This window comes from Asticcacaulis sp. DW145 (genome assembly GCF_037101385.1).
Lineage (GTDB): Bacteria > Pseudomonadota > Alphaproteobacteria > Caulobacterales > Caulobacteraceae > Asticcacaulis > Asticcacaulis currens.
On the sequence record NZ_AP029025.1, the window covers coordinates 369816 to 427486 of the forward strand.

The 57671-nt window shown below is 58.6% G+C and carries 44 protein-coding genes, 1 tRNA gene and 1 pseudogene (2 of these 46 cut by a window edge); 29 read left to right on the forward strand and 17 right to left on the reverse strand.

Annotated elements, in window-relative coordinates:
* The 4 genes from AACH73_RS12915 to AACH73_RS12930 form a co-directional block, all read left to right on the forward strand.
* Window positions 1–238, forward strand: the 3' portion of a protein-coding gene (locus AACH73_RS12915) for an MmcQ/YjbR family DNA-binding protein (RefSeq protein WP_338736179.1). 104 nt of this gene lie to the left of the window's left edge; only the last 238 of its 342 coding nucleotides appear in the window; its start codon lies beyond the left edge, outside the window; its stop codon occupies window positions 236–238.
* Between the two features lie 271 nt (window positions 239–509).
* The gene (locus AACH73_RS12920; RefSeq protein WP_338736180.1) at window positions 510–1172 is read left to right on the forward strand and encodes a hypothetical protein; all 663 of its coding nucleotides are present in this window, start codon (window positions 510–512) and stop codon (window positions 1170–1172) included.
* Window positions 1173–1317: 145 nt separating this feature from the next.
* Window positions 1318–1935 carry a DUF1134 domain-containing protein gene (locus AACH73_RS12925; RefSeq protein ID WP_338736181.1) on the forward strand — a complete coding sequence of 206 codons (618 nt, stop codon included), beginning with the start codon at window positions 1318–1320 and terminating at the stop codon, window positions 1933–1935.
* A gap of 152 nt (window positions 1936–2087) precedes the next feature.
* Complete coding sequence (locus AACH73_RS12930; RefSeq protein ID WP_338736182.1) at window positions 2088–4430, forward strand: TonB-dependent receptor; 2343 nt, start codon at window positions 2088–2090, stop codon at window positions 4428–4430.
* Between the two features lie 77 nt (window positions 4431–4507).
* On the opposite strand, the gene AACH73_RS12935 is transcribed toward AACH73_RS12930, so the two are convergent.
* From AACH73_RS12935 to AACH73_RS12950, 4 genes are all read right to left on the reverse strand, one after another.
* Window positions 4508–5542, reverse strand: coding sequence for an oxidoreductase (locus AACH73_RS12935; protein WP_338736183.1), 1035 nt, complete (start codon window positions 5540–5542; stop codon window positions 4508–4510).
* Window positions 5543–5546: 4 nt separating this feature from the next.
* On the reverse strand, window positions 5547–6182 hold the full coding sequence (locus tag AACH73_RS12940; protein ID WP_338736184.1) for a TIGR02466 family protein: 636 nt from the start codon (window positions 6180–6182) through the stop codon (window positions 5547–5549).
* A 36-nt stretch (window positions 6183–6218) separates the two neighbouring features.
* Window positions 6219–6731 carry a DUF805 domain-containing protein gene (locus AACH73_RS12945; RefSeq protein ID WP_338736185.1) on the reverse strand — a complete coding sequence of 171 codons (513 nt, stop codon included), beginning with the start codon at window positions 6729–6731 and terminating at the stop codon, window positions 6219–6221.
* A gap of 76 nt (window positions 6732–6807) precedes the next feature.
* The gene (locus AACH73_RS12950; RefSeq protein ID WP_338736186.1) at window positions 6808–7551 is read right to left on the reverse strand and encodes an SIMPL domain-containing protein; all 744 of its coding nucleotides are present in this window, start codon (window positions 7549–7551) and stop codon (window positions 6808–6810) included.
* Window positions 7552–7831: 280 nt separating this feature from the next.
* Here AACH73_RS12950 and AACH73_RS12955 point away from each other — a divergent pair.
* From AACH73_RS12955 to AACH73_RS12995, 9 genes and pseudogenes are all read left to right on the forward strand, one after another.
* Window positions 7832–7907, forward strand: a tRNA-Ile gene (locus AACH73_RS12955).
* A gap of 410 nt (window positions 7908–8317) precedes the next feature.
* Complete coding sequence (locus AACH73_RS12960; RefSeq protein ID WP_338736187.1) at window positions 8318–8458, forward strand: hypothetical protein; 141 nt, start codon at window positions 8318–8320, stop codon at window positions 8456–8458.
* A gap of 1142 nt (window positions 8459–9600) precedes the next feature.
* Window positions 9601–10036 (forward strand): annotated as a pseudogene (locus tag AACH73_RS12965) (integrase core domain-containing protein); the annotation flags it as partial.
* A gap of 1564 nt (window positions 10037–11600) precedes the next feature.
* Window positions 11601–12179 (forward strand): hypothetical protein, encoded by a 579-nt coding sequence (locus AACH73_RS12970; RefSeq protein ID WP_338736188.1) that lies wholly within the window; start codon window positions 11601–11603, stop codon window positions 12177–12179.
* Window positions 12180–12655: 476 nt separating this feature from the next.
* The gene (locus AACH73_RS12975; RefSeq protein WP_338736189.1) at window positions 12656–13402 is read left to right on the forward strand and encodes an autoinducer binding domain-containing protein; all 747 of its coding nucleotides are present in this window, start codon (window positions 12656–12658) and stop codon (window positions 13400–13402) included.
* A 119-nt stretch (window positions 13403–13521) separates the two neighbouring features.
* Window positions 13522–14154, forward strand: a complete 633-nt coding sequence (locus tag AACH73_RS12980; RefSeq protein WP_338736190.1) for an acyl-homoserine-lactone synthase — start codon at window positions 13522–13524, stop codon at window positions 14152–14154.
* Window positions 14144–14371 (forward strand): hypothetical protein, encoded by a 228-nt coding sequence (locus tag AACH73_RS12985; protein ID WP_338736191.1) that lies wholly within the window; start codon window positions 14144–14146, stop codon window positions 14369–14371. The genes AACH73_RS12980 and AACH73_RS12985 overlap by 11 nt, the downstream gene beginning before the upstream one ends.
* A gap of 433 nt (window positions 14372–14804) precedes the next feature.
* Window positions 14805–15263, forward strand: a complete 459-nt coding sequence (locus AACH73_RS12990; RefSeq protein ID WP_338736192.1) for a DUF2285 domain-containing protein — start codon at window positions 14805–14807, stop codon at window positions 15261–15263.
* Window positions 15235–16995 carry an ABC transporter ATP-binding protein gene (locus AACH73_RS12995; protein ID WP_338736193.1) on the forward strand — a complete coding sequence of 587 codons (1761 nt, stop codon included), beginning with the start codon at window positions 15235–15237 and terminating at the stop codon, window positions 16993–16995. Before AACH73_RS12990 ends, AACH73_RS12995 begins: the two co-directional genes overlap by 29 nt.
* A gap of 97 nt (window positions 16996–17092) precedes the next feature.
* Here AACH73_RS12995 and AACH73_RS13000 read toward each other — a convergent pair whose 3' ends face one another.
* Window positions 17093–17413, reverse strand: a complete 321-nt coding sequence (locus tag AACH73_RS13000) for a helix-turn-helix transcriptional regulator (protein ID WP_338736194.1) — start codon at window positions 17411–17413, stop codon at window positions 17093–17095.
* A gap of 51 nt (window positions 17414–17464) precedes the next feature.
* A complete protein-coding gene (locus tag AACH73_RS13005; RefSeq protein ID WP_338736195.1) occupies window positions 17465–17773 on the reverse strand; it encodes a helix-turn-helix transcriptional regulator in 309 nt (102 codons plus the stop codon).
* Between the two features lie 127 nt (window positions 17774–17900).
* On the opposite strand from AACH73_RS13005, the gene AACH73_RS13010 reads away from it, so the two are divergent.
* The 3 genes from AACH73_RS13010 (at window position 17901) to AACH73_RS13020 (ending at window position 20874) form a co-directional block, all read left to right on the forward strand.
* Complete coding sequence (locus tag AACH73_RS13010) at window positions 17901–18749, forward strand: sigma-70 family RNA polymerase sigma factor (RefSeq protein WP_338736196.1); 849 nt, start codon at window positions 17901–17903, stop codon at window positions 18747–18749.
* Window positions 18750–18806: 57 nt separating this feature from the next.
* Window positions 18807–19751: a FecR domain-containing protein gene (locus tag AACH73_RS13015; protein ID WP_338736197.1), complete on the forward strand. Its 945-nt coding sequence runs from the start codon at window positions 18807–18809 to the stop codon at window positions 19749–19751.
* A 700-nt stretch (window positions 19752–20451) separates the two neighbouring features.
* The gene (locus AACH73_RS13020) at window positions 20452–20874 is read left to right on the forward strand and encodes a very short patch repair endonuclease (protein WP_338736198.1); all 423 of its coding nucleotides are present in this window, start codon (window positions 20452–20454) and stop codon (window positions 20872–20874) included.
* Here the strand turns inward: AACH73_RS13020 and AACH73_RS13025 are convergent.
* The 5 genes from AACH73_RS13025 to AACH73_RS13045 all read right to left on the reverse strand — a co-directional run bounded on the left by AACH73_RS13025 (window position 20861) and on the right by AACH73_RS13045 (window position 27186).
* The gene (locus AACH73_RS13025; RefSeq protein ID WP_338736199.1) at window positions 20861–22837 is read right to left on the reverse strand and encodes an ATP-binding protein; all 1977 of its coding nucleotides are present in this window, start codon (window positions 22835–22837) and stop codon (window positions 20861–20863) included. The genes AACH73_RS13020 and AACH73_RS13025 overlap by 14 nt on opposite strands.
* Complete coding sequence (locus tag AACH73_RS13030; RefSeq protein ID WP_338736200.1) at window positions 22785–23915, reverse strand: DNA cytosine methyltransferase; 1131 nt, start codon at window positions 23913–23915, stop codon at window positions 22785–22787. The genes AACH73_RS13025 and AACH73_RS13030 overlap by 53 nt, the downstream gene beginning before the upstream one ends.
* A 249-nt stretch (window positions 23916–24164) precedes the next feature.
* A complete protein-coding gene (locus AACH73_RS13035; protein ID WP_338736201.1) occupies window positions 24165–25160 on the reverse strand; it encodes an O-methyltransferase in 996 nt (331 codons plus the stop codon).
* A 3-nt stretch (window positions 25161–25163) separates the two neighbouring features.
* Window positions 25164–26579 (reverse strand): ATP-binding protein, encoded by a 1416-nt coding sequence (locus tag AACH73_RS13040; protein WP_338736202.1) that lies wholly within the window; start codon window positions 26577–26579, stop codon window positions 25164–25166.
* A gap of 238 nt (window positions 26580–26817) precedes the next feature.
* Window positions 26818–27186 carry a hypothetical protein gene (locus AACH73_RS13045; RefSeq protein ID WP_338736203.1) on the reverse strand — a complete coding sequence of 123 codons (369 nt, stop codon included), beginning with the start codon at window positions 27184–27186 and terminating at the stop codon, window positions 26818–26820.
* Window positions 27187–29170: 1984 nt separating this feature from the next.
* On the opposite strand from AACH73_RS13045, the gene AACH73_RS13050 reads away from it, so the two are divergent.
* From AACH73_RS13050 to AACH73_RS13065, 4 genes are all read left to right on the forward strand, one after another.
* The gene (locus tag AACH73_RS13050) at window positions 29171–30193 is read left to right on the forward strand and encodes a hypothetical protein (RefSeq protein ID WP_338736204.1); all 1023 of its coding nucleotides are present in this window, start codon (window positions 29171–29173) and stop codon (window positions 30191–30193) included.
* Window positions 30193–35052 (forward strand): hypothetical protein, encoded by a 4860-nt coding sequence (locus AACH73_RS13055; protein ID WP_338736205.1) that lies wholly within the window; start codon window positions 30193–30195, stop codon window positions 35050–35052. The genes AACH73_RS13050 and AACH73_RS13055 overlap by 1 nt, the downstream gene beginning before the upstream one ends.
* A gap of 338 nt (window positions 35053–35390) precedes the next feature.
* On the forward strand, window positions 35391–37943 hold the full coding sequence (locus tag AACH73_RS13060) for a TonB-dependent receptor (protein ID WP_338736206.1): 2553 nt from the start codon (window positions 35391–35393) through the stop codon (window positions 37941–37943).
* Between the two features lie 3 nt (window positions 37944–37946).
* Entirely contained in the window at window positions 37947–40034 is a 2088-nt protein-coding gene (locus AACH73_RS13065; protein WP_338736207.1) for an Atxe2 family lasso peptide isopeptidase, read from the forward strand.
* A 9-nt stretch (window positions 40035–40043) separates the two neighbouring features.
* Here AACH73_RS13065 and AACH73_RS13070 read toward each other — a convergent pair whose 3' ends face one another.
* The 5 genes from AACH73_RS13070 to AACH73_RS13090 all read right to left on the reverse strand — a co-directional run bounded on the left by AACH73_RS13070 (window position 40044) and on the right by AACH73_RS13090 (window position 44388).
* Window positions 40044–41864 carry an asparagine synthase-related protein gene (locus AACH73_RS13070; RefSeq protein WP_338736208.1) on the reverse strand — a complete coding sequence of 607 codons (1821 nt, stop codon included), beginning with the start codon at window positions 41862–41864 and terminating at the stop codon, window positions 40044–40046.
* Between the two features lies 1 nt (window position 41865).
* Window positions 41866–42534, reverse strand: coding sequence for a lasso peptide biosynthesis B2 protein (locus AACH73_RS13075; protein WP_338736209.1), 669 nt, complete (start codon window positions 42532–42534; stop codon window positions 41866–41868).
* Window positions 42535–42983: 449 nt separating this feature from the next.
* A complete protein-coding gene (locus tag AACH73_RS13080; RefSeq protein WP_338736363.1) occupies window positions 42984–43136 on the reverse strand; it encodes a hypothetical protein in 153 nt (50 codons plus the stop codon).
* A gap of 139 nt (window positions 43137–43275) precedes the next feature.
* On the reverse strand, window positions 43276–43887 hold the full coding sequence (locus AACH73_RS13085; RefSeq protein ID WP_338736210.1) for a GntR family transcriptional regulator: 612 nt from the start codon (window positions 43885–43887) through the stop codon (window positions 43276–43278).
* 171 nt (window positions 43888–44058) lie between these two features.
* Window positions 44059–44388 (reverse strand): hypothetical protein, encoded by a 330-nt coding sequence (locus AACH73_RS13090; protein WP_338736211.1) that lies wholly within the window; start codon window positions 44386–44388, stop codon window positions 44059–44061.
* 325 nt (window positions 44389–44713) lie between these two features.
* On the opposite strand from AACH73_RS13090, the gene AACH73_RS13095 reads away from it, so the two are divergent.
* From AACH73_RS13095 to rlxS, 7 genes are all read left to right on the forward strand, one after another.
* Window positions 44714–46765: a ParB/RepB/Spo0J family partition protein gene (locus AACH73_RS13095; RefSeq protein WP_338736212.1), complete on the forward strand. Its 2052-nt coding sequence runs from the start codon at window positions 44714–44716 to the stop codon at window positions 46763–46765.
* Between the two features lie 312 nt (window positions 46766–47077).
* A complete protein-coding gene (locus tag AACH73_RS13100) occupies window positions 47078–47386 on the forward strand; it encodes a DUF736 domain-containing protein (protein ID WP_013479928.1) in 309 nt (102 codons plus the stop codon).
* Between the two features lie 429 nt (window positions 47387–47815).
* Window positions 47816–49006: a DUF932 domain-containing protein gene (locus AACH73_RS13105; RefSeq protein ID WP_338736213.1), complete on the forward strand. Its 1191-nt coding sequence runs from the start codon at window positions 47816–47818 to the stop codon at window positions 49004–49006.
* Between the two features lie 254 nt (window positions 49007–49260).
* A complete protein-coding gene (locus tag AACH73_RS13110; RefSeq protein WP_272740257.1) occupies window positions 49261–49497 on the forward strand; it encodes a helix-turn-helix domain-containing protein in 237 nt (78 codons plus the stop codon).
* On the forward strand, window positions 49497–50024 hold the full coding sequence (locus tag AACH73_RS13115; RefSeq protein ID WP_338736214.1) for a S26 family signal peptidase: 528 nt from the start codon (window positions 49497–49499) through the stop codon (window positions 50022–50024). The genes AACH73_RS13110 and AACH73_RS13115 overlap by 1 nt, the downstream gene beginning before the upstream one ends.
* On the forward strand, window positions 50021–50596 hold the full coding sequence (locus AACH73_RS13120) for a lytic transglycosylase domain-containing protein (RefSeq protein WP_338736215.1): 576 nt from the start codon (window positions 50021–50023) through the stop codon (window positions 50594–50596). The genes AACH73_RS13115 and AACH73_RS13120 overlap by 4 nt, the downstream gene beginning before the upstream one ends.
* Before the next feature lie 180 nt (window positions 50597–50776).
* Entirely contained in the window at window positions 50777–52741 is a 1965-nt protein-coding gene (gene rlxS, locus AACH73_RS13125) for a relaxase/mobilization nuclease RlxS (protein ID WP_338736216.1), read from the forward strand.
* Between the two features lie 720 nt (window positions 52742–53461).
* Here rlxS and AACH73_RS13130 read toward each other — a convergent pair.
* Complete coding sequence (locus AACH73_RS13130; protein ID WP_338736217.1) at window positions 53462–53977, reverse strand: hypothetical protein; 516 nt, start codon at window positions 53975–53977, stop codon at window positions 53462–53464.
* 550 nt (window positions 53978–54527) lie between these two features.
* On the opposite strand from AACH73_RS13130, the gene AACH73_RS13135 reads away from it, so the two are divergent.
* Complete coding sequence (locus AACH73_RS13135; protein ID WP_338736218.1) at window positions 54528–55385, forward strand: hypothetical protein; 858 nt, start codon at window positions 54528–54530, stop codon at window positions 55383–55385.
* A gap of 86 nt (window positions 55386–55471) precedes the next feature.
* Window positions 55472–57671: the 5' portion of a hypothetical protein gene (locus AACH73_RS13140; RefSeq protein WP_338736219.1), read on the forward strand. 461 nt of this gene lie beyond the right edge of the window; only the first 2200 of its 2661 coding nucleotides appear in the window; the start codon lies at window positions 55472–55474; its stop codon lies off the right edge, out of view.

Below are 57671 nucleotides of genomic sequence, written 5' to 3' on the forward strand. Positions count from 1 at the left end.
CGTCTTCTGGAATCCGACCTATGACGCGCCCGTGTTCAAGGTCCCTTTTGAGGAACGCGACTTTTTGCTGGAGGTCGATCCGGACACGTTTTTTACCACGGACCATCATCGGCCGTGGCCCGTTATACTGGCGCGCCCCGACCGCGTCGATGAGGACTGGGTGAAGGCCAATATCGACCGGGTGTGGCGCGCACAGGTGAAGAAACGCACGCTGAAAGCCTGGGATGAGGGCGCGTGATAGGCGCTCAGAGCCCGGACGTTTCAGAAGGCGGAGATTAGGGCGGCGACAAAGGCCGCCAGCATGGCCCCGGCAATGACCATTGGAAATATCTTGTCCATCAGGTCGTCGGGGTTGATCTTAAAGGCGCGCATCTTGGCTCACCTCCTTTCGATACAACGAGCCCAGTGTACGCCTTTTTTCGCTGTCAGATGTACACCTTGACGTGAAAGCGCGCATTGCCGCCCCACTGAGGCCGTAATGCCGACATCCGGGCGTGATCAGTGGTGGCATGGGACATCATCAGGGCAGGGGACACGACCGCGCGGAACGGTGGGGCTGGGCGGTAGCGGTGGCTTTGGCCCTGCACGCGCTGGCCGGTCTTCTGGTGGTGTGGCTGACGCCCGCGCCCTCTGCGCCAGAGTCGCCGCCGGTAGAGATCGAGGTATCGCCGATGCCGGTCATTGCGCGGGTTGAACCGCAAGCCGAGGCCGCCCCCGCCCCGACGCCGACCGAACCCACGCCGCCCCGTTCGTTACCCACGCCCACGCAGCCCTTACCGCGCCCGCCTGAGACTCAGACCCCGCCATCCATCATTGAGAAGCCGTCCGCACTGGCCGCAGCCACCGAAACCGAAACCGGCACCGGCGTCACGCCGCGCGCCTATGCCGAAGGGGCTGATGCGGGTCGCGCCGCGGCGACCCGCGCCCTGAACAAGCGGCAATTCTGCATCCAGCAGCGCAATGAGGGCCGTCCGATGGACAAGGACTGCCCCGTCAGCCCGCCCAAAGAGGCGGTGCTGCCGCTCAAACCGCCGGAAACCCGCCCCACCCAACTCTGTCTAGCGGCCCGCGAACGCGAATGGCAGAAGTACCGCGAAGGGCGCGGGGCCTATCCGGGGTTACGCGATATGGTCTCCGGCAAGAAGAAATGCCGTCAGGGCTGGGACGATTGAGCCTCACAGGCGCGGGGGGCAGCCCTATTTCAGACACCTCCGACTGCGACACATGAACCATGACTGAAGCCCACGGTAAGGATTTGGTCACCCCTTCAGGGTTAATAAAAGCCTTACGCTTATTCTCGACGGAGTCTCTTGCGTCATGGAACGCCGCCATTTTCTGATGGGAGCCGCCGCTACGGCCGCCACCCCGCTGATCTCCTCGCCGCTTCAGGCCCTGGCCCAGACCGGTGCCGCATCGTCTTCATCCGCTTCCCAGAGCCGCACCGCCGAAGGCTATCAGCGCGATGAAATCCTGCGCGCCGGGTCCGACTTCCTCGGCGTGACGGTCGAAGCGCTGGGCGGGGCCATCGAAAAAATCTTCTCCGACTATGGCGACCGCCCGACCGCCTATATCGCCGGTGAAGAAGTGTCCGGTGCCATCGCCGTCGGCCTGCGCTATGGCAAGGGGCTGGTCCATATGAAGGCCTTGCCCAGCCCGGAAAAAATCTTCTGGCGCGGTCCCTCGGTCGGTTTCGATACCGGCGGCAACGCGTCGCGCGTCTTCTCGCTGGTCTATGGCCTTTATGACGTCGAGAAAATTTATCAGCGCTTCCCCGGCGTCGATGGGTCGGCCTATTTCATCGGCGGGCTGGGGGTCAATTATCAGCGGTCTGATGACACCATAGTGGCGCCGATCCGCGCCGGCGTTGGTTTCCGTCTGGGGGCCAATATCGGCTATCTGGCCTATTCCAAGTCGCGCAAGTGGTTCCCGGCTTAGGCCGCCTGTCCCACTGTTGCGGAAAATCCCCGTCACAAAACGGCGATATGGCTGACACGGCCATGTCGCCGTTTGGTTAAGCGGGTGTCATGAAGCCCGAGTAGCAGCGTTTCCCCAGTGGCGTCGTGTGGACGCCCATCGGGGATTTGAGTATGAAAACCTATCTGCAAGCCGGGACTGCCCTGGCTCTTCTGTTTGCTGCCGCGCCGGTTATGGCGGCGGAAGCGCCCAAGGCGGAGGCCGCCACCGCCGCGGCTCCGGCCGAAGAGATCACCGAAGTCATCGTCTATGGTCAGGGCCAGAGCCGTCAGCTTCAGACGCTGAAGGGCAGCGAACTGTCGCTCGAAGCCGCCGGCACCTCGCCGCTGAAGGCCATCGACAAGCTGCCGGGCGTGTCCTTCCAGTCGGCCGACGCCTTCGGGGCCTATGAATGGTCCACCCGCATCACGCTGCGGGGTTTCAACCAGAACCAGCTCGGCTTTACGCTGGACGGCGTGCCGCTGGGCGACATGTCCTATGGCAACCACAACGGCCTGCACATTTCGCGCGCCATCATCTCCGAAGACGTCGGCCGCGTGGACCTGATGCAGGGTGCCGGTGCGCTTTCGACCGCCTCTACCTCCAACCTCGGCGGCACGCTGCAATTCTTCTCGCGCAACCCGGCGCAGGACATGGGCGGTGAACTGGCCGGCACGATCGGTTCGGACTCGATGCATCGCCTCTATGGCCGCTTCGAAACCGGCACGCTCGAAAGCCTCGGTGGCCTGCGCGCCTTCGTCTCGGTCGCCGATCAGAAGTCCGACAAGTGGAAGGGCGGCGGCGAGCAAAAGCAGCAGCAGATCAGCGCTAAGGCCGTGCTGCCGCTGGGCGAAGGTGAACTGACCGGCTTCATCAACCACTCCGAACGCCGCGAGCAGGACTATCAGGACATGTCGTTCGAAATGATCGGACGTCTGGGCCGCGACTGGGATAACTTCCAGCCGAACTATGCCGCCGCTATCGGCGTGGCCACCACCCTCAACAATCCGGCCCTCTACGTCTCCGGTCAGCTTGACCCCAGCTCGGGCTACTGGACCGGCAAGGGCGTCAACCCCTACGCCGGCTATGGTGTCGCCAATCCGGACGACGCCTACTATTACGGCGCGGGCGTGCGCGATGACGACCTGATGGCGCTCAGCTACGAGACCCCGATCAACGACATGATCAAGGTGTCTGGCACCATCTATAACCACACCAACAAGGGTCAGGGCCTGTGGGTCACCCCCTACACCGTTTCGCCGAACTTCGGCACGGCCGGTGCAACCACCAATAATGCGCCGCTGTCGATCCGCACCACGGAATACGACATCGACCGTACCGGCGCCTTTGGCGCGGTGAACTTTGATCTCGGCGCGCACCAGGTGACCGCCGGTCTGTGGGTCGAAGACAACGACTTCTCTCAGGCTCGCCGCTTCTATGGCGAAACCCTGAACGCCCCGTCGCGCGATTCGCTGGGCTTCCAGTCGAACCCCTTCAAGACCTCGTGGGAATACAAGTTCAACACCAAGACCACGGTCGGCTATGTGCAGGACGTGTGGACCCTCAGCGAGCGTCTGAAGCTGAACTACGGCTTCAAGGCGATGAAGGTGGAAAACTCGGTCTCGACCGTCACGGGCAGCGCCCTGTCGGGCGAGATCAAGTCGGACGACAGCTTCCTGCCGCAGGCCGGTATCGTCTTCAAGGCCCTGCCGGAAGTCGAACTGTTCGGCTCCTACTCGGAAAACATGGCTGCCTACGTGTCGGCGGCGACCTCGGGCCCCTTCGGCTCGCAGTCGCAGACCATCGTCAACTATGTCAGCCAGAACCTGAAGCCGGAAAGCTCGAAGACGTTTGAAGGCGGTCTGCGCCTCAACCTCAGCAACTTCCGCGGCGTCGCAGCGGTCTATCACGTCGATTTCTCGGACCGTCTGCTGGCCATCCAGCAGGGCGCTTCGATTCTCGGCAACGCCTCGGTCCTGTCGAACGTCGGTTCGGTGAAGACCAACGGCGTCGAACTGGGCGGCACTTGGCGCTTCACCGACAGCCTGCGTCTGTCGTCGTCCTATAGCTACAACGACTCCAAGTACGCCGATAACTACACCAGCAATGGCGTAACCTATCAGACCAAGGACAAGTCCGTCGTCAATACGCCCAAGCACATGCTGAGCGCCGACCTGAGCTTCGACAACGGTACCCTGTTCGCCACGGCCGGTGCCAAGTACACGGGCGACCGTTACTACACCTACGAAAACATCGGCGGTAAGGTCGAAGGCTTCACCACGGTCGATGCGACGCTGGGCTATCGCTTCCCGGCCAATATCGACGTGCAATTGAACGTCACCAACCTGACCGACGAAAACTATATCTCGACCGTGGGTTCGGGTGGCTTCGTCAACCGCGACACCGCCGGCACGACCATGACCCTGCTGCCGGGCGCCCCGCGTCAGGCCTTCGTCACGGTCCGTAAGCGCTTCTAAATTTGGAAGACCTCCGGGCCTCTGCTGCGGCCCGGATACAAACTACCGCTCCGGTGACCCCACCGGAGCGGATTTTTTTATAGGGAAAGAGTCTGTCCCGTTTCGGCGCTCTGGCGGCCCAGATCGAGCAGGCGCATGACGTCGAGCGCCTGTGCGGCGGGGACGGGCAGGGGGCCGGAGCCGCGAATGGCCTGCGCCATCCCCTCGTAAAAGGCCGGATAGCGTCCCGGTAAAGTCGCCTGCGCCACCGGGGGCAGGGGATCGGCACCCGACACCGGCGTCAGCACGCCGTCGCGGTCCATGCCCCAGCCCTCGCCGCCGACCGGCTGTCCGGCCTTTAAGGTCTCTTCCTGCGTGTCGAGGCCGTATTTGACGTAGCTGCCCAGCCGGCCATGAATTTCAAAGCGCGGTCCCGGCGCGGGCGTGAGGGCGCTGGCCTGCAAGCGCACGCGGCGTGCGCCGTAGAACAGGGTGGCATGGAAATAGTCATCGACCACCGAGCCGTCGCGCTGCTGCGCCAGATCGAGCGCGATGGCATTGGGCGCGCCAAACAGGCACAGGGCCTGATCGACCAGATGCGCCCCCAGATCGTACCACAGGCCTGACCCCGGCAAGGCCTGCTCCCGCCAGCGGTGGCGCAAGGCCGGGCGAAAGCGGTCAAAGCGCGAGATAAACAGACTGATCTCGCCCAGGGCCCCCGTTTCGATCAGGTGCTTCACGGTCAGAAAATCGCCGTCCCAGCGGCGGTTATGAAAGACGGTCGCCAGCCGGTTCGCCGCCTGCGCTGCCGCCAGCACGGTTTCGGCTTCTTCGGTGGTGAGGGCGAAGGGTTTGTCGATGACAACGTGCTTGCCCGCTTTGAGCGCGGCGATGGCCTGCGGCGCGTGCAGATCATTGGGCGTGGCCACGACCATCAGTTCGATCGCTGGGTCGGCCAGAGCGGCCTCGAAATCACAGACGGTTACGCCGGGCAGATCGGCCTGCACCGCAGCGGGGCGCGACGACACGACGGTGGTGAGTCTAAGGCCCGCCGCTGCCCGGATCAGCGGCGCATGGAAGGTCTTTCCGGCATAACCATAGCCGATTAAGGCCGTCTTGACCGGCGCGTTCATCGTCTCACCAACTGTAGTTAAAACTGATGCTTATGCGGATATCTTCAGACAGGTTGATCGGCACTTCATGGCGCAGCCAGCTTTCCCACATCAGGATCGTGCCGGACTTGGGTGCCTCATAAACGAAGGGCTGATGTTCGCGCTTGGCGCCTTCCTTGCGCGGCGGCGAATTCATGAAGCTGGTCAGGCGCGGGTCCTCGAATTTGAGCGCGCTGGCCCCATCGGGCACGCTGACGTAGAAGGTGCCGGAAATCAGGCTGTGCGGGTGGATGTGGTTCGAATGGTGCCCCATGGGCTCGAGAATATTGATCCACATATTGTCGAGCTTCAGCGCCCCGGCGGGCAGGTCGTATTCCAGAATCTCGACAAAGCGCGCGGCGTGGGCGTCGGTATGCGCCTTGAGGTCTTCAAAGGCGCTGGCCAGCAGGGGCAGGTTGTTCAGTGACCCATAGGAGGTGTAGCCGAGATAGCCCTTTTGCTGCGACCAGTTTTGCCCGGCCTCGTCCTCATCGGCGAAGGCGCGGCAGGTGTCGTCGATCTCCTCCAGATAGGCCGCGAAATCCGGCAGGTCCGACAGATCGGCCCGGTAGATTTCGGTGGTGAACAAAGGCGTGACGGTGGAGGCGTAGGGCTGGCTCATGCTGCCTTTTCGCCCAAAGGGACGCTCGCGGCAAGCCTATTCGAAGACGCTGAGGTCGGGCGCGGCCTTTTGTCCCGGCGGCCGGCCGTAACGGTTGGGCCCCTTAGTGCCGGGGATGAGGCAGAGGATCAGGATAAGGGCTCTATTTAGCCAATGAATGATATTGCCGGCCGTCCCTATCACACGGGCGATGTGTTCGTAATCTGGATTAATGCCGGTGCCGTCCGGCGAAACGACAGGGACAGCGAATGGAAGCGCGCCGGAAAGGCCAGAGATGAGGAAGGAGAGCAGGAAAAAAGCCGCTGGCCACGTCTGAGTATTCATGTCCTTAAGGCGTCGAACTGACAGCGCGTAACTGGGCCATATCAACACAAAGGCCAGCAGCCCGAAGACGCTAATAACCGGGCTGGCGATAGAAATGCCGGTATTGATTATTCCCGGTAACAGAAAAGCATAGGCCGCAAACAAAGCCAGCGATGTCGATACCATAAACAACGCATAGGGCAGGCGCGCGGTACGCCCTTTGGTGGACAACAGAAAACGCCACATACAAAACTCCCCCCGGTGGTTGTGACAGGTAACCTATCACTCACCGGGGGGCGTTGTCATGCGTTCAGAGTAAGGCCTATTCCAACTCGAACTCGGCATTGAGCGTCATCGCGGTCGAAACCTCGCCGCCGGCAATGGCGGTATCGGACTCGGCCTTCATGGCCATGGCGCGGACCATCGGCATGGGCGGCGGCGCGGACATGGCGGCGTTTTCGTTCAGCGACTTGATACGCTTCACCGTCTTGCCCAGCGATTTGGCATAAAGCTCGGCGCGCGTCATCAGGGTCTTGGTCGCCTCAATGCGTGCCTTGTCCTCGGCGGCCGAGGGGTCTTTGAGGCCGAAGGAGATGCCGTCGATCTGGTTGATGCCGGCCTTGACCACCGCGTCGATGGCCCCGCCCAGCTTCTTGACCTCTTCGACGCGCACACTGATGCGGTTGCTGGCCTGATAGCCGCGCAAGGTCGGCGTGCCGCCATTTTGCGGGTAATCATAGACGGCGTTGAGGCTGAGGCCGGTCGTCTGCACATTTTTGTCGGCAATGCCCTGCGCCTTTACGGCGGCGAAGACGCTGTTCATCTTCTGGGCGTTGAGCTTCATGGCCTCTTCGGCGGTTTTGGCCTCGGTGACGACGCCGAAGGTGATGAAGGCGACGTCCGGCGTCGAGCGCACCTCGGCCGTTTCCGACAGGGTGAGCAGGGTGCCCATAGGGTGATGCGCCATGCGCTCCGCCATCGGCGCTTCCGGGGTTTGGGCCATCACCGGTGCGGCGGCGGTCATCAGGGCGAGGGCAGCGGCGGAAACCGCGAACATCCGTTTCATAAGTGTCTCTCTTCGTTTCTGTCTCTTAGGCGCGCAAGCGCTGGTAAACGGGTCTGGCGGTCCTCCGTGACCTCTTTATGACCCTGGCTTGACCGCCACAGGGCGGAAGATGCCCCGCCTGTGTGTCAATAATCCATGTGCGCGTGTGAACGACGCATGAACCCGCCTGACGATTTCGCGTCAGCTTCCTCACCGCCGTGTCTGGGGTGTTGAAAATGCCGATACAGGGCTTTAAATCGGGGCGTGAGCGTGTTAGGCACGCAACCCCTGCCTTTGGTGCGGGCGTGTAGCTCAATGGTTAGAGCCGACCGCTCATAACGGTCTGGTTGGGGGTTCGAGTCCCTCCGCGCCTACCAATTTCCCCAAAAGATGTTGTTTTTGCAATCTTTTTTGGTCGCCGAAGTGAGTTAGACACTTGGGTTAGACACTTCTTCGTCTGAGCCTCGCGTGTGCGGACTTTCTTCATAGCCTCTTTCGCCATCTTTTTCTGGTTCGCTGCTGCGGTGTAAAGCGCGGCTTCTTTGATCGAGGACAGGCCTAAGACCGCCATTATTTCTTTCTCGGAGCACCCGGCCTCGGCCAGACGTGAGCCCGCCAGTTTGCGAAGGCCATGGGATGATTTACCCTCAGACAGTCCGGCCTCCTTGGCCCATTCGCTCATGTAGTTGCCGAGCCCTTTGATGCTGTAGCCCGTACCGTAGTCTGTCTGCAGGTAAGGGGTTTTCGCGCTGGCCTTGTTTGCGGCAATCGTACGCCGGAGTTCGGGATGAATCGGGATATCGACGGTCACCCGTTTTTTGCCGGCGCGTATCTTGGCCTGAACGACCCGGATCATGCCGCCTGGTATCTCATGAGCCGCTCCCAGGACAGCGGCGTCGGAGACGCGCTGCCCCAGATACGACATTAACGCGTAAGCCAGACGCTGCTTGCTGTTTAAGGGCCAGTATGCTTCGAAGGCCGCCGCATCGGCCTCATCCCACGCCGTGAAACCCTTTTTCTCATAACTGGGACCTTCGACGAACTGCGCCGGGTTGCTTGTGAGGATTTTAGAGGTGGGAGCCGCACAAAACCGGAAAAAGGTTTTTAGCCGCTTCAGAAACGACTTGGCCGCACCTGGCCGGTCGCTCATGTCATCGATCCAGCTTTGCACGACGATCGGCTCGACCTCAGTGACTGGCAGATCGAGATAATCCGCCAATTCGCGTTCCATCATTTGTCTGTAGTGGAGGCGGGTCCGTGGCTCCAGCGACTGAAACTTCGAAGATCCGTACCAACGGGTCAACGCCCATTCGAGAGACCCTGTCTTGTCCTGCTTCGGAGCCTTTTTCTTTTCCGAACCAGGGGACCTCGAAGGCAGAGCTGCGGCCTTGAAATATGTCTCCATAAATTCGCGGCTAAGCGGCGTGCCCGGAAGCGTTACTGACGGCACGCCCCGTTTGCGGAAGTAGTACCGTACCTTTCCGTGCCGATCTCTATATCGCTTGATGTATTTGAGGTTTTCTAAGGTCATCGCGGCGTTGAAGGAAAGGGTTGGCTTTTTCAACCGGTGCTGTGGCAGGTGCCGTGAGAACCCGAACAAGGCCATCCGCGGTTATCTCGGCACCGCAGATGGGAAGCCCAGCGTCCTGAAGGACGCGAACGGCCATCTCAAGTGTTGTCTTCCTGAAAACACGAGGCTGGTTACTCATCGGATCTTCCTTGCGGAGCTTGCAGACACTGAGGCGGTGCAGACTTACAGCGCGAATCTTTGCCTATCGTTGCCTAAATGACCATCGCCATTTCGCCGACTCTCGCTTCTTTTCACCGCGGGCGGCGTTCAAGTTTTGCCAAGCAAAAATCTGGCCCAGCAAAGCCTGATTGATATTTGTCGGCCAGGACTCGCGTCGCCTCACGTTCCATCGAAATTTTTTTGCTCACGAATTTCTTGAAATCTGGCGGGTGCACAGCCCTCAAATCGCGCGGAGGGCCGAAAAACGGTGCAATTGACGTTCAAGCCTGCCTCGCCATTCAATCCGCCACGGATCAACTTTGGGCCCCCCTCCAGCCGCAGATCAACTGACCGACGGGCGGCGATTGCGCATACTCTGCGTGGTCGACGACTGCCCCCCGGGAGTGTCTGGCCTTGGTTGTCAACACCTCCCTGTCTGGCGGGCATGTTGCCCGCGAACTCGATCAGATTATTGCCCAGCGAGGTAAGCCGAAGATGATTGTAAGCGACAATGGCACTGAGTTCACCAGCAACGCCATTCTGACCTGGGCCGATCGCAGCCAGGTCGAGTGGCATTACCTTGCTCCTGGCAAGCCCTACCAGAACGCCTTCGTGGAAAGCTTCAACGGCTGGCTGAGAGATGAACTGCTCAATGAGACGCTATTCAGCTCCATGGCTCATGCCCGCGTCGTTCTCCAGACCTGGCGCAACGACTACAATACAAATCGTCCGCACTCGCGGATCGGCTGGTTGACGCCCGTGGAGTACGCCAGAAAATTCACCCCGCGTCGTGATCAGGCGCTGCGCTCAATGCGCAGGTCCGCGCCTGCGACCCACACTCACCCCCACGCCGATTTCGGCCAAACCAACCGCGGGAGCGAATTCAAGCCTGGAAAAAAGCGAGGGGGCAAGGTCGACCGAGCAAAATTTTCGGGTGGCGAAAGCAATCTAGAATATGGACTAAACTTGGCCCACCCAGATACCAACGATTTTGGGGCGGTTGGCTGCACATCCGTCAATAACAAGCTTAACCGATTTGCCGGTTGCTTCCGCGCTCATGATCGCCGCCGTTATGCTTTGGTTTTGCGGAGAGCCTGAGGGCAGGATATACAGGTCGCCGGACGAACAGTTATCCGGATTGATGGTAGGCGTGCTTAACTGGACCAGGAGATCGGTCGTGTACCATCCGATCAGGTAGGCATTCACTTTCGCCGAGGGGACGTCCCGTACGGTGGCGAAGGCATTAGAAGCGCTGCTTGTCACGGCGAGAGCCAAAGTTAAAGATCGTAGCCAGGTCATTGGAAAGCCCATAGTTAGCCGGGATGGTTCACGGCGGGGGTAAAAAGATGCAGCGGTCGAGCGTATGGCGTTGTTTCGGAACAGATTTTTGGGGGTCTAACCCACAATTAATTCCAGCACTGCCAAGGCCACGTCCGCCAGGTACCAAGATGCCGATCTTCCATTTGAATTGCAAAGCGTTTCCCGCAAGAAAATAACAGCTGCTTTTGATGGCGGACGCACCAGTTCGGTCGGTGGTGCCATGCTGTTGTTTGCCGCGGAACGTCGGATCTGGGTGATTGATCGGCTTTGGCGATTGATACCCGATCGGCGCTGATCTGCTCCTCATTATATGGCTTTTTGGGCACGCTTCTCGGGAGAATTTGTATTTCAACAATTCAGAGGAGTGGCCAAGATATCGGCGTTCGATTAAGGTGGCTAAATCCTAGGTGGAGTGCATGTCCGTGTCGGTGGAATTGCCAAAAGAAGGCGAAATGCGCGAGGATCGCGAGTTCGATCGTTGGGTAAAGAGGAAAACTCTTTCACTTCAATGGTGGGCCATTTTTGTTCCGGCAATTGTCACTGTCGTAGGGTTAGTCGCCCAGAAAGCGCCGGACGTTCGCGTACCTGCTGCGCAGGCCACAAAAGCGTCGTTGAGTTCCAGAGCGAGCGAAGCAGGAGTGACAGACCCATTGCCCCCCACAACAGGGTCTGGGGTTGAATCCGAGCCGATTATTGCGTCCGCGCCCGCCCCAATTCCCGACAAACCAAGCCGCACGCCGACAAATCCTGTTGCTCCAGAATTGGCATCCAAAGACCTCATACAGAGGCTCGCCACACCGCGCTGGAAGGAGAGGCAGTCAAACGCTGGATGCGACACATACACAACATTTAGCTACAGCGACCTAATGTTGACCGTCAAAACGGGTAATCTGGAGCAACAGTTTAAGAACCTTAAAACCGTAGGGGACGTTCTTGAAATGACTGACTTGGAGGGGGCTCACGCTGATAGTATTAGAGTATATGACAGTACAATACGTTGGGGATCGTTGGAGTTGGAGCCATGTCCAGAGTCATTCTGAGCGTCATTTGCATTCTTCTCGGAGGGTTATTGTTTTTTGATTCGGGTGCGGCTTGGGCAGGGGATCCGGCCTCATGTCAGATTCACCAGAGCTATTGGGATAAAGCCGAGGTCCATACTTCCGACCAAGCGAGAAAATTCCTCGATATTATTCCAGCACAGTGTAAGAACTTGCGTGCAAGCCTTGAAGACATCGCCGAGGACGGTAGCCAAGGAAAGCTCCCTCGCTATTTTGTGGCTAGAGGCCTGATAGAGTTTGATCACTGCAGAAAACTGCAAGGCGGCGCTGAATGTATCGTCTGGATCACGCCCAATGCCCGCGGACAATGGTATTTTCGAAACACAGACGGGTTGATCGACATTCAGGGTGAATTTCCCAAAATGGAAAGCCTGCAATGTGGTAGTGAGAAAGGTAAAGCGACGCAGTTATTCATGCTGGTTTTACAACCCGTCCGAAATAAGTGCGTCTTTACGTATAGTGGACCCGTTGAGCCAGCGTTGACAAGCGCCTTCCTCATGTCCGGAGGAACGGTAAAAATTGTGCGAAATATATGGAAGTAACCGGTGGGCTAGTGGCGGCAACTATGCGCCGACCGATTTCGAGTCGGCGTACATCATGCACTTTCCTGACACAACCGGTTGTTGAAATGCAGATTTTTGATCAATGAAACCGATAAACGCGAATTTCGTGTCAGATTCGGCCTATAGGGTTCGGTTTATCTGACCCCGTTTGCACGGGAGAATTTGAATACCGCCTTTATCGGGATCACCGACTGGTTTTCGAAGTTACAGACTGGTAGCTGATTGAAAGCCCTGAGCTATACCTAGGGCCACATAATCAAGTTTACTTTTTTGATGTGTATCTCGGTTGCCTCACTCAGCTTGCAATCCTTGCGTTTGTTTTTGGATTCGCTTCTCATTTTCAATTAATGCGCGTACTCTCAAGCCAATACCGCCGGTAGTGCGCCGGGGCGTGGGAGACCGAACAAGCCACTCCGGACAGTTGCGTTGGACATCCAATGGCTACGGAGACGGTCATGCTTTATGCAAACGGTGAGTATTCCCTTGAGCAGTTCATCGAAGACACCAGCCGTGTCAAATCGGTCGAGCGTTTGTTCGAGGTGTTTATCGCGGCGATGGCCAACCTCGGTTTTGACCGGGTGAACTTCTCAGTCATGCGCGACCTCGATCTCGACGCATCCGCGCAGGGCTTCGGGCTGATCAGCACCTATCCCGCCGTCTGGCAGGACTACTATGCCGATAACGGGCTCGCGCGCATCGATCCGGTCGTCAAATGGGCCGTGGGGTCTGTGCGTCCCTTCCGCTGGAACGATATCGAACATCAAGCCGAGCTCACCCGTCGGCAAAGACATTTCCTGCGCGAGGCCGAGGAGGGCGGGTTGTGCAACGGCATCGGGGTGCCATTCCCGGGTCCGAGGACCCTTAGGGGCGGTATTGCCCTGGCGACGTCCGTCAGGCGGTCGAAACAGATGGAAAACCTTGATGTGCTCGCCGCCTACTGCCACCAGTTTTACGTCGTCTATAAGCGCCTCGTCCCGCCAGGGCTCAGGCTGTCTCCGGCCGCGGCCGCACTGACCCGCACCGAGCAGGAAGTACTGATGCGCATCGCCCATGGCCTGTCGAATGAAGTCATCGCTCACCGTTTGGGCATCAAGGCCGGATCGGTCGACTTTCATGTGCAAAACATCTTCCGCAAACTGAAGGTCAACAACCGGACCGCGGCCGCCACCAAGGGGCTGATGGGGGGGTATATCGAGGTTTGATTTTTTTTGGGGGGGGGGAAGATTTTCGTCAATTTCGCGAAACCCTAGGAATCCGCCTAGTGGTAACCTGTGGAGGGCTGTGGATAACTGTTAACCATCCGTAGAAGGAGGGTTTGGGGATGCTAAAGCTCATTTCCTATAAAGACATATCCACGCACAGTGACCTGTTTTTCAGCCAGTTTCAGCTGCGTCATCGCGAGTTCATCGAGCGTCAGAGCTATGCGGTCAAATCAATCGACGGCATGGAGTTCGATGAATACGACTCTCTGGCAGCACAGTACCTCGTCTTTACCGAAGACGGTCGCACCGTCCTGGGCTGCAGTCGACTCACGCCCATTGATCTCGGCTGTATGCTCGCCGACCACTTTCCCGATCTCGTCGAGGACAAATCGATCTTCACCGCCCCGCGCGTGTGGGAAGGGACGCGTTTTTGCATTGACAGCCGGTTGCCGTCTGAGATGCGACGCCTCATCTGCCAGTCGCTGGCTGTCGGCTATATCGAGTTCGGGCTCGCCCACGGCGTCGACCAGATCATCGGGCTGATGCCGACCCTGATCCTGCGCTCAGTCTTCGAGCGCGCGGGGCTCACCCTTCACCGACTAGGGTCGCCCCGCGCGATTGGGACACACGCGCGCATACAGGCCGCCGCCATCCCCATCCGATCGTGGCAGCGTGATCGGGTCTATGAGGCCACAGGCCTGCGCGATCTTCTGACGGCTGACTTTCGGTCCGTGGAAGAGCATGTCGCCTGAGCGGCGGGGACATGAAGGCGGCGACAGACACGATCAGACGATTGCGGATGGCATTGATAGCCTTGACCGCCTTCGCAACGATATGCGCGTAGCCGGACTCTTTGACTGCGCTGACCTCCTCGATGAGGCCTTTGTGACCTGTCTCAAGGCCTATGTCGACCGCTGGGGGCGGGTGCCACCCCGTATTGATGATGAGCCTCAGGGTCAGGCCGAGTAGGGATCTCTGGTCTGTCTCGCTGAAGCCCAACCTGTGTCGCGAGCAGAAGGCTCGCGGGGAGCGTGCCGATGAAAAACGGACATGTGGGAGGCCTCACCCCCTCGTGTGAGGTCTGGAGAGATACGGCCGCCTATCAGCCGTATCTCTCCTACGACAAACGCCGCTGGGCCTGGCTGTGGCTACAGCGCAAACCCGGGCTGCAGGCCATGGCCTCGTGGGAGACGGGGGATCACTGGGCAACGCAAGGGCAGGGGGCACACACCCTCCTGCGAGGGGAGCTGAATGACCTTTTTCTCACGGGGTATTTGTTCATGCTGAGCGGGCGCCCGACACGCCACAGCACGAATGGCTCTTCTGGGCCCCGGACCTCGACGCCTCCATCGTTCAGGTTCAGGCCGAACGGGTATCCCGCGCTACCGTCGGTGCCTTCGACGTGACTGAGGTGTCCGCAAAGCGCGATCTGCTTCGCGACGCCTTCGGCCATGAATGGCTGATCCTCGCCGATGAGGTCGGTCAGGTGCAGTTGGACATAACCCATGGCACCCTGACCGAAGGCCCCGTCCTCCTGCACTTTGACGTCACCGGGTTTCGGACCTTTTCGGCCAAGCTGAAAACCCTGGCGCGTCTCGACGCTCTGCACCGGATCGGTCGCTTCCCGCGCGCCCTGTTTCCACCTGAAGCCGGCACCGCCAAATGGGCCCGCGCCCTGCAGGCCTATGACGGCATGTGCGCCGGTGCCAGTCACCGAGAAATCGGTGCGGCCCTCTTTGGTGAAAAGCGTGTGCGCGAAGAATGGAATGGTCGCTCCGACTATCTCCACTCCCAGGTGCGCCGTCTCCTCATCTATGCAAGGAAAATGGTCGATGGCGGCTACAAATCCCTCCTGCAATGACATCTCAGACCCGGCCGTCGTCTGGGCCCTGGTGCGCCGTCTCTATGCGTTGGGCCCCGGCGTGCGTCCTGACCTGCTCTGGGGGCTCGTTTTGGAAGGCATGGCGGTCGTTTTGGGTGTCATCGGGCCCTTTGCCCTCAAAGCCCTTATTGATGCCCTGAGCCGTCCCCCCGGCGCCTCGTCTCTGGTCTTGGGCCTCGGTCTGGTCTTTGTGGGGGCCTGGGCGGGTGGCGGTATTCTCTCCACCTGGCGTCTGGTGTCTTCGACTCGGGTGATCGACACCCTGAGCGCCGATCTGGCCGCCGCCGCGCTGGCGGGTGAATTGCCGCGCGTTGCGGCCAGCCGCGACGGCGACAGCGGGCGCACCCTCGGTCTGATTGAGCGTTTGCCCTTCAGCCTGCTGATTGTCGTCGATGGTCTGATCTGGCGAAGCCTGCCGCTCGCCTTGCAGATCGCCGCCAGTCTGTGGGTGATCGCAGGCGTCATCCCTGCGTCCTACGCCATCGGGCTCTTTCTCACCCTGGCCGGGTATGCCGTCTTATCCTGGTGGGGTGCGGTGCGTCATCGACAGCACGCCAGCCTTGCCAATCTGGCCGCCGCGGCCGTCTCGCAAGGCTTAGGCGATGTCTTGCGCAATGCCCGTCGCATCGTCCTCAATGGCACCCTGACGTCTGAGGTCGGCGGCATTCGCGCAGGCATCGGTCAGAAGGCCATCGCCAATCAGAAGATGACCGGCTCGCTCGTTTTGACAGCCCTCGCTCAGTACGGCTGGCTGGGCCTTGGTCTCGTAGGGCTTCTGGTAGCAGGGGCAGGCGATGTCTGGGCGGGACGTCTGAGCGTGGGCGATTTCATCATGCTCGAAACCTACGCGCTGCGTCTGGCCCTGCCCTTGAGCGGGATCGGCTTCCTGCTCAGCCAGTCCGCCGGGGCCATCGCCAATATTCGCGATGTGCTGGCCTTGCGGCGGGCCGGTGCAGGTATGGTTGAGGCAGGGCCGGTACGGTCGGGCGCCGCGGAGATTGAACTGCGAGACGTGTCTTTCCGTTATGCCGGCACGACCGCAGGCGTTGAAGGCGTGTCGGTGGAGATCCCCGCCGGGGCCTTCGCCGTGATCGTCGGGCCAAATGGCTCCGGAAAATCAACTCTGGCACAGATCATGGCCGGGGTATTTTTACCCTCTCAGGGGCAGGTGCGCATAGGCGGGGTCGATCTGGCTGAGGTCGACGCCCGGGCCCGCTATCGCCACGTCCTCTACGTTCCTCAGTTCATCACCTTCTTAAACCGCACCCTGCGCGACAATGCGCTTTATCCGCCGACCACCACCACCGAAGCCGATCTGGTGGCGCTTCTGGCCCAGTGGCGTTTCTATGAGGCCGGGCGCGAACTGGATCTCGCCACCCCCGTAGGCGAACTGGGCGAGCGTCTCTCAGGCGGTCAGATCCAGAAGCTGGAACTGGCGCGCGTTGCGGGCATAAAGGTTCCCGTCCTGATCCTCGATGAAAGCACCTCAGCGCTCGATCCCTCAAGTGAAGCGCGCATCCTGTCCGACCTGCGCCAAAGCTTTGAAGGGCGCACAACCCTCGTCATGGTCACTCACCGTCTGAGGCTGGCGCAATCGGCTGACCACGTGCTGTTTATGAAAGGGGGTAGGCTGGAAGCGTGCGGACGTCATGTCGATCTCATAGAGACCGTACCCGCCTATGCCCAGCTCTGGGCGCAGGGGGCGGAGTGAGGGGCTTGGGTTTGAGGTTAGGGGAAGGGCGTCTTCGCGCGGCCGCGCGAACCGGGCCTGTCGTGAATGGAGCCCCTGCGGGTCTCCAGCCTTCGGCCTAAGTCCCTGACGCGGTGCCATTTATGGACTTCCTTTTCGGAAGCGCACGGCCAGCGCGTGATTTGCCGCTGGCTTTACTTTCGCTTTGAGCGATCTCTGGCGGGAGCCCTTCCGACTCGAATAGCTCGCCGACAGAGGCGTTCAGCGCTTTCGCAAGTCTGTAGAGGGTACGTGCAGTCGGATTTCGCTCCCCGCCTTCCAGCTGGCTAATATAACCTTGGTCAAAAGTTCCAAGACGGAGGGCGACTTCCTCCTGAGAGAGCCCGAGCTTGCTCCTCAAGCGCTTGAAATTCCAACCGATTAGCCGATCCACGTCCATGCCTAATGCAACTTGGAATCGGTGGCATCCGCCATGAATCACCCTCCATATTCAGGGCGTTTTCTGTTTCTTGTTTGGCTTTTGCTTCCGTCCGGATCGGGTCTTTTTCACTTCAGTCTTGTTGCTAAACAAGATGGCGTCGGGCACGCCTTCACGTTGAAACAATTCGCCCTCTGATACGCCGAGAGCCCCAGCCAGCCGGAATATCGTTCGGCTGGTCGGGTTGAGTTCCCCATTCTCGAGGTGGCTCATGTAGCTTTGATCAAGCGTGCCTAATCGGAGCCACAGCTCATCTTGAGACAAGCCAAGCTCTTGTCGCAAGCGTCTGAAATTCCACCCAATTAGTGCGTCCACATCCATGGCTCAAGCATCACAGCTTGAGGAATTTTCGCCATGTATCACCCTCCATATTGCGCATCTAAAAATATGGAATATGATTCATATTCTGAATTTCACGCCAGACGTGTGCATTAAGGGGGCAGTTAAGGTGACAGGCACTCCAGTACCCAGCGTAGATGGCATTCCGTTAAACGCCGTTGATAGGCATGTAGGCGCGCGTTTACGCGTTCGCCGCGAACTGGTGCAGATGTCGGAGGACTGGCTGGCCGGTCATCTGGGCGTCTCTCCCACGCAACTGCGGGAGATTGAAGAGGGACGTGCCCGGATTGGCAATCGCGAACTGCTTCTGTGTGCAGAGGCGCTCGACGTCCCCGAACGGTACTTTTACATGGGGTTCGGACAGGGCGGGAACGTGCCCGGCCCAAAGCGACCGCCCCGCCGTGAGATGGATTGCTGGTTTTCCGCAAACCTGTTTCCACATGAGGGTCTGTTCCTGTCCGTCGGGCGTCGCATGACGGGCAGCACTGAGACGGCGCGGGAAATCCTCCATGACATCTACGCCGACTTTGTCACCGCTGACAAATGGCGGGCGATCACCCATCCGAAAAGCTACGCCCTGCGCGCCATCCGAAATGTCGCGGCAAGCCTATTCCAGCGTTCAAAGATCGTGTCGATTGAACTGGTGGCCAACATGGAGACCTTCGACCAGGCCGATTTAGGCCCTGACGCACACGAAATCCTTTCGGCCAAGGAACGCCGGCGCATTGTCCTCGACGCGATTGAGGGGCTGCCGCCCCAATGTCGCAAAGTCATGAAGATGCGCCGCTTAAAGGAAATGTCGCCACCGGCCATAGCGAAAGAGCTGGGTATCAGCGTGTCCATGGTCGAAAAGCACCTCGCCAAAGGCATGGCGATTGTCGCGGCGCGTCTGGCGGATCAGGAGCCCCCGCTGTTGAAAAGCGGGCAGGCGCGGCGAGACACGGCGGCGAGCGAATAGACGCTGAATGTATTTTTTCGTAGTGTCTGGCCTCACGTCAGCTGGGCGGAGGGCACCGTGTCCGTAGATGATCCCGAGGCGACCGATTGGACGGCCCTGACGGAGGAGGCTGCCCTTTGGCACGCGCGATTGGAAGCCGGAACAGCGGGCGTCAGCGCCTTTGAAGCGTGGCGAGACGCCAACCCGCATCACGCCGTCGCCTATGCCCGCATTCTCGATACGGCGGACTCGATTGATACCCTGAAAGATTTAGATCTCAGCCAGGATACAGACTTACGACCGCGGAGAGGTCTGACGCGCCGCCATTGGCTGCAAGCCGGCGCGGGTGCCTTGGTCATCGCGGTGGGAAGTGGTGCGTGGGTTTTGACCCAGAGCCGGGCCGAAGCCTCAACCCGTGTCGGAGAACGCCGAAGCCTGACCTTGTCGGATGGCGTTCAACTTGAACTTAATACCGACACGCGCATAGCCTGGAAGACGGGGCGCAAGGGCAGTGAGGTCTGGTTAGAGCAGGGGGAACTCGGCGTCGTTGTGCCAACGAACGTCAAACCCTGCAAGGTGAGGGCTGCGGGCCGAGAGATTCTCATGACCGCGGCAGACGTGAATGTCCGTTTGCGCGCATCGGCCTTGGAGGTCACCGTCGTTAAAGGCGATTGTACGATCGAGGGCGACTCCGAGGCTCAAAAGGTCGAGGCAGGGCAGGGGGCCCTTGCGAGCGGTGCGGAGACACGAGTCAGGCCGATCACTCAGAGCGACCTCAATTTCACGACAGCTTGGCGTCAGGATGCGGTTGTGTTCAACGGTCAAACCCTTGGAGTGGCCGTCGAAGAGTACAATCGCTATTTGCCGCGGCCGATCGTCATTGTTGACCCAGAACTGGCGGGACTGAGTATCGGGGGGCGCTTCAGTGCTCGCGATCCAGAGGTTTTTTTGGAGAACTTGCAATCGAGCTTCTCGATTCATGTGACCACGAGCAACGATGGATCAAGATTGCTGTCGAAATGACGGAGTAGACATGCTTATGCAGACGTAAATCGAGCATGGTCATTGTCGATATCGTCACATTGAAATGCTACTCATGCCTCTTCCGCGGTTGGCCCGCAGGCGACATAAGTCCTATTCATGGAATGCGAAAAGCGGAACTGCAGATTGCTACCTGTTCACTTTCGAGCATCCAGAGTGCTACCGCAAAAAATGTAATTCGCACTGCTAATGGCAACTCACAGTCTTGCTCCGCGTTTAAGGAATCTCTCCAAGTGCCAACGATAAATTTGATAATTTCGAAGTAGAACCAATAAGTTAAACTATTTTTGCTTGACGGCTGATCTTGAATCTGCGAGAGTTCTTAGTACTAAAAAGGGTACTTCTCATGACCATTTCCGTCGATATCGCAGATCGCCAATAGGATTGCACCGATGAAGAACAGGCGGCCGACGCAATTGCAGCATTCCAGGCTGAGACTGCTCTCGATGATGGCGCCGTGCTGAGGCTATGGGAAGATGAGTCTGATCCTTGCCGAGACGAGCTTGAGGCGCGGATTTTCGCCGCAGTCGACTTAAATGGTACAGCGAAGCGTGCGGCGGAAACGGTGCCTAGTGGAATTTCTCTTTTCATTGCAGACGCCGAAACGGCGAACTGATCAATTGCCATTGTATCTTGATTAGGGGTTTGATCTGATGCCGTAGGTGTTGTGCGGATCAAGCGAATGCCTGTGGATACTCTGACAATCGAACGTCGAAGCTGGCTCATGAGCCGCGTTACGGGGAAGAATACCAAGCCTGAACTGGTCGTCAGGCGCCTTCTCCACGCTCTTGGTTACAGATTTCGGCTGCATGCCAAAGACCTCCCCGGCCGACCGGATATCGTATTCAGAAAGAGACATAAGGCAATATTCATCCATGGCTGCTTCTGGCACGGCCACGGCGGATGCCGGAAGGCCAAGGTGCCGGCCACTCGCTCGGAGTTTTGGATACACAAAATCGAGACCAATAAGTCGCGCGATACTCGTAAAGAAGATGAACTAAGGGCGCTCGGGTACGACATCATGACAATTTGGGAGTGCGACCTGAAGGATCTCGCAACCGTGTCGACGAGAATAATCTCGTTTTTGGGCCCTATACGTCACTAGCTTCCAGGCTATCTAGAAACGCAGTAAGCGCGCCGGCGTCTTTTTCCTTTTCCAGATAGTTCTGGTAGGATTTGTACGCACTGTCGATAAGTCCGCGGTATAAAACCACCCGAGCATTTATTGGATCAAGCATCTTCTGCAGGCCTTCGTCCTCCCAATCGGACGGGTATTTTCCGAGTACGATGATTATCTCGATCGGCTCCTTTTCTTTCCCAGCGGCTTTCAGGCATTTTTGAAGAGCTGACCTGTATTTCTGCACCTGTTGAATCAGCTCAATGACCGATGTTGATACCAGGTCGCGTTTCAGTTCGATTATGATGTGAGTTCCCGACGTGCTCTTGTAGCGGATGTCGAGGCGTCCTGCTTTTTCTGCCGCAGTCAAGCCGGCGTCGACCTTGGCGAACGCGGTCGCCACGCTTTGCTCCATGACCGGCGTTTCCGACGCCCGCTCCCACATCGGATCCAGTAGCCACAAGTATCTGAACAAATACTCTTGGATGACCTTTTCCAAAGCGTTGTCATCAACCTTTTCGTGCAGGGTCTTGATGACTTGGATGCGTTCCTTCGTTATTCGGTGATACATCGACGCTTCGATTTCATCGAAATTGCCGAGCACCTTCGCCAAAACCGAAAGGTTATCCGCGGTTATGTCCTCCAAGGTGTCTAGTTGCTCTTTATACTTCAAGCTTTCAAAGGCGATGACAGAGTGCACGAACAGACGGTTCCGTTCTTCTTCGTTCACGGGCATCTGATAGATCTTACCGAAGAGCGCCTTGGCTTTCTTCTTGTTGTCGCCTTTTAGCTCGCCCATCCATTTGTCGATCTTGGCGTTCTTACGAGCTTCGGCTTCTCCCTTATCGTTTCTGAATTCGGTCCAGTTGTCGCGGACCTTGGCGATCAGCTTCTTTACGTAACCGCTAAGAGCGATGTAGCGCGGATCGTCTTCAATCAGGCGCTGCCGGCTACTCGTCGCCAGGTCGTCCTGACTGTCGTCGTCGAGAAAGTCGGCGTGGATTTCGCCGATGATGTACTGAGCATAGATGCCGGCGTCCCCGAATTCGTCCAGGATATTTTCCTGGGCCAGCTTCTTCCGCACGATGACGGAAATATTGTTGAGGCTCTCAAGCCCTTCGTCCTTCGCCTGACCGGCTTCTCGGAAGGTACCGATCCAACCATACACGTTCATCTCCTTGGCTCCATCGGCTGGAGTACCGTCCACCTTGAGCGGATAGAACAGTCGATCGGTCAACGGAATCTTCTTCTCCGCGTTAATAGCGAGGACGCCGTAGTCTGCGTCGCCCGAGCCTATCGTCCAGAGATACTGCAGATTCTTGAAGTACCCGCGATCCTCAATCCCGACTTGCTCGCCGTTGATGAAGATTTGAAAGGCGTGTTCTTGGCCGACGATTGCGAACCTTCGGGCGAGACGAGTCTTGAGAAACGGCGCCGCGCGCTTTATATTACGCCGGAAATGGCTGATCTTGATCCTAGTGCCTTGGGCAATAGAGATATTTGAGGACGGGACTTCCTCCGGGAAATAAAAGCCCGTTTGCGCTTCGTCCGCAGCTTTGATCTTGGCCTTGATGTCCGCGAGCTTCAGAACGAGCCCGGCTTTGGCACCGTTTCTGACGGAATGCACCTCAATGTTCTCCGCCACGGAAAACATCGAAAGCTTTCCAATACCCTTTCGGCCCATGACCGGCCTGTTCAGGTTGAGCGAAGTCCCCTCTCCGTGCTCGCGGCGCTGATACCCAATAAATAGGAACTTGTTGTTCAAGTCCTCTACGGTCATGCCATGACCGTTATCGATGATTTCAATCGTTTCCTGGTCTAGGTCGAAGTTGATATCGACGCGCGTCGCGTCGGCATCCCAAGCGTTCGCCACGGCTTCTGAAAGGACAGCCGGAATGTTACTGTAAAGATTGATCCCAAGGTGATTCAGCACGTTCAGGCTGAGACTCATCTTGAACTTTTCGGACGACATTTTGCCCCGCAAGATGTTCCTTGATCGACCTGGCGATCACGCGCCCGAGTTGAACGGGTACCGCATTGCCGATCATTTTGGAAATATGCTTGATTATGACGGGCTTTCCAGGCTCTGTAAATCGGTATGTGGCCGGGAAGGTCTGCAACAGCGCGCCTTCTCGCAGGGACAGGCCTCTATCTTGAGTTGGATGCCCAAACCGTCCATTGCCAAAGCCGGTGAACTGGGTAGTTATGGTCGGCGAGGGTTTGTCCCAAGACATGCGACCGTACACGCTGCGATACGTCGTTCGGCCTTCCTTGCGGTGGCAGGCGGCGACCAGATCGTCGTCCCAATCTTGCCAGGTGCCGTCAGGCACAGAAGCCTTAATCCGCTGAAGGTTGAGGTCCGACATCCCGGCCGACAGGTGGAGGTGGTCTGTAGCCGACGCTTCCCCGGCATTAATCGGTTCAAGGTGGGATATAGTTTCCCTGACAGTCCGGTAGGTATCAGAATTGTGGGTTGGGGCCGCGAGCTGGATCGGTCCCAACTTGGAGGCCAGCAGAACCAGCCGAGAGCGGTTCTGCGGAATTCCGTAATCCGGACAGAAGACCACATCTGAAGAGACTTGATACCCAAGCGTCTTTAGTTCGGCCTCAAAGTCTTCATAAACTTGGTGGCGTCGGACTTCAGGCACATTTTCCATAGTGACGATTTCGGGCTGGATTTCTTTGATCAGCCGACCGAATTCGTACAACATACCCCACTTCGTGTCTTCGGAAGTATCCTTACCCTGTGTGTATCTGGAAAAGGGCTGGCATGGAGCGCACCCTGCAAGAACCTTGATGGAGCTAGCGCCGAACAATGCCTTCAACTCGGAGCCGGTAACAAGAGAGACATCCTTGGCGATGAAAGGGACATCGTTGTTCTCTTCGTAAGCGAACTTACAGTTGCCGTCGATGTCGATACCGGCACGCACTGCGATCGATTCTAGGATCAAACCGTGGGTCAAGCCTCCGGCGCCGCAGAACAAATCCACTGCCGTAATAGGTTGACTGAATCCGGTTTCAAACGCCATTCGCGACCTCTTTTGCATTTCGAAGCAGTTTATAACTCAATTGTAGCCGCGCTTCGAGGGGCAAAACGATCTAGTCAAGCAAATCTTTTTACAGAGTTTCGCGAGCCTCTCTGCGAGCGGGCCGGGCGGCAGTTCCGAGGCTCGCGTTCGCGGCTCAATCGTTGGCGATGGCTGAAGTCTGCGCATGCCGCCGTCCAAGCCTAGCAATCAAACAACAGCGGAGTGGCAGTGTGTGCCGCGGAACGGTCATTAAATTTCGACCCGGGAAAAATGTGGATAGATGCGGTAAAATTTCTTGAAGATTGCGATCGGATCTTCGCCCATGTCGGATTTGGGTAAGGAAAAGGCTAATTTAGCTTCGATATCTTCGGTCGATTCCATGGTCAGACGCTCTAGGGTCGAAAGCGCCGGCAGATCTAGGCGATGCGGGGCTTCGGGCGGAGCATAGAATTTCCATCCCGTAACCAATGGCTCGACTACGGTATCCCCATCGGCGCATACTACGAGGGCCGCCGTGACCATCGCTTGACCGTCTTTGTAATGCGTCGCTAAGGACCACACTATGCGCCGGTCGAGGAAATTCAGGGCTTCCTTTTCGACCGCAAGTTTGAGAACGCGCAGCAGACTCATTCCATAGTTCTTCTGGGTCATGCCCTCCGGCGACAAGCCGCTGGGAAAAAGTTGCCCCAACCGGTCCTTGAATCGTGCCAGACGCCACTCTTGTACCGTCGGTTTTTGTCCCCGATCGCCCGAAGCTACGTCGCCGATTTCGACGGAAACATCACCCGCAGACGGTTTCCCTAGCGACTCCGGATTCGCATTAAGGGTGATCCGTAGCACGCTTCCAATCGGAGCGACCCCGATCGTCTGCGCGAAACGTTCAATCTGCGAAGTTACCTCTCTGGGTTCGGTATAGTCGAACCAAACGATCGCAGGCGCTTCAAAATCGAGCCCGTCTAAATAATCTTCGAGGCTATTGTGAACGCATTCGATCGACGCTACCGGCCTATTGAAAAGCGGCCGCTTGTGGACTTCTTCTTCGGTCTCGACGCAGGTCATTCGTTCCAGGCCGAGCCTGGCGTGGACCAACCTGAAGTCTTCAAGGAAAGGGCCGCCTAGGCCGACATAATGATACTTCTCAAGCGATAGCGCCGGCGCCAATCTCATCAGCAACGAAAGGAAAAGCTCCCGGTCGACGGCTTTGTTGGGCCTTAACCTGTAAGGGAGGGAGGAACCAGCACTCATATCTCAGCCTCCCTGCTTCTTGGCCTTGCCGAGCGCCAGCTCGAAGCATTTGTCGCCCACGATTCCCGGCTTCTCGTCGTCGACGTCGAATAGCATCTTGGAAACGAGGCGTAGTTCTTCTACGGGACGTGAAAATACGACCTTACGAGACGAAGGGGTTTTGCCGGGTGGCTCAGGCAGCACCTTAGCTTTCTGAGGATTGAACTCGATCTGGACGTCGGTCTTTTTCACGTCCTTGCGCTCGGACACCGCCGCTATCACCTTGCCCAGCGAAAGTGGCTTGGCATCTTCCCAAGCATGAGACTGATCCGAGCGGGGATGGTTTTTCCATTGGTTCGTATAGGAGATCCATATTCGCATACCCTCCTTCATCTTTACGAGGGATTCGAGCCATACGTTCGAGGACGTGTCGAGCGCACGCTTCGTCGTAGTGACGGGCAGCTTATCGGCGAGCTTGGAACGAAACTCGATGATTCCGGTGATAATGGCGAACTGCGGATGGTACATGGGAATACCGTCACCCCATCCAGTAAGGCGACTCTTGTCGCCCACGATGACCGCTCGATCGTTACAAAGGACCGTCCAGCCGGCGGTCGCAGATGAGCGGTCTCGTTCGAACCCCGTGTCGTCGCCATCGTCGTTGTCCAAGGTCCGCCCGGTGTTCAAGCCAACTGTAATCGAAACGAGCACGTCGTCGATGGTCTTTTGAAAGACGAACGGAGCCGGCCCAGTGGAACTTTGGGAAACCAACACCTCGACGAAAACCGGCTCCACCGGCTTATCGTTGAGATCTACCTTCAATCCCTCTTGCAGGAACATCGTGAAATGTTCCGAGATGGCCGTGCGAACTTCATTCTCGAAAGATTCGTTTGCGAAGTGTCTCGATACGCCCGGGTAAAGATCGTCGACACGGATGATCGTACCCGGCTCGGGGAGCTTTTCATCTGCTTCCGTAGGCTCGTTGATCGGTAGGGGATCCCAACCTTTGGCTTCGAGCCAAGCTGAAGTAATCGGCACCTCGAAGGTATCGTCGGCATGGCGCGTTCGTACCTTCGCCTCACGGCCCATCTTGAAAATGGCGCGTTTCATTCCGACACCGTACATGCCGATAGTCTCGGTATCAGAGTCACGCTCGTCGTCCGAGTCCCGGCCCATTTTGAACGCGTAATCCATTGCGACCCTACGCGGTATGCCCCCGCAATTATCTTCAATCGAGAAATGGTCGGTGGCGAGCTCAATCTTGACGAAATGCCGCGAGTAATCGACGCGGTCGCCGCCGGCTAGGCGTAGCGCCCCGTCTATGCAGTTGTCGAGGAGGTCGAGGATTGCGTCCGCGAGATTGATGTCACGCGTCAACATCGACACAAAGAACCGCTTTGTCGGACTTGCCTGCGCGGTGTCCGCTGTAGGTTTCGTCATTGAACGCCCCCTTATCCTGTTCAATTGTTTTCAATCAGCCCTTGGGGCAGAATGTAATCGCCCAAAACATATTTATGTTACCTCAGGCTTTAGTCAAAGGGTTTTGCAATTTCTAGTCCTCGTTAGTCACCTTTCGCTTCACAGTTAGACATGGAAGTTGAATTTTTTCCAACAGGCCGGTCGACCGTGAGGCCGGAATGGGTTCTGAGCCACATCGCAAAATGGTGGGCCGTGAAAATCAGCTGTCTCGAGGGTGGATCACGATGCTGTACGTCCCTTTGAAGGCCGTCTGCTCAATGCTCGTGCCCTCGGTATCGATTCGAAAAATCTTCGTGGAAGCAGGCAGGCCTTTCTGAAAATTGGCCCTTAGAAATGCTTCGGTAGGTCCTTGAGGTGGTGATCGCCAAATAGTGGCGACCTGTTGTATGCGCGTCCCTGCGAATTTGTGTCGAGGCTCGAAACCCTGTAGTTCTTTATACTTCTTCAGAACGTCTTTCGTCATGTAATAAAACGCCTGAGCGCGATAGTCCTTGGCCACTGAGTCATTCGCAAGCGCCGCGTACAACTCAGCTAAGCGTTCGATTTTCTCTCCGCCTTGCTGGTCCATGGGCATTTCCATGCCGGGGCGGCCATTGAACCCTTCGTGCGCTTCTTTATGGCACTCGTCGCAAAGCGTTATCCCGTTGCCCGGTAAGAATCTAGCTTCTGGGAGATAGATCTTTCTGCATATGTGATGGGCCGAGATCTTGTTCGCTGAATCGCACACCAGGCATTTGAAGTGATCTCGTGCCCTGATGAATTCGCTCCACCGCCGGAGACATGTCTGTTCCGACCTTTGCTTGGCAATTGCATGGAACAGCCTCAACCAGCTACGGGCAACGAATTCTAACGTAATGCCGTACTTCACTCGCGGCGCCTTGTTCGTGTAAAACAGAGGACATTTGATGTTCTCGCGTCTGGATACCAAGTTTGCCTCGTCCTGCCCACCTGTTTATCAAGCAAGATTTGGGGAGATAAAACGTTTAATTCGATGACAGTGGCGGCGGCGAGCGAACTAATCGTGGAGTCGTTGCCTCACAGCGACCTCGACCTATTGTTCGAGAGTTGGGAAATCAAGCACTTGGTGCAAGGCAGCTCAAAATCCGCCCGTGCCGCTGCCTTGACTAAGGAATCGCGCGACGGCAGTCAGGTCGTTTACACCACGCAGGGTCATATGCCATTAAACAGAGCTCTGGTTGAAAGGCCGCCGAGCGAACCTATAAAGAAAGATTGGATGCCGCCTTTCAACGGCTCATAGCAGGATTGCGATTTGATGGGTTTGAAATCGTAGAAAACGACGTTGAGGCGCCGTCCAGAATAGCGAACCATCTTTAGAGCATCACGAAGGTAACGATAGTTCGTGAGCTTCGGAAAATATATCCATCAGATGTGCCGGGCCTCGACTTTTGCGAGGCTGAAAGCGAAGCCATACTACTTTTAGAGCGCTTCGGATTCACCCAGAGTATTGGACATCTGCGCCAAGCCATCGCCAATTTTTCCAGTGGTGCGTGGGCCAGCTCTAACGGAGCCCTTCGAACCTTTTTCGGAAGTTACCTCCAACAGATGGCTTTAAGCCTTGGGTTTTCAGGGCGGCTGGACACCGCTGCCGAGGTGCGGCGTTTTCTCGGGCACTACAGTCCGCCGATATCGGCCGAAGCCTATTATGAATGGCACTCTCACACGAACAAGCCCCAATTTTTTCAAGGTTTGTGGTCGCGAATGCACCCTCATGGTAGCCATCAGGGACCATCGGAAGAACATGGTTGCACTTTCCGCCTCCATATTGGCCTCATAACGGCCCGCCTCCTACTACGCCGCTATCCTTGCCGTATTTGAAAGGCCGTCAGCAGCACCAGCCCAAAGCGTATCCGTCTCGGAAGCGTCCGGTTATGGGATAGTTCGGCATCCCTCGAATGTCCTCAACGGGCGCCACGGGTTCCTCACCAAACTTAAGAATGCCGCGCTTTTGACAATGGTCGGGCTTTCGGAAAGAGCTTCATACTGAGCCAGTTGATTCAATATGTGCGCAAGACGCAGCACCTTACAAAGAGGGATGCCATGGCAGGGGCTGTACGGATCCTTGCGCTTTCCCACCGCATCCAGAAGGGAGAGTGCCTGGGCACAAAGGCGACTTTCCACAGGGGTAATTAACTCTTGCCGGGGGGCAACTTTTGCGCGAAAAAAATTCTTGCAGCTTGCTCGTCGCGTGTTATCTTTTATCGAAGTAGTTTTAGTTTTCGCTCTGACCAACAGCTGATAACTGCCTGTTGTTGATGCGTTGAGCGTTCCTAAGCGAGCAAAATAAAAAAACAATGTATTAACCAGGCTGAATTGACATATCGCGGGGGCGGTGTCAGATGAATTCTACATTTCTTTGCGCGTTGCCATGGATATTTTTAGGCGCCGCTCTGTTTGGGCCTCTATTCTGGCTTCTATGCTGGCGGCGCCGGGTGCCGCGGATCGAATGCCCTCCGGGCCTGGGCATCCTGGGGTTGACCGATCGGTGCCGGCGAGCTCTTGGCGATTGTGCGCGGCCCGGGAAACTGCGTTGTATGGAGCCTCGCGACATTGCCAGGCTCTTGCACAGGTTCGAGGGATGGGAAGATGAGGTTCTCCCTGTCGAGCTTTGCTACAGCACCTGGCCACAGCAGGCGGATTTCATCTGCCAAGGCAACTACAAGTATCTGCTCACTTACCAAAACGATATGATGAAGGCGCCGTGGGCCGAACGATACGCAGCGAATCCACCCAAGCGGCGACCTCCTGAAAAGCTTCCCCGCGCGGTCTGGGGCGCGCTTTGCTTGTTTGGGCTTCTGCTGCTGCTTGCGCTTATTACCCACCTCGCGGCACAAGAAAACCATTGGTGCGAGGTGCCTGTCGATTGTCCCAAGTGTGTGAGCGCTGAGCCGATAGTGAAGCCAACGAAAGATCCTCAAGTTGTGATGATAGACCTTTCTACTGACGCCTATTTTGATTTCGGTGAAGCAGAGCTCACCGGCATTCACAAGAATAGATTGAGCAATACATTCACTGAGCTTTTCAAACCTTTCGAAGGTATCACTATTACATCCGTGGGAGCTTACACAGACCCTGTCGGAGGAGCGGAGGACAATCGTGTTCTGGCCCGAAATCGTGCCAATTTCATCAAGCAGACCCTTGGAGACGTCATGCAGTCCGGCCGGACTGGCCAGTTTGCCGAGGCGAATGTGGCCGAAACCGTGCTGATCAAGGATACCGGAGTGGCGGACGATCCATCCGATAAGGTTCTCTGGGACTATTGCTTTAAAAAGTTTCAGTCGGAGCCACCTTTGAGGTACCGGCCGCTGGTCACGCTGATGCTCAGCAAGAATAAGGACAGCCTGCCGTGCAGCACATGGTCCGAGAAAGGCTATCCTGCCTGCGCCCGGTTCGATGACGGTCTGCCCGCCGACACGCGGATCTATCTGGCAAAAGCTGAGAATTTCCGGCGGCTTACAACCTGTCTGGCGCCGATGCGGCGCGCCGTAATCGTCTTCCGGTTCAAGACTTACAAGCCGGACCTCAGCAAAGACCGTTCAGTGACGGGAGCACAGTGATGGGGCAGAACAAGGTCATTTCGGGCCGGTTGCAGATTATCTCCAGCGGAAAGGCGGATACCGGTACGCAGTTTGAAAAGTTGTGCAGCAAGCTGTTGGAACGGTACCAGACCCCCCAGACGGCAGGGGGCGGTGAGAGCCGCTTGGAGCTCAGCGTGGTGCTGTCGTTTCTTGAGCGCGAGACCGACTCCGTAAGTTCCCTGGTGGCCATCAAACTTGGGAGCCTGTTCGAACGGTTGCTTGAAGCCGCGGCTAACATACCGGGCCCCGTAGGTACGGTTGCCGGGATCGTGCACGCCCTGAAAGCCTTGATCGAAAAAGAGAAGACATCGGAAGAGATCAAGGCGGTCCGCAAGCTCAGCGAGAAGGCAGAGATACTGGGATGGGATCATATAGAAAAATTTATCGGGTCGATAGGAAGCGACAGGTTTGCGGCGCTCAAGCTGGACAAGCTGACACGAACCGAGTGGGAGGAGTTCCTGAGAGTCCTGAAAGCCGGGCCTGGGTCTTCGGAAGATGCCGCTGCGGACGGACAGGCAAATGAGGACGGAGGAAAGCCCGCAGATCCGGCGGACGGAACGAACGGCGCCACCGCCGCGCCGGGTGATGGCGCTACTCTGACGACAGACCCGAAGGGCAGCGGTGTAAGGGCCAGGGTGAAGCCGTTTGAGCTTACCCAGCTTGTGGGCTGGCTTGGCCCCAAGGAGGCCGTAACGAACTCAGAGGACGAAAAGGAAATTTATCCGTTTTTGGTTACCGGCCGAACACGATACCCCTGCGACACAGTAGAATACGCGCCTTGGGCACGGCTCGATGTCTTCGGCCCAAATGGTGCCCAACTGCTTACCCACTACGTGGATGTAGCGACGCTGGCCCTGTGGCTGGACGACGACAATGCCGACAGAGTCACCATCGAGGAACCCATCGCGGTAACGCCTTCCCGCGAACTCCTGACGGTGCTGAAAGACAGGGAGAACTGGGACGAACCGCAGGTGAATGTCACGGTTCGTGGCAAGCTGTGGCGTTCGGACGGCCAGCCATTCGGTTCGCGGGCGATCGTGGTGTACGCGCCGCCACGCTGGTCACGGGTCATGGATCCCTGTTGCCTGCCGGATGATTTTCGTCCCGAGGACTATGAATGCTGCGGCGACGATACTGTCCCGGAGGTCCTGCAGGCGCCCGTCGCCCTCGCCATGGTGCGTACCGACGAGACCGGAGAGTTCGAGTTTACGCATAGTGAAGGTCGGGTATTGGGCCCCCATGCCCTGCTGCAGGTCAGCGGCGTTGCCATGCCAGTTGCAGTGCGGCTGTACAGGGCTGACCCAAATGACGCGTCAGCCCAATACAGCTTCCCTGAGCCCCTGCTCCTCGAGATCGAGCGCGACCTGATAATCGACGATACCGCGAACGCCGGGGCGGTCGACTGGCTTGCCAAGGAAACCGACTCCTGCGGTTGCGACTCCGGGCCCCGTTTCGACGATCCGAGCCGCGTGCTTGAGGAGTTCAAACTGGATGTCGTGCTGCGGACGACCGACCCATTGGTCACGCGTACTCCGTTGAACAATTCCCGGCGGATCAAAATTGAAGGTCTCACTCCAGCCGAAGACGACGAAGAAGAGTGCAAAGACGACAATATGTCCCCCAGGGATTGGTTGTCCCGGCGAATGTCTGCCGACGACCAGTTGTCTTCCCAGATGCGCAACGGCATCAACCGCTATTTTCGCACGCCCTTATCGCGTGATGAAACGGTCGAGTGGGATGAAAGGCCGTTGCTGACACAGGCTGTGACCATTTCACACGGCAGAATTCTCACAATCAAGCAGGTCTGGCGCGCGGACGGATACTCGCTTGGAGACCTGCGCTACTCGCTGCCATTGGCGCCTCTTCAAAAGAAGAATATCGCCGTCGTAGACTGGGATCGCCGGGATTCCCTGTTCAGTGAAACGTCGCAGGAGAATCGCGAGCAACTTTACAACTTCGCTGGCCGTGAGCGGGACATCTCTGAAATTGCCAATTCGGCGCTCAGCGAAACCATCCGCGCCCGTTCGGATTCCGGTGGCGGATCGAGGAGCGGCGGCTTTGGCATCTCGCTGGGAGGGTTTGGCTTCGGCGGCGCGTCCGGCGGGTCTTCCAGCGCCTGGTCGAGCTCGAAGCAGGACTCGAACCGGACCTTGTCCGCCAGCTTCATGAATCAATTGCGTGATCAGACCGTGCGGGCCGCAAATTCGTTGCGCGCGCAGCGTGTCACCACTGTTCAACAGGTCGATCAGTCGGAGTCGTCCCGCGTGGTCACCGAGACCATCGCGAACCGGAACGCATGTCATGCGATCACCATTCAATATTTCGAGGTGTTGCGGCATTTCCGCGTCGACTACGAACTGGCCGCGGTCCAGGAATGCCTGTTCATTCCACTGCCGTTCAAGGTATTTGACGTCAACACAGCTTACCGTTGGCGTACCGCGCTAGAGATGTATGTGCCGAGTGCGCCGTTGCGCGACGGTCTGGCGGCCATAGAACGGCTGAGCGACGACCAGTATCCGATAGGGGGGCTGGGGGGCGAAGAGCTGACAGGCCTATCCGGCAGTCTCGAACTGGTTCTTGATTTGCCTTATCCCGCGACCGATATCGCCCAGGCTGGAAATTACTGGGAATTTTTCGGCGTAAAGTTCAAGAGCCACGCGCCTCTTCCGCATCTGTTCCAGACGCTGAAGGGAATGGCCGCCGATCAACGCGGCGCCTTTTATGCGAGCAGCGTCGCACCGGTGATCGCACGGAAGCTGGTTGCCGCCCTGGTCTTCAAGGCGAACGATCCGGGCGGCACTGGCTTACCAGTGAAAGGGGTTCTGGCTTCCAAATACCGGCCTGGTCTAGCTCATCGCGTGCTTATCCAGGAAGCTTCCACATCTGCGATCGCGAGTTGCCACATTACCCGTGAATCCCTGAAGGGGATCAGCGTCTCCAGCTCCGTCGCGGTTGACGATCTTAAATCGATTGTCGTCAGTGACGCCGACCTTACGCTTACGACCAATCGCCTGACTACGCGTGTGCGGCCCCTGTTGAACGAAAGTGACGTTCTGGGGGCTGAGGGGACACATGTGCTTCTCGGCACGCCCCTGCAGGCGCAAGAGCAGCGTGATCCAAAGGCTGAAGACCTGGCGAGCGCGAAAAGACTCATCGCACATCTCAACGAGCATTCGGAATATTATCACAAGGCCATTTGGTGGACGATGGATTCAGATCGGCGCTTTGCCCTCCTGGACGGGTTCATCGCGCCGCATTCCGGAGGCAGGAGTGTCGCCTCTGTTGTGGAGAATCGTCTTGTCGCCATTATTGGCAACTCGATTGTCATGCCGGTCGCACCGGGCATCCGCCTTGACCATTTTTCAGATCAACTCAAGTCTGATACAACCGGGCAAGGCAGCGATAAAACCGGGGAAGACGGCGGTAAAACCCAGAAAGATGCGAAGAAGCAGGCTTATAGCAATGACGATGACCCTTTGCTGGCCCTCTATCGCCCGACCACGCCGATCCCGCCAACCCTTATCGCTGTACCGACCAAGGGTGTGTTCGCGGAAGCGGTGATGGGTAACTGCAACAGTTGCGAAAAGATCGACAATACGCGCAACTGGAAGTTCTGGGAACATCCGCTGCCAGACCAGCCAACGGAAATAGCGCCGATTGTTGTCGGAACGCCGCAACCCCAGGCGCCGGTCAGCCAGACGGCTAAAGACATGGCTCCGACGGTGGTAAACCAGGTCGCCACGAGCATTCCCGCAGCGCCGGATCCGACAGGCCTTGCCACAATCCTGGCCGCAATTCAGAACGGAGCGACTTTCCGGGACGGCACTGGGCTGGTCGGGACACAACAAAACGCCAGGGAGGCACTGGGTCAGAGCTTCGCCACCACCACACGGTTCGGGGAACTGGGCGCGGCACTTTCGGAAAAGCAATTGGACATGGCCATGGAGGCCATGAAGATGGTCTTCACGGCCTACACTGGCGTTCCTCTTCCGAGCACATCGGATTCCGCTTCCAGCATAAAAGACTCCATCGGCAAGGATGCGGCCGCCGGCCGTATCACGAAGGAGCAGGCGCAGAGCGCCTTTGCCAAGGTCAATGACGTTCTGGCAGATTCCCTGGGACCGAAGGCCGCCCAGTCGATTCTGCAGAGCCCGGAAATCGCTTCCGCCATTGGAACGGCTGCCGAACGTGGCGCCGAACTGACCGTTTCGAAGGGCGATGCACGGGTCGATATCGGGAAAAGCGACAGACCATCGCCTGGCGGTGCCGGCACTCGTCCCAGCAGAACATTTATCGATAACTTGGGGAACCTGCTCACAGGGCGAGGAACTGATTCCAGCTCAAATGGCGACAAAAGCCGCCTGGGCATGTTAAGAATAGAAATCGTAACAGCAATACGTGACGTTGGTGGGGCAATCCAGGTCGGCGAAAAGTCGCGCCACGTCATGATCCTGGACTGTCAGAGCCGAACATTCACGCCTATGGAGCCAACAACAGGCTACACCAAGTTGATGGGCAGGAAACTGGAGGCTGTGCGCAACAGATTTCTTGCAACGCTAGACGAAGCCATTGATCCCGATGTGTTTACCATATCGGCACTCGGGCAGACGGCAACGGGCGTCAGAGTTCTCCCGGATATAGATTACCGGTTACGCATCACCATTCATGCACGGAAGCGGCAGGTTCGCATTACCGGCGCCCATGACGGCTTCCCCAGTTACTCGGTGCTCGTCAACGGCAAGGCTGTGTATGACTTCGAACAGAACCTGTTCATAGAATCATACACAGATCTCCTCGGCACCAGCGACGTCGTGGTGGACAAAACTGCATCGCTGTAATTTCTGCTTTTCAGATCGACCCCGATTTCATCATCCCTATTTCGCGCGGTAAAGGGCTTGGCCCAAGCTGCCTCTCATTTGCTCGTCACTGCAGATGAATCACAGTCGACCGTAACAGTTAAGGCCGGAGGAATGATGTCCGCTTCCGGGTAGACGCTGTGAAACGGCTACAGTCGTGGTGTCATCTCCGCATAGGGCGCATACGCGGCTGGTTTATGAGGCAGTCATACCCAGGTTACGCAAAGACTGGAAATAAAGTGATTGAAGGTGTGGAGACGGATTTGTGACAGGACGCCATCGCCTGACACGCCGCTCGTGGCGTGGGCTAGGGGAAAAACATGACACCTGTCACGAACCGAAACTACCGCACGTCAGTCTCTCTGGCAGCCGTCGCATTGGCTGCCGCACTCGTCTGCGCTGCGCCCGCCTTTGCGCAGGCGCCTAAGTACAAACTCGACATTCCTTCAGAGAGTGCCGCCAAGGCCCTGAACGATTTTGCTGAGCAGGCCGGGCTGCAGATCCTGTTTCCTTATGAGGCCGCCGATGTAGGGCGTGTGCCAGCGATCAAGGGCGAATATACGCGCGAAGACGCCCTGAAACTGATCCTGGCCGGCACAAATCTTGAGGTGGCCCGGCAGGATGAGAAGACCATTTCGCTTCGGGTGGTGAAAAACTCAGCGGCCGCGGCGGCTGACGAAGCGGTCGAGGTCATCGTGACCGGCACCCACATTCGCGGGGCCAATCCCACTTCGCCCGTTCGGACCCTAACCCGCAAGGACATCGATAATTCCGGGTACGGTCAGATCGGCGATCTGATCCGCTCACTGCCCGAGAACTTCTCCGGCGGACAGAACCCTGGTATCATCGGCACCGGCGCCGGTGGGCCCGATCAGGTGAATCATTCCAACGCCTCGACCGTCAACCTGCGCGGTCTCGGCACCGATGCCTCCCTTGTTCTCGTCAACGGCCACCGTCTGGCCTACGACACCTATTTCCAGGCCTCGGACATCTCCGGTATCCCACTATTGGCAATCCAGCGCGTAGATGTGGTGCCCGATGGCGCCTCCGCCCTTTATGGCTCCGATGCCGTGGCGGGTGTCGTCAACTTCATCCTGCGTAAAAACTATTCCGGCACCACCACAAGCCTGCGTCTCGGCGGGACCACGCAAGGCGGTGGGGCCGAACGGACCTATTCCGTCCTCTCCGGCTGGGCAGGTGACCGGGGCTATCTCCTCGCCAATCTCGAGCGCTCCGAACAGGAAGCCATCACCTTTGGTCAGCGAAACCTCGCGGGTACGCCGACAACCACCCTGCAGCGCCCCCAGGATCGCAACTCCCTCTATCTGTCCGGGGGCCTCTTCGCCGGAGCGCGTACCGAAATCACCCTCGATGCACTCGTCAGCGAACGCACCGCCCTTGCGAAACTGTCCCAGTTCGTTGGCTATCCGGCCTATGTTTCTCGCGCACGTACACCCGCCCATTCTGTCGCGCTGGCGCTTGAGACAGAATTGGGCTCGTCCTGGCAACTGCGCGTAGCCGCCCTCAATGCGTCGAGCCGCTTTATCTCCGACGGCAAATACGAAACGGCGGCGACCTTCTTCCGCACAAACTATCGCTCTCGGAGCGAAGGGCTTGAGGCCACCTTAAACGGACGGGCCTTTACGCTGCCGACCGGCGACGTCAAGGTGGCCCTGGGCGGTGGCTATCGCAAAGAACGCTTCCGAAATCTCGACCCCAACGATGTGGCGTACTTCAACAAGACGCGTGACGTACGCTTCATATTTGGGGAAGCGCTGGTGCCCCTTGTGGCTGCCAACCCTGATCGGCCCGGCCTTCAGGCGCTGGAACTGAACGTCTCAGCACGCAACGAACACTATAGCGACTTCGGCGCGACCAGCACCCCCAAGATCGGACTGCGCTATGTGCCTATGGCTGATCTCACCCTGCGTGCCTCCTGGGGCAAGTCCTTCAAAGCCCCGTCCTTTTTGCAGACCTATCAGGCTCGCCAGGTTTACTACGTCAATCTGCCCTTTGTCGGTGGCACCGGTGCCCAACAGGCGCTGGTCTCGCTCGGAGGCAACTACGATCTGACCCCTGAGCGCTCCACCTCGAAGACCGTCGGTATCGATTACCAGACGTCTCGCTTCAATCGCTTGCGGCTCGGGCTGAACGCCTTCTCGATCGATTACACTGATCGGGTGGTTTTGCCGATTGCCGTCTATAGCCAGTCTCTGTCGTCGCCCCTCTATGCGCCATTTGTGCAGTATAACCCCACCCTGAGCGAGGTTCAGGCGCTGGTCGGATCAGCGGTTACCTTCCTCAACTATGCCCGCGTGACCTATGACCCGTCGACGGTCCGCGCGATCGTGCGCAATCAATACACAAACGCCACCTCCCAAACGGCCGAGGGCGTTGATGTCTCCTATGGGCAGACCTTCGACACAGACATCGGCGAGATCGGCACCTTCGCCAACGTCTCCCATATTGAGGTACGCCAGCAAACCCTGCCCACTACCCCCGAAACGGTGATTTCGGGGCTGATCTTCCGCGCGCCCGAGGTCAAGGGCAGGGCAGGCCTTACCTGGCAAAGCAATGGATGGTCGGCAAACGCCACCGCCAACTACGTCTCCGGGAGTACCGATGTGGGGGTGACCCCCGCCCAACCCATCGGGTCGTGGACGACGCTTGATGCGCAACTGGCCTACACCTTCCCATCGCGCTCAGACTATCTGCGCGGCACCCGGATCGCCCTGTCGGCCATCAATCTGCTGGACCGGCGCCCGCCCTATGCGGCCAGCCCCAGTCGGGACTTTCCGGGGGTCGATTTTGATAGCACCAACGCCTCAATCATCGGACGCTCGATCAGCCTGACCGTTGTGAAGGCGTGGTGAGCGATGAGGTCGTCTAAATTCTGGTGTCCCGGCGCGATCAGCGTCGGGGCACTGCTGGCGGCATTGGGTTGCCTCCCGCCCGTCGCGTTCGCGGCGGCGCAGGAGGCGCCCCCTGTCACCGCCGACGTTCTGGTCCGTCTGGTGGACATCGGCACGATGAGCGCCAGTGAATCCACACCGCTCCTCAGCCTCTCGCCGGATGGTCGCTATATCGCGTTTCAGGTCCGGCAAGCCGATCCCGTAGCGAACCGCTACACGTTTCGCATGGTCATCAAAGCGATCGACGCCGCCGCAGACCCCATCGTCGTCGATGTCGGCGGTGAGTATCTCTTCTGGACGATACCCAGTTGGGGGTATGCCCGAAACGCACCGTCAGGCGCAAATCTCACCATCCAGCCGCGGTGGTCGCCCTCGGGCACGCATCTGGCCTATCTGCGTCAGGACCAGGGGCGCGTGCGTGTCTGGCGCGCAGGCATCAAAGGGGAGGGGGCAACGCCTGTCATTGAGGAGACCTATGACATCGAGGACGTGCAATGGCTGGACGACACTAGGCTCGTCTATGCGGGTCGACCGGGCTTCGTCGAGGCTGAGGCCGACATCGAACGTGAAGGGCGACAGGGCTGGGTGTTTGATGGGCGGTTTCACCCCCTAACGGGGTCGCGGCCGCGTGTCCTGGAGCCGATCCCGGTCGTCTATCAGGTGATGGACCTGCAGGCCGGTACGCGCCGCGCCGCTACCCCTGAAGAGGTTGCCAAGCTTTCCGAGAAGCCAGACCCCCTGCGTGCGGTGGTCGGTCGCACAGCGTTCAGTGTCGGCAGAATCGATCCTGAGAACATCAACGCGCCGACCACACTCACGGCGCAACGCAGGGATGCTGAGCCCGTGCGTTGCGTCGAAGAGGCCTGCCAGAACATTACCCGGATATGGGGGGATGCGACCGGCAATAGTCTTTATTTTCTCCGTCGCGAAGGCTGGGCCAATAATGAGATGGCACTTTACCGCATGCCCGCTGACGGGCTCAAACCGGTCCGGATTTGGCACTCGACCGGCCTCCTTCAGGGCTGTGAGCGTCAGTCAACGCACCTGATCTGCGCACAGGAGGCCGCCCTTCAGCCCCGCCGTTTGGTAAACCTCGATCTGACCTCCGGCCAGATGTCGCCGCTCTATGACCCCAACCCCGACTGGGTGCGTTATCGCCTGCCAAAGGTCGAACGTCTGACGATCAAAAATCGCAACGGGATTGAGGTGTTCAGTGATCTGGTCCTGCCGCCCGATTATAAGCCCGGCACCCGGTTGCCCCTCGTGATCGTGCAATACAGCTCACGGGGTTTTTTGCGGGGCGGAACCGGCGACGAGAACCCGATCCTGCCGCTCGCCACAGCGGGGTTTGCCGTCCTGAGCTTCCATAGTCCTCGCAGCGAGGCCTCGTCTCAGCGATTTACCTCGCCCATCGCTCAGTCCAAGGCTGACTATACCGACTGGCGCAGCCGCTGGAACATCCTGCACACTTTGGAAGACCTGATCGATGAGCTGGATAAGCGTGGCCTGATCGATCCCGCGCGCGTCGGTCTGACCGGCTTGAGTGACGGGGCCACAACCGTGCACTTCGGACTGATCAACAGTGATCGCTTTGCCGCAGCCGTCACGAGTAGCTGTTGCACCGACAGCTTCACGGCTTCGGTCATGAACGGGCCGCGTCTCTCCAAAGCCCTGCAAGCCTACGGTATAGAGACCGATCAGGCCGATGACGGGCCCTTTTGGCGCTCAACGTCCTTTGTCGTCAATGCCGATCGCATCCATACGCCGTTGCTGATCCAGTCCGCGGATGAGGAGTATCTGGGCGCGCTCCCGGGTGTCGCCGCCCTGACCCGGGCCGGGAAACCCGTCGAACTGATCGTTTACCCGAACGAACATCATGTCAAATGGCAGCCGGCGCATCGAAACGCCGTCTACAAACGGACCATAGACTGGTTTCGCTTCTGGTTGATGGATCAAACCGATCCGTCACCCGAAAAGGCCGCGCAGTACGCGCGTTGGCGAGACCTGCGCGCCCTTAAAGACAGATCCCCAAGCCCCACTCCGGCGCCTTAGGGCGGGTGGCTAGGGTGGCCCCGCCCGGGAGTCGGGCGGGGTCTCATTTCTGGGGGTGTCCTCCTGGCGCGGGGGCTTTGTCGTATGCCCAACGCTTTGCCAATGGGTGATCCAAGCCTCAGCTTCGCTCAATCCCAGAAGCAGAATATGATCCGGTGCCGTCATCACGTGCGCCGGTGTAAGCACGCGATCAACTGCCTCCACGTCGATCGGACCGGCCCGCGCCAGATGGCCGTCGCGCAAGAGCGCTCGTAAACGCGCCCGGTTGCGTTCCACAATCTCAAACGCGAACACATTCGGGGTGCCTTTGGAGGTGCGGTGGATGACCGCCTCGGGCAGATCGGCTTCAAAAGCCCGTCGCGCGACCGAGCGATCCCGGCCGCCCTCGCACCACCGCCAGGTCGGTATCCCCAGACACAACTCGACGAGCGGCTGCGACAAGAGCGGATTAATGTCTGGTGGCCAGTGCCTTGGGAAACCATCGATCGTACCCTGGATGCGGGTGAGGTGCGCGATGTGCGCGGCCTTGCCCGGCAGGGCCTGCGACGGGGCCTCCAGCCACGGGTGATAAAGCGTGTCGCCGATCTCGTCGATTGCCGCCTTCGACAAAAAGCCAGCTACGCCGCGCCAGTCGTACCTCGGTGAGGCCCGCAGCTGGCGTCTCGCCGCGTGGCGCAGGGCCTCGCCATAGCTGCATCCGGTCAGACGGCAGATATCCGTCAAAGTCGCCCACAGATCCGACCAGTGTCCCCGTGCCCGAAAGCGATCGACCAGCGGTGAGGCAGAGCGCAGATGGCAAAACACATTGTCCCCTCCCACGCCCGAAAAATAAGCGTCAACGCCAAACTGTTGCGATGCCGCCCATTTCAGGCGATTGGCGCTTTGTGCGAACGGGTACTGGGAAGGCCGGGGCAGATGTGCAGAGGTGGATCGCTCGATATCTATGTCCGCGAAGCTATGGACCTCCTCCTGCAGAGCAAGTCCTTGCGAGCTGGCGGCCAGCCTCGCATAGGTGCGTTCATCGCCATCAGGATCAGCCGTCGACAAGGTGACGCAGGTCGTGTGGGTTGGGCTTCGCCCCAAGGCGCAGGCGAGTATCGAGGAGTCCAGACCGCCGGAGAGGGACAGCCAGACGTGCTGAAACCGGCTCGCCCAACCGGAAACACAGCCCTCAAGTGTGTGTTTGAGGTCTTCGGCCAGCTGATCTCGCGGCCGGTCATCGACGTGCAGGGCATGCGCCCACGGGGACCAGAGGTCGGTAATCTGACGTTCAGGCAAGCGCAGACACTGACCGGCCAGCAGGTCGCGTACGCCGACCAACGCCGTTCGTGGCGAGCGCAGGTCCGCGGCAAACAGGTGCCTCGCCAGACCCGTGTAATCGATCTGGGGGGCAAGGCCGCTTATAGACACAAGAATATCAATATCAGATGCCAGCCAGACCGCATGGGGGGTAGCAAAAAAAAGGCAGGGGAGGGCGCCTGACGGGTCACGGAGAACCTCAATTCGGGTGTCCCCGCGCAGGCTCAGCAGGGCGATATAGCCACCCCAGTAGTCATCAAACAGGTCTCTGCCCGCCGAGGCGAGAATCCGTTCGGAGGAGGACTGGGTGAGGGTCTCCACCACTTGCGTGGGCGTCGCCCGCTCAAAAAGGGTGCCCAAGATCACCCCCGCCTGGTCTTGGTGCTGAAAGACAATGGCTGGGGCATTCGCCCAGACGGCCAGTCTGTTTGTGTGGAACTGGAGACTCAGGTCAGGGGCCACAAAGGCTGGTGGACGCTCTGTGAAGGGGTTGGGGTCCGTATAGACAACGGCGATGTACCGGAAGGCCATGTCAGATCACCGCGATGGGCGTGAATGGGCGAACATTGTCAAGCACATCACTGAGAAGCATCTCACCTCGCTGCACCCAGGCATGGGCCGCGAAGGGCCGCAGACGCACGCCGATCACGAGATCCGTTTCATAGCCGTGCGAAAGCAAAAAATGGCATAGCGCCAGAGAGGTCGGCAGACATTTGTCACTCATGGAGAGCAGATGCCGCGTACCCAGAAAGCCATGTATTAGTGTCGGGGAGGGGGCACCTCTTGGGGCCAGCGTGCGATGTGCGCAGCGCCGCTTGCGGCTGGCGAGCCCGGACAGATTCAGGTTAAGCGGCAGCAGTCGAAGGGCCAGGGTCACGGCCATTCGTGTCGAAAAGACGCTCAGTCCGCAAGTGACCGCCACCGGTAGGTCGATCGCAGGCACGGTTCGCGTCGGGAGGCTGTAATGGATAGGTGGGGGTGACAGACCCGGTTGAGCCCGGGGCCGCATCACGCGGGCCTCCACGAGCGCCGCGAGTTCGGCCTCATCTGCGGCAGACAGCACGTCGCCAGCCACGAGCCGCGAGAGGGCGTCAGCGCTGGCCGGTGTAGAGGCAAAATAGCGGTTGTGTGTCTGGTCGAAAAAAACAACGCGACCATCGACAAAGCAATAGCTGAGGCCGGTGGCCAGATCGTAGCCCATCTGTCAGTCCAGTCGTCTCTGTAGGGAAGCCGTTCTCGCAACGTCGTTGATATTTGGGGCCGGTGCGACGGAGCGAACGGCTAAGGTCGTTGGGTTCGCTTGCGAGACGGCCTTGTGTGTTTGCGGGTCAGGCATTGGCGCGTGTCGCCGGGACACGCGCCCGAGGGTCAGTCCGCCAAAGGCGCATGCTGATCCCAATACTGGCCGCTAACGCTATCGAGGCCTACCATAGGTGTCGGCCCCTTCGTCTGTGTCGTGGCCCGACCGAGGTCGGCCAGAGACGTGCGTACCGCTTTGCGGCGAAAGACTGTAAGCATACCAAGTCTCCTGAGTTTGCGCCCGAAGGCTCAGCGTGGATGTGAGATCCCATCGCGGCGAAGCCGGGGGTCGGTGTCGCTGACAATGGGAAGGAGAAGAGGGCGCGCGCCGTGGGAGCGCGCACCCGAAGCTTAGTCTGCCGACAGACCGAGCTGGTCGCGGAACTGGCCAGACACGCTGTCGAGCGCCTGGATTTGCGTCAGACCCTTGGTCTGGCGGGTAGCCTTGCCGAGATCGATCAGTCCCACGCGGCGGGTGGCGATGGTCGTACGCTTGGTCATCATACACTCCTGTAGGTTTGAGGTTGGAAAAGCCATGCGGTGCATGGCCCCTTCAGCCTACGCCCGTGAGGCGAGTGTTCTGGCGGGGATACTTCCGGGATACCCCGAATGTTCAGTGGGTGACGGCGGTGTGCGCTCTGCGCTATTGGGGGCGGCCGCGATAGGCGTCGGCCACAATATCCGACAGTCTCGACAGGCGTCGTTGGTAGTAGCGTTTCAATCGTCGGCGCAGCGCGTCGGTATTGGGCTCTTTCAGGGCCTCAAGCAGACTGTTGAGTTCCGCCTCGACGTCAAAGGCTTGGGACGGAGAGCTGCGGCGGATGGCCCCCAGATGCGCCGACACATTGGCAAGTGCGGTCCGATACACTCTATTGCCGCTGCCTTCAGCGATCAGTCTGAGAACCGCTTCGATGCTGTCTTCGGTTGCGGTAGCGAGCGCAAGATCCGGCGGTGGCGCGGAGGGTATGGCCCCGTCACGTAACGCCAGCAGCACAATGTCCTGCTCCCAGTTATAGAGTTCCCGCAACGACTGAACCGTCACCCTCGGCCGGTAAAACCCGTCATGGGCCTGCGCCGCCAGAAGGCCCTCGCCAACGAGCCGGTTCAATATATTGCGGATCGGCGATTTGCTGACATGGTACTGCTCACACAAGGCCTTGATATTGATCCGCTCGCCCGGCAGGACACGCCCGGACAGAAGCTCTCGCTTCACCTCCAGATAGAGTGTCTCAACAACCGAGTCCTGCGTGGGCATACGCCCGCTCCCTTCATAAGCTGTGAGCTGAAAAACCTTATGCGGATAACCAGTGCCCGTCCTTAGAGCGTGGCTGAGCTTAGGGCATTTGAGTTGTGGTTGCGCGCCAAGGTAGTGGAAATGCGCTCTGTCATCAATATGTCATAGAGCGGCCTCAACGGCCCTTTACCGTTACTGAGGCCGGTTGATCAGCTTCACAAGCTCTGGGACCAGCGCCTTTCGCCGCTCAAAATAGGCCTGAAGCAGGGTTTGGAGCCGCTCTATGTCCCGATCCGCCCAGGCTTTGGCTAAAGCCTCCAGCTCCTGCGCCCGGTCCGGTATCAGCGCCGCCTCATAGGGCCGGACCTGCCGCATGATCTCGTTCATCCGCGCCATCTGACCCGATAGCCACGGATTTTCCATGCCGTTCACCACCTCACTGAACAGCCGCTCTGTCGCCACCGTCACCTCCGCCTCCTCGTGGAGGGAGCCGCGTGGGGACTGGGGCGGGACATCGGTCATGGGCGCGCGCTTAAGATGGGATCGGCTTGAGACTGACACGAACGGGTGAAGGTTTCAACCCAGAGCCGTAAGACTATTAGGTATCCTCTGGGTCTGTGGAGGAGGGCTAAGGGCTCCGCCCTCGCGCCGGTCAAGAACCCTTCTGGCGGTCTCCCCGTCTTCCTCCGGTCATCTGAGCCCTTGGGCGAAGAGGTCACGTCCGTGCAGCCGGGGGATACCCCTCCGCCAGAACGGCCTTGACCTCTGCTACCCCGGTCTCGGCGACGGCCAGGGTTTCAGCGCGGCGTTGTGCCCGCTGAAACCCAAGCCTAGAAAGGAACAGATCATGTCTAAACCGGCCCTCAAATCCGCCTCTGGCCTCGTAGCGCCCGGCGTCGCCCACACCCTGATCCCCTTGGATCGCCTCCTCAAATCCCTGGACAATGCCCGCAAGACCCCGCACAGCGCTGCCGCTCTCGCTGCCCTTCGCGCCAGTATTGCCGCCAAGGGGCTCCTGCAAAACCTGATCGTCAGGCCCGAGCGTGGCGAGGACGGCGTTGAAACCGGCTTCTATTACGTCACCGCGGGCGAAGGGCGCAGGCTCGCTCAGATCGCCCGCGCCAAAGATGCCGAAATCCCCCGTGACACCCTGATCCCCTGCGTCATCCGTGACACCGACGACGCCCACGAGGTCAGTCTCGATGAAAACGTCACCCGCGAGGCCATGACCCCCGCCGATCAGTACGAAGCCTTCCGCGCCCTGAACATCGATCGGGGCATGGACGCGGCCGATATCGCCGCCCGCTTCGGCGTCTCTGAACACGTCGTCAAGCAGCGCCTGCGCCTTGGCGCGGTCTCGCCCGTTCTCCTGCAGGCCCTCCGAGATGAAAAACTCACCCTGACGCAACTGATGGCCTATACCGTCAATGCCGACCATGCCCGTCAGGAAGCCGTTTTTGACCGCCTTAAGGGCAGTTACGCCGATCCTTACCATATCCGCCGCCTCCTCACCGAAGGACAGGTCCCCTCACAGGATCGCCGTGCCCGCTTTATCGGCGCAGACGCCTACGAAGCCGCAGGCGGCCTCATCGCCCGCGACCTCTTTACCGAAGAAGGCGGCGGCTATTTCACCGATGCAGGCCTGCTCGACCAGCTGGTCCTCGACCGCTTAACGGCATTGGCCACCGAAACCCAGACCGCCGAGGGCTGGAAATGGGCCGCCGCCGCCCTCGACTACCCCTATGCGCACGGTTGGGGGCGCGTCTATCCGCAAACCGTGCCCCTGTCACCGGAGGCCGCAGAGCAGATTGAAACGAAGCAACAGGCCCTCGAAGACCTGCTAGCCCCGTTTGAGGGGGCCGACGAACTGCCCGACGAGATCGATCAGGCCGCAGGCGTCCTCGAAGCCGAAATCGCCGCCCTTGAGACCCCGCAGGACGTCTATGATCCGGAAGACATCGCCCGCGGCGGTGTCTTCGTCACCCTGTTGAGCGACGGCGGCGCGGCCATTCATCGGGGGCTGATCCGCCCCGAGGACGCGCGGCCCGAACCCGAGACCCCCGAGACGGAAGTCGAAGACCTCGGCGCTTACCCGGACGATGCGCCGGAAGACGGGGAAGGCGAAGAGGAGGCCGAAGGGGCTGGCCTGCACACCGAGGATACCGAAGACGCCTCCGAAACCGTGTCCCTGTCCGATCTTCTGTTGCGGGACCTGACCACCCACTGGACGTTGGCGCTGCGCTATACACTGGCCGAACAGCCGGAACTCGCCGCCCGCTATCTCGTTCATAAGCTGGCGCTCGATACCTTCTATCGTCAGCGCAGCGTCACCTGTCTCGATATCACCGCGCGCAGCGCGTCGATTGAAAGCTTCGCCGAAGGCTTAGACGACAGCCCGACCGCCGCCGCGCTCGCCGCTCGTCACGAAGCATGGGCGGCGGGCCTGCCCGACAACCCCGCCGATCTGTGGCCCCATCTTCTGACGCTCAACGCCGAAACGCTCGGCTCATTGATGGCCCATTGTACGGCCCTGACGGTCTTTGCCGTGCGGCAGGCCTATATGCCTGCGGCCCCCTATGTGGCCTCGCTCATGATGGCGCGTGATCTGCGGCTGAACATGACCGACCACTGGACCCCCACGGCGCGCAGCTATTTCAGCCGCGTGACCAAGGGGCAAATCCTAGCAGCGGTGCGTGAAGCCGTAGGGGATGAGGCGGCCAGTCGCCTCCACAGGCTGAAAAAACCGGAAATGGCCGAAGCCGCCGAACAACTCGTGCTGGGCACGGGCTGGCTGCCCGCTTGCCTGCGCACACCCGCACCACCTGAAGAGACGGCGCAGGCGCCACTGGCCTTGCCGCTGTCGGAGCCAACGCCTGACCTGCCCGAAGCGGCGGAGTAGGGGAGATCGGGGCCGCGTCAGCGGTCCCGGTTTTGATTTGTGCCCGTCACAGAGGGGAGCGGGGTGTCCCGTCTGAGGCGGGCCGACGCAAGGGCGACCGCGACGATGGAGGTCTGAACGCAACCGGACCTTGGGCGCGCAACGGGCTCCGGGGGCTTTTTTCCGCCGCGCTTCGCGCTTTGCATCGCGAGGCAAAAAAGCGCCCCGCCGCCCGTCCTTCGGCCCTGCGGGTGCGCGCGGTCCGGCCCCGTTCGCAGCGACCCCATCGCGGTCGCGATTGGCGCGGCCTCGACCTCAGAAAGGAACACCCCTATGTCCATCATCGGCACGTTTGTAAAATCTGACACCGGCTTTACCGGCACCATCAAGACCGTCTCGCTGAACTTCAAAGCCAGGCTCGTTGAAACCGAAGGCGGCTCCGAAAACGCCCCCGACTACCGCGTCTATAGCGGTGCCGCCGAAGTCGGCGCCGGCTGGAAACGCACCGCCGAAAACAGCCGCGCCTACATCTCGATCAAGCTCGATGATCCCTCCTTCCCGCATCCGATCTATGCGAGCCTGTTTGAAGGCGAAGACCCCGACACCTTCAACCTCCTCTGGTCGCGTCCGCGCAGCCAGTAGCTGACCCCAATCGGTCTCAATCGGCCTCGCCGCACACGCGGCGGGGCCTTTTTTGTGCTGTCAAAGATAAGGAAGGAGGGAGCGGCCCCGGTCCCGGGAGCCGCTCGGGTCACCGGAATCGAGGGGGGGGGGATGAGCCCGGTGACAGGGATGACGCTAACGGAAGGCGGGCGCTGTTACCACACACAAGGGCGTGAGGGCGCTGTTTAGGAAAAGAGCTAAGGGCTCCGCCCTCGCGCCGGTCAAGGGGGTGTCCCTTCGGTCCCGATGGCAGCGGTCTCCCCAACCTTCCTTGGCTTCGCCTGCGTGCAGGTTGGGTGATCCCCCACCGCCGCCATCGCCCCTGACCGTTGCGACCCCGCTCTCGCCGAGGGGCAGGGTTTCAGCGCGGTAAAGGCGCTGCAACCCAAGCCCAAAGGAGATTTTTCCATGATGAATGATACCCCCAGTGAAGCCCCCGTCACCCAAGCCTTCAAGGTCAATCCCTATCGCGGCACCGTCAATAGCCGCGTCTCCGGTCAGTGGTTTTCACGGCCTGAGGATCAGCGGTTTCTCAGTCTCGATGACCTCTTTGCCCATACTCGCCAGCGCCGCGACACCGCCCATGTGCGCACTGTCGCCTCAGACGCCGTGCGCGTTATCGCCGAGCGCGATGACGTTGAGAGCCTGCGGTTGGTCTGCCCCGGACGTGACACCCCGACAGCCCCCACCCACTGGTCATTTGGGCAGTTGTGCGGGCTGGTCGGCGCACCATCCGGCTATCTGCGTCAGCTTCCCGCTCCTCTGGCCGCCATCAACTTGCAGCATGGTCTGTTGAACCACCGCGCCGAACTGATCAAAACGCTTGAGACCGACACGGGCGGACTTGAATTGCGGGCCGTCACTGGCCCCGACTATGGTCGCATCTGGGATTATGAACTGGTGCAGGCCGTGCAAAAGATCGCCGGAAATGGTCTGGGCGATACGCGCTGGAAGGTCCCCGGCGTGCTGGACTGGGGCACGATGACCCACAATCCGTTTGTCGATGTGACGAAGGAAACCACGACGCTTTACGCCTCAGATCGTGACGTGTTTTTGTTCCTCGTCGACGACACCCACCCCATCGAAGCCGGGCGTCTGCCCAATGGCGAGCCCGATCTATATTTCCGGGGCTTTTATGCGTGGAATTCCGAAGTGGGCTCAAAAACGCTCGGGATTGCCTCGTTTTATCTGCGCGCCGTGTGCCAGAACCGCAATCTCTGGGGTGTCGAAAACTTTCAGGAAATCAGCATTCGCCACAGCAAAAATGCCGCCAGCCGCTTTGCCTGGGAGGCCGCCCCGGCGCTCACGGAGTTTGCCAATTCCTCGCCCGCAGCCTTTATTGAAGGCATCAGGGCCGCGCGCGAAACCGTGGTCGCCAAAACCGATGAAGACCGCGAAGACTTCCTGAAAAAGCGCGGCTTCTCCAAACCCGAAACCGCCAAAATCATTGAAACCGTGCTCAATGAAGAGGGCAAAAAGCCCGAAAGTGTCTTCGATTTTGTGCAAGGCCTGACCGCTCTGGCGCGATCAAAACCGCATCAGGACGCCCGTCTGGACCTCGAAACCAAGGCCCGAAAACTGATGGCCGCGGTCCTCTGACGCGCCCCCGCCGCGCGGTCTTTCAGGCCGCGCGGTCCCTCTCTTTTGGCCGGGTCCCGCGGGTGTCGGAGGCCGCGGCTCGCCATGCCTGCGGCCTGGCTCGCGAGGTCGATGGAGGGCAATGGAGACCGCTGGGCAGAGGGGAGTCTGATCGGCGGGGAGGGGATTTCGACACTCCCGACACCCCTTACAGGGCCGCATCCTTGGGGCGAAACCGCTGTGGTTTTGTTGTTCTATCGCAAGGAAACGACCCCATGTCCGATGAAAACGCGCGGGCTGCCAGCGCCAAAAAAGGTAGCCCGTTTCTCAATACCGATCAGGCCGCCCACTATATGGGGCTGTCACGCCGCACCCTTGAAAAGTTTCGCGCCGAAGGGCAGGGGCCCGCGTATCGCCGCCATGGCCGCTATGTCCGCTACCATATCGACGACATCGACGGCTGGTCGCGCGCCTCTGGCCAGACCGACGTGCCTGTTGAGGCGCGGGTGTGATGGCAGCTCCCACGATTTCGATGAGGTCAAGCCGTAGTCGATGGCGTGTCACGGGTCTGAGCGTCGCGGCTCTGGTCGTTTTGGGGCTCTCTACGCAACGACAGACCCCGCCCTGGCTGATCTATAACGCCAGTCCCAGTGTGCCGATCGGCCTCTATTTCGTCGCACCCGTCCGAGAGCTGGAGATGGGTGATCTGGTGGTCGCGCGCCTGCCTCAGGCCGCCCGTGAACTGGCTGATGTAAGGCGCTATGTGCCCGCAACGGTGCCCGTGCTCAAACACGTGGCGGCGATTGGCGGAGACGCGGTCTGTGCCATGGACGCCGACATACGGATTAACGGAAAACAAGTGGCGACGCGCCGTGAGCGGGATCGGTTGAACCGGCCCTTGCCATGGTGGCGGAGCTGTCGGCGGTTGCGTTCAGACGAGGTGTTTCTTCTCAACCCAAGCGCCCCTGACTCCTTTGACAGCCGCTATTTTGGGCCGGTCAGCCTCGACCACGTGATCGGAAAGGCGCGGCCCCTATGATCCGCTGGAAATCGCTTTTAAGCGCGCTGGGCGTCCTTTTGTCGGCGGGTGAGTGCCACGCGCAGACCGCGCCCGCGCTACGGCGTTGGGCTGACCCCGTGCGGGAGGCCTCGCAACGTTTCGGTGTGCCCGAGGACTGGATTTATCGCGTCATGCAGGCCGAAAGCGGCGGCCATACCCACCTGAAAGGACAAAAGATCCGCTCGAAGGTCGGCGCGATGGGCCTCATGCAACTGATGCCCGGCACGTGGTCCGATATGCGCGTGACCCACAAGCTCGGCACCGATCCGGATGATCCGCGCGATAACATTCTCGCCGGCACCGCCTATCTGCGCGCCATGTTCGAGCAGTTCGGCTATCCGGGGCTATTTGCCGCCTATAATGCCGGACCTGCGCGCTATGCGGCCAGTCTGAAGGGCGAAACCCTGCCCGCCGAAACGCGCGCCTACCTCAAAAAGCTTGTCCCGAAAAACCAGCCGTCGGTCGCCGAGCTTCCCTCCCTGACCCCCTCCGACAGAGGCCTTTTCGCGATCAAACGCACCGCCGAAGATGGGAAGGGGCTGGAACCGTGACGGGGCGAGATCGTACGAGGTTCGGCGAGGGATGGGTGGCTTTTAGGCAAGATAAAAGACCGTCTCTTCGTGACGGTAAGTCTTTGTCTGCACATCGGAAAATCGGGAGACAGAGGGACGTTTGAAGGAGATGGTTTTCTCATAACGCCCTGATTTTGTTCAAGGGAACAGTCTCGTATAATGACGCCAGAAGACCCTTTTGAGCCGAAATTGGGCCGGATGCGTGCCCAACCGACCAAACTGCCGAAATCCTTCCGCTCAAAAGTCCTGGGCGCCGTTCAGCGCGCGGGCGGCTTCAACCGCTATGGGAAGGGCGGTCTCAAGTCGGCTGGCAACTATGGTCGGGGCGCCGGCGCGGGGCGGGTCCTGGCCGCCGACGCTAGCCGGGGGCCCACGACCCGGCGTGTGGTGGTCAAGGCGCGCTTCGTCCGCCTCGCCGGAAAGGGGCTACGGGCGGCTACGGCCCACCTCAAATATCTGCAGCGGGACGGCGTGACCCGGGAGGGGGCACGCGGTGTTTTATATGGCCTCGATGCCGACCGGATCGAGGCGTCGGATTTTATGAAGCGGTGCGATGGTGATCGACACCAGTTTCGCTTCATCGTCGCTCCCGAAGATGGCCAGGTCTACGAGGATCTGAAACCGCTGACCCGCAAGGTGATGCAACAGATGGAAGCCGATCTGAAAACGAAGCTCGATTGGGCGGCCGTAGACCATTTCAACACCGGCCATCCTCATACTCATATCGTGCTTCGTGGCCGCGACGATCGCGGCAAGGATCTAGTGATCGCCCGCGAATATATGAGTGAAGGGTTTCGTGAGCGGGTGCAGGCCCAGGTCAGCCTCGATCTGGGGCCCCGCTCAGAGCGGGAAATTATCCGTGGCTTGCAAGCTGAAGTGCACCAGGAACGGCTGACCTCTCTCGACCGCCAGCTGGCGCGCGAGGCGAACACGGACAGGCAGGTTCAGGCCGATCATCGCGATCCCGTTTTGAACGCGGCACGCGCGGGCCGACTGGTCAAGCTGGAAGCCCTGGGCCTTGCCGAGAAAGCAGGGCCAGGCCGTTGGAGCTTGAGCCCGGATATGGAGGCGACACTTCGGCAGATGGGTGAGCGGGGGGATATCATCAAAGGTATCCATCAAACGCTCAAGGAGAAGGGCCTGGAGGCGGCAGCACCAGAGGCGCAAATCCATGGGCCGGCAGGCGTCGGAGACGTAGTAACCGGCCGTCTAATTGAGTGCGGACTGTCCGATGAAGCGTCGGATCGCCACTACGCCTTGGTGGAAGGCACGGATGGCCGTGTCCATTACGTCGATCTGGGCCATGGCGATCTTCTGGATGCCCTCCCAGAGCTGGCCATTGTCCGGCTCACACCGAAAGTGCCAGAGGTGCGAACGGTGGACCGGACCATCGCCGACGTTGCGGCGGCGAATGGCGGCATTTACACAGTCGATCTGCATTTGAAACATGACCCCGCTGCTCGGCAGACTTTTGCGGAAACTCATGCGCGTAGGCTGGAGGCAATTCGCAAGGCTCAGGGCGGTATCGAACGCCTGCCGGACGGGCGTTTCCAAGTCGGTGCGGATTATCTGCAGAAGGCGTTGGCCTATGAGCGGCGCGACGTGCAGCGCGCACCGGTCATGGTAGAGGTCCTCTCTACCCAGTCGTTGACGGCCCAGGCCCGGCATCCGGGGGTGACTTGGCTGGACAGGCAACTGGTACAGGCGCAGCCCGCGGGCAAGGGGGCCGCCGGCTTCGGCTGCGAAGTCAGGGATGCCATGCGCCTGCGCCAGCAATGGCTAGTTGAAGAGGGACTTCTGCCGGGGCTGGACACCGCGCCGTCGAAGGGGACGCTGGCGACTTTACACAAGCGCGAACTGCACAGTACCGCCGAAACGTTGGTAGCCAGCACCGGCAAGACCTGGCGGGAGGTGCGGCAAGGGGAGACTGTTGCTGGCAAATTGCGGGAGCGGGTCACCCTAGGGGCAGGCCAGTTCGCTGTCGTTGAGCGCGCCAAGGACTTCGCATTGGTGCCCTGGCGGCCAGTCTTGAAAAAGCACATTGGAAAAGAGGTATCCGGGGTGCTTCGCGAAAGCGGAATTAACTGGAGCCTGGGACGTGGTCAGGGCCGGGATATCGTTTGACGCCGGGACACTTCGCACGGTCGTTCAACCTGAAAGATTCTAGGCTTTGGCAGCTCCTTTGGCTAGGTTGAAAACGGACGATTCCTGGAGAGGCGGAATGAATTCAAAGCATACGCCTCTTGGTCAGGCGCGGACGCAAGTAAAATGGCGTCTGTGCGGGAAGGGGGCTCTGCAGGTTTGTCATGTAAAGAAGTTTCGTTACAGGAGTTAAGGCAGGTCATAGCCAATGGCACGCCGGGCCATTATAGCAGTTCCCCCCAGGCCGGAAGTGACCTCGAAAGTTGGAGCCGACAAGCCAGAGTGTTGGAGTTGTTTGCGCAGACCCAAGGGCACTGGGTTCGCGCACATCCAACCAGTCAATGGAACGGGTTACTCGTTGACCTTATCGTGCTGAAAATCTGACCCGTTTTATTTGGGACGAACTGGCACCCGACGATTTGCCCTCCAGTAGAGTCAGGCTAGCTCCTGTTGAAAGCTGTACCTATCAAATAACCGTTACGTCGAAAAGGCTATGGAGCCGCGCATGGTAAAGTCGCCATCGGGTCACGCCTCGGTGAGAAGCCGGGATTTCAGGTGTCACGCACGTTACATGCCCGTTGGATGCAAATGTTCACACTTCTCAGGTTTGGCACTTTGACAAAAGTGCCAGGTTAAACCTGTGACACGCCGTCGAAGTCGAGAGACGTCCTTGGGGCGTGGGATCCCCAGGCAATCTTAGCTTTACGCGGCTGCCCGCTTCTTGTGCACTTCTTTGAAAAGGAAGAAGGTGTCGCCCGTAAAGTCAGACCCAGACGCAATCTGCCAAGCGTAATCGACCTTCGGCAGTATGGATTGAAGGTTTTCGATAAAGGCAGACTCAATCTGCTCGGCGTCATGAAGGGAGATGACAAGCAAGCCATACCGCTTGTCGGCTTCGTGATGCGTCAGTTCACGTGCCGCCTGACAAGCCTTTTCAACCCATTTCAAAATTGTTGCTGGCCTGTGCACGCCGCCACGGTACTTTATCTGCTTGACTTCAAAGGCCCAACTCAACTGTCGACCGCATATCCAAAGGTCGCATCGTCCGTTCGATGGCAGCTTTTGGACACGCTTTGTTGACACGAAATCTGCAAGGGCCAGTAGATCAACCCGAGCGGCTGCAGCGATCAGAAGGCTAACGGTGGCCGTTTCATTGTATCTGAAAGGATCGTCCTCCAGCTTGCTGAATTCCTGTGTTAGTTCGGCCGCGGAGTTCATCCATCCGTGCCATATCCGATTTTCCGGGCTCGATGGCTGCCCAATTAATCGACGTGCCTTTGTCTGCCCCAACGTCTCCCCCTCTAAAATAATTCATGCAGGTCGGGACGGGTTCGATCCGAGATCGATCCTTCTGCCCACGTGCGCACTGAATTCGCGCAAAGACCTCGCCAATCGCGAATTTCAGTGTCTTCATCGAGCCTTTGCGTACCGTCAGTGCAAGCTGCGCATGGAAGGCCGGGCGCGGTGCGTGAGTCCTCTTCTGGTATTGGTGCAAAATGACGCGCTGATCGTTTTCTTTTTGTTCCAAAGCTTGGTCGGGAGTCAATAGGGAGGTGGGGGCGAAGTTTACGGCCAAAGTATCATGCCAAAAAAGGCCGTGTATGAGGTCGTTCAAAACGGCAGATCAAAAAGGAGGGCGAAGCTTTACCCATTCCGTGCACACATTTTCTCCCTACTGTGTGTGTGACGCGCACGAAGTTCGTTCGTAACTTGCCTTTGCAAAACACTGTGTCCCCGATCTACATTGTTAAACCTCAGATTGGGGAGGATGCCGATTCTCGTGGTCAAGAAGATTGTCAGTGTGTCTAAAAGGTTCTGGCAGGACCTTCGGCCTGTTTGGCGGCCTCTAAGTGTTGGGTTGGCGTGCCTCGTACCCAACCTTTGGGGAAGCGCCAACATTCAAGCAAAGGATGAAATTAGGCGTCTTAAGCGTAGGAACCGCTGGGCAAGGCGAGAGCCTATCCCCTTTTATGATCGCCTGACGAATTTGGCAGATCACGCTCTACCATGGCTCGTAGTTAGCCTTCTGATGGCGCTTTGCGGCCACTGGGCTTTGGCCAATATCAAGCCCTGGGTTTTCTTTAATCCGTTTACCATGACCGGCACACTGATGCCGGATTACCCCATACTGCAAACCTGCACCATGTCGGATACCACAAAGTGTCCCAACGGGGACAACTACCACGCTTTGCTTGGTACCATTCAGGCAACTGTACTCGGTCTTTTAATTCCAATCGCGATCTCCGCCTACGAGTTGATGGCAAAGGAACGCCATCTTCAAGACGAAATGAAAGATTTTGTTATGAAGGAGGCTCGGGTTGATCTTATTGTGCGTAGTTCAATTTCTTTACTAATCTGGCTAGCCGCAGCAGAACTATTCAAGGTGAACACGCCTGGGGCGAGGCTCGCCATCTATACGAATATCGTCGAATGGGTATGGGTCTCTCTGAACCTGCTGATGATTGTCTACTTCATGTCCAAGATTTTAGGGCTTTTAAGTCAGTCGACATTCAACCAGACAATGCGACGGTTCATTCTCAGGCGGGCTTATGAAGGGGAGATGACGTCAAAAATAGCCAGCCTTAGATACCGCAATCTTACCCGCTCTGATCGGGATGACTCATGAAGCGATCTCATCAGCGACCACATATTTGGGTCTACCCCAGCAGTGACGCGGGGCAGTACTCGGTAACCCGACGAATTTCACGTTCCATGACCCTAACGGATGTTAATGTCACCTTGCTGGATTGGGTGGCGGAAAATTGGTATGCACGAAACACGCGCGAAGTGTCTCTTGAGAACCAAGGCCTATATGCGCCTCGGCCTACCCTTCAGTTTCCTTTGGTGATTGGACGGAATTACGAAGGCGACGTTACTCTTTCAAAGATCCTTAACCACGGAACCGACCTGACCATATTCGAAAAGCTCTGTGTAAAGCGGGCTTTTACCTTTCGGCGTTCGACGAAACGGCCGGACGCCATTTTATCGACACAACAAGGTATGGCAATCTTGGCCGAACAGGCCTTGCAGGCCATGGCGAGTGGTCAGTTGCAGGTGTTCAATTATATATTTGAACAGATGACAAGCTTGCACTCTGAACTCCTCCAGTTCGGTGAAAGTATAGATAATGTCGGAAAGCCTACAAACTATGGCCTTGTTCATGACGATAACCAAAATGGAACGGTCGAGCGGGCATGGAATTTCAGTTATCGACGCCTATTTGAGGAAGCTGTCAATCTTATTGAGCGAGAACCTCATTATTTTTCCAAGTTGTCCTTTGTCTCAACCAGAGTGGTCCCATCGCTATTTGCGCTTCCCTCGTTAACAGGTGCAACGTCCACGATCGATTACCAAGGATATCTCTGGTATCGCCTCAACGGCTGGTGGGAACGTACAGCGGAAACACAACGACTGCCGCATGGAGCAAACCAACCAGCAATACTGTTAGAACCTCTCGCCGGTGTGCACTTTAAGTCCCTCAGAGACTTCATTGGGGGGTGGGAGGCGCTTCTGCAGTACCATATCCGACCGGAAATCGAGCGGCGTGAGTTATGGGCTGAGAAGGTCAAGCTGTATCCGATTTTGGCGGAACAACTCTCAGAAACCGCCTTATACGTCGCACGCGCCGTGGTGTCCGGCAACCGCGTGGCGGCAGAGCATTGGATCGATGCCATGCTGAGATGGTGCGGCAACACGTTGCCAATGAGCGTCAACCAACATCTTTACGATCTAAATTTATCTCAAAAGGTGGTGTTAGGCCCTCAGACCATCACGCAGTCTTGGGCGGAAGTTGAGGCCAAATTGATGAGTCTATCGGACTTCCAAAAGCCGAACTTTACCGTGACATCTCTGTTCGCCAATCTTGTTTATAACATGTGGCAGGACACATGCTTTGTCTTGAGTGGCTTCCTAGTGCAGTGGGCTGGTCTGGGAGACGCTGTCGGCGCCACACTTTCCTTACAGGCGGCGAAGCAATTGTTTGATCGCCGTACAGTGGGTGGCGAGGGGGACGACGGGCCAGATGAGCACTTCTATTCCCGCCAAGCGGATTTCGTAGCTTCCTTCCTCAGGCGCAACTCGATACGAGAGTGGGCCCTTGATCGGTCCGTACCCGGATTTTGGCGCCTTGCGGAACAATTTGATCAATTGACTCGTGAGCCGATGTTGGCGGGAAGAGTTTATACGTTTGCAGGGCGAACTGTGGGAGCGACCCTCGCGTCTGACCTGATTTTGGGCAGTCTGAGGATGGAGAGGCAACCTCTTGATTTTACGTCTATCTTCGAACGCTTACCGCAATGGCTGACGGATGACAGTGAGGCGTTGCACCTAAAGGATCGACTGTCGGCGATTACGGCTGATTTGGACGCCATAGATGTCGAGGGTCTATTGCCAGTGTTCAACTTTCTCCACCAACCCGTTCAGCCGGACGCTCCCGCGAACGAGATCACGCCGGAAGTTCCTTTAGAGCTACCTCGGGTCGCTCCTGCTCAAGCCGTCTTTACAGATCGCTTAGCGGCTTTCCGCGGCCTGATTTCAAGTCTAGAAACACGGATAGTGGCGTATCGTCGGGAAAGAATCGGTGACGCCCCAATCTCGGACCGAAAGCTGGATGATCTTGCGCGAAAGGTCGCTGGGGAGGTCTTTGACTATGACGAGGACACCTTCCTAGGCACATTGTTCGGGCCGGTCGTTTATTCGACTGCCGACTTAGAAGAAGTCCGCATTCAGGATTGGACTAATTTCCCTAAAGGTGTGATCACCGACCCACCGTTGGATCAGGTCGCAGGATCAGACGGGATACTCGTCTCTTGGGCGGCGGCTAGAGTGAAGGCGCGGGCGCTCGGACAGTTACTTGAGCAAAAACAGGCGGCGAATCTTGACGAGGTGAGAAGCGTCGCTAACGGCGGCGAAC

Excerpts from the sequence above, each read along its gene's own strand:
- AACH73_RS12935 (WP_338736183.1), bottom strand. The coding sequence starts at position 5,542 with ATGAACGCGCCGGTCAAGACGGCCTTAATCGGCTATGGTTATGCCGGA.
- AACH73_RS13080 (WP_338736363.1), bottom strand. The coding sequence starts at position 43,136 with ATGATGACCAAGCGTACGACCATCGCCACCCGCCGCGTGGGACTGATC.
- AACH73_RS13030 (WP_338736200.1), bottom strand. The coding sequence starts at position 23,915 with ATGGCGTTTGAAACCGGATTCAGTCAACCTATTACGGCAGTGGATTTG.
- AACH73_RS13040 (WP_338736202.1), bottom strand. The coding sequence starts at position 26,579 with ATGACGAAACCTACAGCGGACACCGCGCAGGCAAGTCCGACAAAGCGG.
- AACH73_RS13075 (WP_338736209.1), bottom strand. The coding sequence starts at position 42,534 with ATGGGCTACGATCTGGCCACCGGCCTCAGCTATTGCTTTGTCGATGGT.
- AACH73_RS13095 (WP_338736212.1), top strand. The coding sequence starts at position 44,714 with ATGTCTAAACCGGCCCTCAAATCCGCCTCTGGCCTCGTAGCGCCCGGC.
- AACH73_RS13130 (WP_338736217.1), bottom strand. The coding sequence starts at position 53,977 with ATGAACTCCGCGGCCGAACTAACACAGGAATTCAGCAAGCTGGAGGAC.
- AACH73_RS12950 (WP_338736186.1), bottom strand. The coding sequence starts at position 7,551 with ATGAAACGGATGTTCGCGGTTTCCGCCGCTGCCCTCGCCCTGATGACC.
- AACH73_RS12960 (WP_338736187.1), top strand. The coding sequence starts at position 8,318 with ATGAATCGGGATATCGACGGTCACCCGTTTTTTGCCGGCGCGTATCTT.
- AACH73_RS13090 (WP_338736211.1), bottom strand. The coding sequence starts at position 44,388 with ATGACCGATGTCCCGCCCCAGTCCCCACGCGGCTCCCTCCACGAGGAG.
- AACH73_RS12920 (WP_338736180.1), top strand. The coding sequence starts at position 510 with ATGGGACATCATCAGGGCAGGGGACACGACCGCGCGGAACGGTGGGGC.
- AACH73_RS13135 (WP_338736218.1), top strand. The coding sequence starts at position 54,528 with ATGCCGATTCTCGTGGTCAAGAAGATTGTCAGTGTGTCTAAAAGGTTC.
- rlxS (WP_338736216.1), top strand. The coding sequence starts at position 50,777 with ATGACGCCAGAAGACCCTTTTGAGCCGAAATTGGGCCGGATGCGTGCC.
- AACH73_RS12945 (WP_338736185.1), bottom strand. The coding sequence starts at position 6,731 with ATGTGGCGTTTTCTGTTGTCCACCAAAGGGCGTACCGCGCGCCTGCCC.
- AACH73_RS13085 (WP_338736210.1), bottom strand. The coding sequence starts at position 43,887 with ATGCCCACGCAGGACTCGGTTGTTGAGACACTCTATCTGGAGGTGAAG.
- AACH73_RS12985 (WP_338736191.1), top strand. The coding sequence starts at position 14,144 with ATGTCGCCTGAGCGGCGGGGACATGAAGGCGGCGACAGACACGATCAG.
- AACH73_RS13060 (WP_338736206.1), top strand. The coding sequence starts at position 35,391 with ATGACACCTGTCACGAACCGAAACTACCGCACGTCAGTCTCTCTGGCA.
- AACH73_RS13105 (WP_338736213.1), top strand. The coding sequence starts at position 47,816 with ATGATGAATGATACCCCCAGTGAAGCCCCCGTCACCCAAGCCTTCAAG.
- AACH73_RS13100 (WP_013479928.1), top strand. The coding sequence starts at position 47,078 with ATGTCCATCATCGGCACGTTTGTAAAATCTGACACCGGCTTTACCGGC.
- AACH73_RS13110 (WP_272740257.1), top strand. The coding sequence starts at position 49,261 with ATGTCCGATGAAAACGCGCGGGCTGCCAGCGCCAAAAAAGGTAGCCCG.
- AACH73_RS13120 (WP_338736215.1), top strand. The coding sequence starts at position 50,021 with ATGATCCGCTGGAAATCGCTTTTAAGCGCGCTGGGCGTCCTTTTGTCG.
- AACH73_RS13115 (WP_338736214.1), top strand. The coding sequence starts at position 49,497 with ATGGCAGCTCCCACGATTTCGATGAGGTCAAGCCGTAGTCGATGGCGT.
- AACH73_RS13045 (WP_338736203.1), bottom strand. The coding sequence starts at position 27,186 with ATGGACCAGCAAGGCGGAGAGAAAATCGAACGCTTAGCTGAGTTGTAC.
- AACH73_RS13020 (WP_338736198.1), top strand. The coding sequence starts at position 20,452 with ATGCCTGTGGATACTCTGACAATCGAACGTCGAAGCTGGCTCATGAGC.
- AACH73_RS13055 (WP_338736205.1), top strand. The coding sequence starts at position 30,193 with ATGGGGCAGAACAAGGTCATTTCGGGCCGGTTGCAGATTATCTCCAGC.
- AACH73_RS13005 (WP_338736195.1), bottom strand. The coding sequence starts at position 17,773 with ATGGATGTGGACGCACTAATTGGGTGGAATTTCAGACGCTTGCGACAA.
- AACH73_RS13050 (WP_338736204.1), top strand. The coding sequence starts at position 29,171 with ATGGAGCCTCGCGACATTGCCAGGCTCTTGCACAGGTTCGAGGGATGG.
- AACH73_RS12975 (WP_338736189.1), top strand. The coding sequence starts at position 12,656 with ATGCTTTATGCAAACGGTGAGTATTCCCTTGAGCAGTTCATCGAAGAC.
- AACH73_RS12970 (WP_338736188.1), top strand. The coding sequence starts at position 11,601 with ATGTCCAGAGTCATTCTGAGCGTCATTTGCATTCTTCTCGGAGGGTTA.
- AACH73_RS12995 (WP_338736193.1), top strand. The coding sequence starts at position 15,235 with ATGGCGGCTACAAATCCCTCCTGCAATGACATCTCAGACCCGGCCGTC.
- AACH73_RS12930 (WP_338736182.1), top strand. The coding sequence starts at position 2,088 with ATGAAAACCTATCTGCAAGCCGGGACTGCCCTGGCTCTTCTGTTTGCT.
- AACH73_RS13000 (WP_338736194.1), bottom strand. The coding sequence starts at position 17,413 with ATGGACGTGGATCGGCTAATCGGTTGGAATTTCAAGCGCTTGAGGAGC.
- AACH73_RS12925 (WP_338736181.1), top strand. The coding sequence starts at position 1,318 with ATGGAACGCCGCCATTTTCTGATGGGAGCCGCCGCTACGGCCGCCACC.
- AACH73_RS13070 (WP_338736208.1), bottom strand. The coding sequence starts at position 41,864 with ATGGCCTTCCGGTACATCGCCGTTGTCTATACGGACCCCAACCCCTTC.
- AACH73_RS13065 (WP_338736207.1), top strand. The coding sequence starts at position 37,947 with ATGAGGTCGTCTAAATTCTGGTGTCCCGGCGCGATCAGCGTCGGGGCA.
- AACH73_RS13035 (WP_338736201.1), bottom strand. The coding sequence starts at position 25,160 with ATGAGTGCTGGTTCCTCCCTCCCTTACAGGTTAAGGCCCAACAAAGCC.
- AACH73_RS13025 (WP_338736199.1), bottom strand. The coding sequence starts at position 22,837 with ATGAGTCTCAGCCTGAACGTGCTGAATCACCTTGGGATCAATCTTTAC.
- AACH73_RS12980 (WP_338736190.1), top strand. The coding sequence starts at position 13,522 with ATGCTAAAGCTCATTTCCTATAAAGACATATCCACGCACAGTGACCTG.
- AACH73_RS12940 (WP_338736184.1), bottom strand. The coding sequence starts at position 6,182 with ATGAGCCAGCCCTACGCCTCCACCGTCACGCCTTTGTTCACCACCGAA.